General features: G+C 69.4%; 52 protein-coding genes and 2 tRNA genes (1 of these 54 cut by a window edge). 30 read left to right on the forward strand and 24 right to left on the reverse strand.

Going from position 1 to position 57,019, the window contains the following annotated elements:
* The first annotated feature begins 214 nt into the window (after positions 1-214).
* The 4 genes from AMA02S_RS12270 to AMA02S_RS12280 all read left to right on the forward strand — a co-directional run bounded on the left by AMA02S_RS12270 (position 215) and on the right by AMA02S_RS12280 (position 4,374).
* Positions 215-589, forward strand: a complete 375-nt coding sequence (locus AMA02S_RS12270) for a hypothetical protein (RefSeq protein ID WP_067456278.1) — start codon at positions 215-217, stop codon at positions 587-589.
* Between the two features lie 1,183 nt (positions 590-1,772).
* Entirely contained in the window at positions 1,773-2,903 is a 1,131-nt protein-coding gene (locus tag AMA02S_RS12275) for an ABC transporter substrate-binding protein (protein WP_245667502.1), read from the forward strand.
* A 161-nt stretch (positions 2,904-3,064) separates the two neighbouring features.
* Positions 3,065-3,301, forward strand: a complete 237-nt coding sequence (locus AMA02S_RS41640; protein WP_157430529.1) for a hypothetical protein — start codon at positions 3,065-3,067, stop codon at positions 3,299-3,301.
* An 86-nt stretch (positions 3,302-3,387) separates the two neighbouring features.
* Complete coding sequence (locus tag AMA02S_RS12280; RefSeq protein WP_067456282.1) at positions 3,388-4,374, forward strand: pentapeptide repeat-containing protein; 987 nt, start codon at positions 3,388-3,390, stop codon at positions 4,372-4,374.
* A gap of 255 nt (positions 4,375-4,629) precedes the next feature.
* On the opposite strand, the gene AMA02S_RS12285 is transcribed toward AMA02S_RS12280, so the two are convergent.
* From AMA02S_RS12285 to AMA02S_RS12300, 4 genes are all read right to left on the reverse strand, one after another.
* Positions 4,630-5,262: a GPR1/FUN34/YaaH family transporter gene (locus tag AMA02S_RS12285; RefSeq protein WP_084265016.1), complete on the reverse strand. Its 633-nt coding sequence runs from the start codon at positions 5,260-5,262 to the stop codon at positions 4,630-4,632.
* Positions 5,263-5,384: 122 nt separating this feature from the next.
* Entirely contained in the window at positions 5,385-5,819 is a 435-nt protein-coding gene (locus AMA02S_RS12290) for an FmdB family zinc ribbon protein (RefSeq protein WP_067456289.1), read from the reverse strand.
* A 2-nt stretch (positions 5,820-5,821) separates the two neighbouring features.
* The gene (locus AMA02S_RS12295) at positions 5,822-7,111 is read right to left on the reverse strand and encodes a hydroxyacid-oxoacid transhydrogenase (RefSeq protein ID WP_067456292.1); all 1,290 of its coding nucleotides are present in this window, start codon (positions 7,109-7,111) and stop codon (positions 5,822-5,824) included.
* A 21-nt stretch (positions 7,112-7,132) separates the two neighbouring features.
* Positions 7,133-7,945 (reverse strand): N-acyl homoserine lactonase family protein, encoded by an 813-nt coding sequence (locus AMA02S_RS12300; protein WP_067456295.1) that lies wholly within the window; start codon positions 7,943-7,945, stop codon positions 7,133-7,135.
* 264 nt (positions 7,946-8,209) lie between these two features.
* On the opposite strand from AMA02S_RS12300, the gene AMA02S_RS12305 reads away from it, so the two are divergent.
* Positions 8,210-8,959, forward strand: a complete 750-nt coding sequence (locus tag AMA02S_RS12305; RefSeq protein WP_067456297.1) for a GntR family transcriptional regulator — start codon at positions 8,210-8,212, stop codon at positions 8,957-8,959.
* Entirely contained in the window at positions 8,956-11,790 is a 2,835-nt protein-coding gene (locus AMA02S_RS12310) for an FAD-binding and (Fe-S)-binding domain-containing protein (protein ID WP_067456300.1), read from the forward strand. The genes AMA02S_RS12305 and AMA02S_RS12310 overlap by 4 nt, the downstream gene beginning before the upstream one ends.
* Positions 11,791-11,935: 145 nt before the next feature.
* On the opposite strand, the gene AMA02S_RS12315 is transcribed toward AMA02S_RS12310, so the two are convergent.
* The 6 genes from AMA02S_RS12315 to AMA02S_RS12340 all read right to left on the reverse strand — a co-directional run bounded on the left by AMA02S_RS12315 (position 11,936) and on the right by AMA02S_RS12340 (position 16,179).
* Positions 11,936-12,009: transfer RNA gene (locus AMA02S_RS12315), tRNA-Ala, on the reverse strand.
* Positions 12,010-12,058: 49 nt separating this feature from the next.
* On the reverse strand, positions 12,059-12,616 hold the full coding sequence (gene sepX, locus AMA02S_RS12320; protein ID WP_067456303.1) for a divisome protein SepX/GlpR: 558 nt from the start codon (positions 12,614-12,616) through the stop codon (positions 12,059-12,061).
* A gap of 218 nt (positions 12,617-12,834) precedes the next feature.
* Positions 12,835-13,458 carry a GNAT family N-acetyltransferase gene (locus AMA02S_RS12325; RefSeq protein ID WP_067457137.1) on the reverse strand — a complete coding sequence of 208 codons (624 nt, stop codon included), beginning with the start codon at positions 13,456-13,458 and terminating at the stop codon, positions 12,835-12,837.
* A 45-nt stretch (positions 13,459-13,503) separates the two neighbouring features.
* Entirely contained in the window at positions 13,504-14,343 is an 840-nt protein-coding gene (locus AMA02S_RS12330; protein WP_067456306.1) for a class II fructose-bisphosphate aldolase, read from the reverse strand.
* Positions 14,344-14,539: 196 nt separating this feature from the next.
* Entirely contained in the window at positions 14,540-15,655 is a 1,116-nt protein-coding gene (nagA, locus tag AMA02S_RS12335; RefSeq protein ID WP_067456309.1) for an N-acetylglucosamine-6-phosphate deacetylase, read from the reverse strand.
* On the reverse strand, positions 15,652-16,179 hold the full coding sequence (locus AMA02S_RS12340; RefSeq protein ID WP_245667471.1) for an SIS domain-containing protein: 528 nt from the start codon (positions 16,177-16,179) through the stop codon (positions 15,652-15,654). The genes nagA and AMA02S_RS12340 overlap by 4 nt, the downstream gene beginning before the upstream one ends.
* Before the next feature lie 175 nt (positions 16,180-16,354).
* On the opposite strand from AMA02S_RS12340, the gene AMA02S_RS12345 reads away from it, so the two are divergent.
* A complete protein-coding gene (locus AMA02S_RS12345) occupies positions 16,355-17,140 on the forward strand; it encodes a DeoR/GlpR family DNA-binding transcription regulator (RefSeq protein ID WP_067456312.1) in 786 nt (261 codons plus the stop codon).
* 25 nt (positions 17,141-17,165) lie between these two features.
* On the opposite strand, the gene AMA02S_RS12350 is transcribed toward AMA02S_RS12345, so the two are convergent.
* The 4 genes from AMA02S_RS12350 to galU form a co-directional block, all read right to left on the reverse strand.
* Complete coding sequence (locus AMA02S_RS12350; protein ID WP_245667503.1) at positions 17,166-17,651, reverse strand: MogA/MoaB family molybdenum cofactor biosynthesis protein; 486 nt, start codon at positions 17,649-17,651, stop codon at positions 17,166-17,168.
* 61 nt (positions 17,652-17,712) lie between these two features.
* Entirely contained in the window at positions 17,713-18,204 is a 492-nt protein-coding gene (moaC, locus tag AMA02S_RS12355) for a cyclic pyranopterin monophosphate synthase MoaC (protein ID WP_067456318.1), read from the reverse strand.
* On the reverse strand, positions 18,201-19,409 hold the full coding sequence (gene glp, locus AMA02S_RS12360; RefSeq protein WP_067456321.1) for a molybdotransferase-like divisome protein Glp: 1,209 nt from the start codon (positions 19,407-19,409) through the stop codon (positions 18,201-18,203). The genes moaC and glp overlap by 4 nt, the downstream gene beginning before the upstream one ends.
* A 209-nt stretch (positions 19,410-19,618) precedes the next feature.
* Positions 19,619-20,524: a UTP--glucose-1-phosphate uridylyltransferase GalU gene (gene galU / locus AMA02S_RS12365; RefSeq protein ID WP_084265018.1), complete on the reverse strand. Its 906-nt coding sequence runs from the start codon at positions 20,522-20,524 to the stop codon at positions 19,619-19,621.
* A gap of 34 nt (positions 20,525-20,558) precedes the next feature.
* On the opposite strand from galU, the gene AMA02S_RS12370 reads away from it, so the two are divergent.
* From AMA02S_RS12370 to AMA02S_RS12400, 7 genes are all read left to right on the forward strand, one after another.
* Entirely contained in the window at positions 20,559-21,149 is a 591-nt protein-coding gene (locus tag AMA02S_RS12370) for a 5-formyltetrahydrofolate cyclo-ligase (RefSeq protein WP_084265019.1), read from the forward strand.
* Between the two features lie 363 nt (positions 21,150-21,512).
* Positions 21,513-22,997, forward strand: coding sequence for a potassium/proton antiporter (locus AMA02S_RS12375; protein WP_067456327.1), 1,485 nt, complete (start codon positions 21,513-21,515; stop codon positions 22,995-22,997).
* Between the two features lie 209 nt (positions 22,998-23,206).
* Positions 23,207-23,578 (forward strand): FmdB family zinc ribbon protein, encoded by a 372-nt coding sequence (locus AMA02S_RS40130; RefSeq protein ID WP_084265020.1) that lies wholly within the window; start codon positions 23,207-23,209, stop codon positions 23,576-23,578.
* Positions 23,579-24,300: 722 nt separating this feature from the next.
* Positions 24,301-26,430 (forward strand): MMPL family transporter, encoded by a 2,130-nt coding sequence (locus tag AMA02S_RS12385; RefSeq protein ID WP_084265021.1) that lies wholly within the window; start codon positions 24,301-24,303, stop codon positions 26,428-26,430.
* A 170-nt stretch (positions 26,431-26,600) separates the two neighbouring features.
* Entirely contained in the window at positions 26,601-27,425 is an 825-nt protein-coding gene (locus AMA02S_RS12390; RefSeq protein WP_067456334.1) for an S-methyl-5'-thioadenosine phosphorylase, read from the forward strand.
* The gene (locus tag AMA02S_RS12395; RefSeq protein WP_067456337.1) at positions 27,422-28,042 is read left to right on the forward strand and encodes an RcpC/CpaB family pilus assembly protein; all 621 of its coding nucleotides are present in this window, start codon (positions 27,422-27,424) and stop codon (positions 28,040-28,042) included. The genes AMA02S_RS12390 and AMA02S_RS12395 overlap by 4 nt, the downstream gene beginning before the upstream one ends.
* 187 nt (positions 28,043-28,229) lie before the next feature.
* Positions 28,230-28,643 (forward strand): MscL family protein, encoded by a 414-nt coding sequence (locus AMA02S_RS12400; RefSeq protein WP_067457146.1) that lies wholly within the window; start codon positions 28,230-28,232, stop codon positions 28,641-28,643.
* A gap of 1 nt (position 28,644) precedes the next feature.
* Here AMA02S_RS12400 and AMA02S_RS12405 read toward each other — a convergent pair whose 3' ends face one another.
* Positions 28,645-29,673 carry a D-alanyl-D-alanine carboxypeptidase family protein gene (locus tag AMA02S_RS12405; protein WP_067456340.1) on the reverse strand — a complete coding sequence of 343 codons (1,029 nt, stop codon included), beginning with the start codon at positions 29,671-29,673 and terminating at the stop codon, positions 28,645-28,647.
* A gap of 656 nt (positions 29,674-30,329) precedes the next feature.
* Here AMA02S_RS12405 and AMA02S_RS12410 point away from each other — a divergent pair.
* A tRNA-Arg gene (locus AMA02S_RS12410) sits at positions 30,330-30,405 on the forward strand.
* A gap of 626 nt (positions 30,406-31,031) precedes the next feature.
* On the opposite strand, the gene AMA02S_RS12415 is transcribed toward AMA02S_RS12410, so the two are convergent.
* Positions 31,032-31,718: a DJ-1/PfpI family protein gene (locus AMA02S_RS12415; RefSeq protein ID WP_067456343.1), complete on the reverse strand. Its 687-nt coding sequence runs from the start codon at positions 31,716-31,718 to the stop codon at positions 31,032-31,034.
* A gap of 206 nt (positions 31,719-31,924) precedes the next feature.
* On the opposite strand from AMA02S_RS12415, the gene AMA02S_RS12420 reads away from it, so the two are divergent.
* A complete protein-coding gene (locus AMA02S_RS12420) occupies positions 31,925-32,863 on the forward strand; it encodes a GlxA family transcriptional regulator (protein ID WP_067456346.1) in 939 nt (312 codons plus the stop codon).
* A 254-nt stretch (positions 32,864-33,117) separates the two neighbouring features.
* On the opposite strand, the gene AMA02S_RS12425 is transcribed toward AMA02S_RS12420, so the two are convergent.
* The 4 genes from AMA02S_RS12425 to AMA02S_RS12440 all read right to left on the reverse strand — a co-directional run bounded on the left by AMA02S_RS12425 (position 33,118) and on the right by AMA02S_RS12440 (position 37,384).
* A complete protein-coding gene (locus tag AMA02S_RS12425; RefSeq protein WP_067456349.1) occupies positions 33,118-34,566 on the reverse strand; it encodes an amidase in 1,449 nt (482 codons plus the stop codon).
* A gap of 61 nt (positions 34,567-34,627) precedes the next feature.
* The gene (locus AMA02S_RS12430; protein ID WP_067456352.1) at positions 34,628-35,104 is read right to left on the reverse strand and encodes an allene oxide cyclase barrel-like domain-containing protein; all 477 of its coding nucleotides are present in this window, start codon (positions 35,102-35,104) and stop codon (positions 34,628-34,630) included.
* A gap of 559 nt (positions 35,105-35,663) precedes the next feature.
* Positions 35,664-36,827 carry an epoxide hydrolase family protein gene (locus tag AMA02S_RS12435; protein WP_067456355.1) on the reverse strand — a complete coding sequence of 388 codons (1,164 nt, stop codon included), beginning with the start codon at positions 36,825-36,827 and terminating at the stop codon, positions 35,664-35,666.
* A gap of 53 nt (positions 36,828-36,880) precedes the next feature.
* Complete coding sequence (locus AMA02S_RS12440) at positions 36,881-37,384, reverse strand: MarR family winged helix-turn-helix transcriptional regulator (RefSeq protein ID WP_067457149.1); 504 nt, start codon at positions 37,382-37,384, stop codon at positions 36,881-36,883.
* Between the two features lie 93 nt (positions 37,385-37,477).
* Between AMA02S_RS12440 and AMA02S_RS12445 the strand changes: the two genes are divergently transcribed.
* Together AMA02S_RS12445 and AMA02S_RS40135 are read left to right on the forward strand one after the other, a co-directional pair.
* A complete protein-coding gene (locus AMA02S_RS12445) occupies positions 37,478-38,452 on the forward strand; it encodes an NHL repeat-containing protein (RefSeq protein WP_218004917.1) in 975 nt (324 codons plus the stop codon).
* A 130-nt stretch (positions 38,453-38,582) separates the two neighbouring features.
* On the forward strand, positions 38,583-38,756 hold the full coding sequence (locus tag AMA02S_RS40135; protein WP_084265022.1) for a CsbD family protein: 174 nt from the start codon (positions 38,583-38,585) through the stop codon (positions 38,754-38,756).
* A gap of 123 nt (positions 38,757-38,879) precedes the next feature.
* Here AMA02S_RS40135 and AMA02S_RS12450 read toward each other — a convergent pair whose 3' ends face one another.
* On the reverse strand, positions 38,880-39,779 hold the full coding sequence (locus AMA02S_RS12450) for a LysR family transcriptional regulator (RefSeq protein ID WP_067456361.1): 900 nt from the start codon (positions 39,777-39,779) through the stop codon (positions 38,880-38,882).
* Between the two features lie 33 nt (positions 39,780-39,812).
* Here AMA02S_RS12450 and AMA02S_RS12455 point away from each other — a divergent pair, with 33 nt between their 5' ends.
* The 9 genes from AMA02S_RS12455 (at position 39,813) to AMA02S_RS12490 (ending at position 47,665) form a co-directional block, all read left to right on the forward strand.
* A complete protein-coding gene (locus tag AMA02S_RS12455) occupies positions 39,813-41,375 on the forward strand; it encodes an MFS transporter (protein WP_369688388.1) in 1,563 nt (520 codons plus the stop codon).
* 249 nt (positions 41,376-41,624) lie between these two features.
* Complete coding sequence (locus tag AMA02S_RS12460) at positions 41,625-42,098, forward strand: hypothetical protein (protein WP_157430531.1); 474 nt, start codon at positions 41,625-41,627, stop codon at positions 42,096-42,098.
* A gap of 297 nt (positions 42,099-42,395) precedes the next feature.
* Complete coding sequence (locus AMA02S_RS41645) at positions 42,396-42,521, forward strand: lasso RiPP family leader peptide-containing protein (RefSeq protein WP_157430532.1); 126 nt, start codon at positions 42,396-42,398, stop codon at positions 42,519-42,521.
* Positions 42,522-42,666: 145 nt separating this feature from the next.
* Entirely contained in the window at positions 42,667-44,502 is a 1,836-nt protein-coding gene (locus AMA02S_RS12465; RefSeq protein ID WP_169806811.1) for an asparagine synthase-related protein, read from the forward strand.
* Positions 44,499-44,756, forward strand: a complete 258-nt coding sequence (locus AMA02S_RS12470; RefSeq protein ID WP_067456370.1) for a lasso peptide biosynthesis PqqD family chaperone — start codon at positions 44,499-44,501, stop codon at positions 44,754-44,756. Before AMA02S_RS12465 ends, AMA02S_RS12470 begins: the two co-directional genes overlap by 4 nt.
* Entirely contained in the window at positions 44,753-45,169 is a 417-nt protein-coding gene (locus tag AMA02S_RS12475) for a lasso peptide biosynthesis B2 protein (RefSeq protein WP_067456373.1), read from the forward strand. The genes AMA02S_RS12470 and AMA02S_RS12475 overlap by 4 nt, the downstream gene beginning before the upstream one ends.
* A 35-nt stretch (positions 45,170-45,204) precedes the next feature.
* Positions 45,205-45,783 carry a MauE/DoxX family redox-associated membrane protein gene (locus AMA02S_RS12480; RefSeq protein WP_067456375.1) on the forward strand — a complete coding sequence of 193 codons (579 nt, stop codon included), beginning with the start codon at positions 45,205-45,207 and terminating at the stop codon, positions 45,781-45,783.
* Complete coding sequence (locus AMA02S_RS12485) at positions 45,780-46,811, forward strand: ATP-binding cassette domain-containing protein (protein WP_067456377.1); 1,032 nt, start codon at positions 45,780-45,782, stop codon at positions 46,809-46,811. Before AMA02S_RS12480 ends, AMA02S_RS12485 begins: the two co-directional genes overlap by 4 nt.
* 11 nt (positions 46,812-46,822) lie before the next feature.
* Positions 46,823-47,665 carry an ABC transporter permease gene (locus AMA02S_RS12490; protein WP_245667472.1) on the forward strand — a complete coding sequence of 281 codons (843 nt, stop codon included), beginning with the start codon at positions 46,823-46,825 and terminating at the stop codon, positions 47,663-47,665.
* A gap of 397 nt (positions 47,666-48,062) precedes the next feature.
* On the opposite strand, the gene AMA02S_RS12495 is transcribed toward AMA02S_RS12490, so the two are convergent.
* From AMA02S_RS12495 to AMA02S_RS12505, 3 genes are read right to left on the reverse strand one after another with little or no spacing between them, the layout of a single operon-like run.
* Entirely contained in the window at positions 48,063-49,568 is a 1,506-nt protein-coding gene (locus tag AMA02S_RS12495; protein WP_067456380.1) for a sugar ABC transporter ATP-binding protein, read from the reverse strand.
* Between the two features lie 5 nt (positions 49,569-49,573).
* On the reverse strand, positions 49,574-50,638 hold the full coding sequence (locus AMA02S_RS12500) for a sugar ABC transporter substrate-binding protein (RefSeq protein ID WP_218004918.1): 1,065 nt from the start codon (positions 50,636-50,638) through the stop codon (positions 49,574-49,576).
* Between the two features lie 20 nt (positions 50,639-50,658).
* A complete protein-coding gene (locus tag AMA02S_RS12505; protein ID WP_218004919.1) occupies positions 50,659-51,585 on the reverse strand; it encodes an ABC transporter permease in 927 nt (308 codons plus the stop codon).
* Between the two features lie 1,256 nt (positions 51,586-52,841).
* Between AMA02S_RS12505 and AMA02S_RS12510 the strand changes: the two genes are divergently transcribed.
* The 3 genes from AMA02S_RS12510 to AMA02S_RS12520 all read left to right on the forward strand — a co-directional run.
* On the forward strand, positions 52,842-55,712 hold the full coding sequence (locus AMA02S_RS12510) for a helix-turn-helix transcriptional regulator (RefSeq protein WP_067456387.1): 2,871 nt from the start codon (positions 52,842-52,844) through the stop codon (positions 55,710-55,712).
* A 97-nt stretch (positions 55,713-55,809) separates the two neighbouring features.
* Positions 55,810-56,841, forward strand: a complete 1,032-nt coding sequence (locus tag AMA02S_RS12515) for a 3-oxoacyl-ACP synthase III family protein (protein WP_067456390.1) — start codon at positions 55,810-55,812, stop codon at positions 56,839-56,841.
* Positions 56,841-57,019, forward strand: partial view of an HAD-IIIC family phosphatase gene (locus tag AMA02S_RS12520; protein WP_067456393.1) — the 5' portion only. It continues 1,723 nt past the right edge of the window; only the first 179 of its 1,902 coding nucleotides appear in the window; it begins with the start codon at positions 56,841-56,843; the stop codon falls past the right edge of the window. Before AMA02S_RS12515 ends, AMA02S_RS12520 begins: the two co-directional genes overlap by 1 nt.

Below are 57,019 nucleotides of genomic sequence, written 5' to 3' on the forward strand. Positions count from 1 at the left end.
TCGGGTCGTGGGGCTTGCTCCGGCTCGGGAACCGCTCTCGGTGGCCCGACTCGTGATTGCCGAGATGCGGCGGAGGACGGCATGACGGCGGTACAGGACACGGCGGCGATGAATCCGCCCCGGGATCTCGCGCGGATGTTCATCTGGACGCTGCTCTCTGGCGTTGCGTGCGGGGCGGTCGGATGGTTCCTCGGCTTCATCGGGAGAGGTTGAGATGAGTTCCGGCACGATGCTTCCGGCGCGGCTCGCACAGACCGCCGCCGCCGCTTTCGAGGAAGTCATGGCGGCTCAGAAGCAGCCCCGGTCGATGATCCGGCACGTAGCCGACACTGCCCGCGAACGGGCAGAGGCAGCGCTCAAAGACAAGCCAAAGGCTCCTGCGCGAGAAGCGCTCGGCGTGGCCTTCGAGGAGGTCTCTGAGCATGTGCGGACCCTGCTGTATGAGGCCGGACATTTCCCGGGGACGGTCACCAAGATCCGGGACGAGGCTCACAAGCTCGCCTACCAGGTGCACGGAACGGGCGACGCGCGGCATTCAGAGTTCGTCCGAACGGCCCGCAAGCTCGTCCAGGACGGGTCGGACGGATAGCCCCAAGACGTCCGCGTGACAGAGCCGTCCTAACTCGACGTACTCACTACGCGGACCAAGAGCCCGCGCATGAGAGGTCCCATTCCGGGCCCTTCAGCGCGGGCGGCGGGCCTCGGAGCGGCCGGGGTGGTTCTTCTCTCGGGGCCCGCCTAGACGGCTCACGCCGAACGAGTCGAGAGGTTCCCGCGTGAGCGGCGGGCCCTGGGGTGTTGCCCCTCCCCCGGGGTCCGCATCAAGAGCCCGTGCCGAAGTGTTGGGTCCAGTCCCTTCCGCACGGGTAGGCGGGCCCCGGGGGATGCGTCGCGGTGACCGCACCCTCCCCGGGGCCCGTACCAACGCTCACGCGCTCGTGACTGGCAACCGAACGAGCGTGTGAGTCCCGTCCAGGGACGTCCCCCCGGCGTCCGCTCGGGCGGGGAGGCCGTCCGGCGCGAGACCCCCGTCCTGTAGCGACCGGCGGGCGCGGTCCGCTGGACGGCAAAGAGCGGCCCCCGGAACACCACTTGAGTTCCGGGGGCCGTTCACCGAACACCGGTGAATATAAGGAGGTCCGCGAACCTTCTGTGCCCATCGCCTAGCAGCGTCCGGCGTGCCGTTCCCAATCTGGGAGCATTACGGGGCGTAGTCAGACGTGGAGTCTTCGACAGCGAGGCCCCGACAGCGGCCATGCGGAAACCACTGTGCAAGCTCGGAAAGCAGCTTAGGTAAGCCATACCGTATTTCACTGCTCTACGGAGATCAAAAAGGGCCGGTTCCCGCTGCGGAACCGGCCTCTGCCCATCGAGATCCCGAGGGCATACCAGGGCTCCCCTTCACAATGGCCCTGAGATCACGCATTTCTGACCCAGTTCGAGGAGGACCAAATGGCTCCTCCACCCCTCGCACGCGTCGTCAGCAGGTAGACGCTCGGCCTGGGTAAACAGGTCGGCAGCCCGTGGTCGTCCGTACGTACCCGCACACGAAATGAGGCGTGCCAAGACTTAGCCAAGCAAAGAAAGTTGTCTCGAACCTGGCAAATCCTGCCGGATTCACTGTGTGGAGTGGTACCCTCACAGCGCTCAACCCCCCATATATCCAACTTCTCACCGCCATAACCGCCCTCGACTTAGGACCGCCCACAGCATCAAAGGTCTCTGTCATGCACATCGAACGCATTCTCGCGGCCGCCACTCTTGTCTTGCCCATGGCAGGGTGTGCCGATGACAACTCGGGGTCCACCCCGGGGCCGATCGAAATTGGCTCGGTCTCGACTCTGAGTGGGCCCGCCACCTTCTCCGAGGCGCCTCAAGCCGCCCGAGCCGTCTTCGATGACGTGAACGCCAAGGGCGGCATCAACGGCCGGAAGATCGCTTACACCGTGGGCGACGACAAGGGCGACCCCGCCACCGCCATGCTCGTCGCCCGCGAGGTCATCCAGAACAAGAAGGCCGTGGCCCTCGCCGGCGGCGCCAGCCTGGTCGACTGCCAGGTTAACGGACCGCTGTACGACCGCAACAAGATCGCTGACATCCGCGGCATCGGCGCGGATCCGGGCTGCTTCGCCTCGCCGAACATCTCGCCGGTCAACACCGGCCCGTTCTTCGGCTCGACCGTGACCCTCTACTACGCCTCCGAGAAGCTGAAGGCCACCAAGGTCTGCGCCTTTTTCACCATTCTCACCGCGAAGGCGTTGGCCGCCTTCCGCGAGGGCGTCGACCGCTGGTCCAAGATCACCGGTAAGAAGCTCGTCGTCAACGACCTGAGCCTGACGACCGCCACCACGAACTACACGCCCTACATACAGCGCGCTCGCAGAGCCGGCTGCCAGGCCGTCCTGTTCAGCGGCCTGGAGCCGATGTCCATCGGCTGGGTCAAGGCCGCGCAGGCCCAGAACATCACCAACATCAAGTGGCTGTTCCTCGCGCCCACCTACACAGTCGAGGCGTCGAAGGTGCTGGGCACCGCCGGCAAAGACGTCATCGCGTTGTCGGAGTTCGAGCCCTACACCGACGAGAAGTCCGTGGCCAACGAGGACTGGCGGGACATCATGACGCGCCACAATGTGCCGCTCACCGCCTTCGCCCAGGGGGGCTACCTCGCCGCCCGGCACCTGATCACCGTGCTGCGCTCGATCAAGGGAGACATCACCCGCGCTGCGGTCACCAAGGCGATGAAGGAGTTCGAGCCACTGGAGACCCCGATGACCGGCATGCCGTACGTGTTCGGAACCGGGAACAGCCACGCCTCCAACCGCGCCGCCAAATTCGTCAGCCCGGACGGGAAGGGCGGCTGGACGGTGTTGACCCCAGAATGGATCAAGCTGCCTGGTACCTGAGTGAGCGATGGCCGACTCGCCAAAAGGTCAGCCTCAAAGCGCGGGCGAGTTGTTGTGGGAGGCCAGGGTGCGGGGTGGCGGTCGCCGTGCAAGCGTCGATCGATGCACTTTGGATGCACGTTGGAAGTGGCCGATGGCACGGGCCTGGGACGGCCCCTCCCTTGTCCAGCGGATCGTCGTGGCTCGCCCCGTCCCAGGAGGGCGATGGCGGTGTCGCGACCATGGGCGATGTCGACGTCCCACTCGTGCGGATCGGCGGGATCGGGTGCGCGCGCCAGCGCCTGCACCAGCCGGTGCACACCAATGGTCCCGTCGTCGAGGGCGAACATGTTGTAGGCCGCCAACGCGCCCAGCGCCTTCTGCACCAGCACCGGGTCCACGATTCCGGCGACCGCTGAACCCGACAATATGCGCGCGCTATCGCGGGTCGGTAATAGTGCGAAAGCCCGGGTTGTGGCTTGTTTCTGCGATGGGGTGGTGCGGTATGAGCGACCGGTTGAGGCGGCTGCACCGCTGGGGGCAGTACGAGTTGGCGCGGCCGCGTGCCCGGGTCATCGGGGTGGTGTTAGCCGGATGGGGTCTGGCCGCGCTGGCGGTGGCGTACACGGTGGCCTTGTGGCGGATGCCCTCCTGGATGGGGGTGTCGGAGCCCAAGGACCGGCACAACGCGCGGTTGCTGGTGGTGTCGGCCGGTGGTGCGGTGGTGGTGGCGATCTCGCTGCTGTACACCGCCCGCTCGTACCGCGGCCAGGTCACCGACCGGTTCACCAAAGCGCTGGAGCGGCTGGGTTCCACCGACATGGACGCCCGGCTGGGTGGTATCCACGCCTTGGCCCACGTCGCCGCCGATTCTCGTGCGCACCATGATGATGTGGTGGAGGTGCTGGAGGCCTTCCTGCGCCGCCGCGCGCCCGCCGCGCGCCCTGACGAGGGCAGCCCCAGCCTGGCCCCACGTCCGCCGCTCCCCGAACGACCCGCCGCCGACGTCCAAGCGACGCTGACCGCGCTGGGGACTCGCCCTCGCCGCCCTGAACGCCGCGTCCTGGACCTCAGTGGCCTGCACCTGCGCCGTGCCCGCCTGGCCTCTGCCGATCTTCACGCCGCGAGTCTGCGAGGTGCGGACCTGGTGCAGGCGGACCTGCGAGGTGTGGATCTGGGACACGCGGACCTGCAGAACGCAGACATGCGGGACGCCCAGATGAGGGGCGCACGCCTGCCAGGCGCGACCTTGAAGGACGTCTGTCTTAGGGGCGCGGATTGCTCAAGGGCACGAACCTGGCGGAGTGACCGGCTGGTTGGAGTCCAACAGCCCCGTGCCCGCCCGCCGATGGTGAGCAGGGGTGGTTACCGAAGCCGCAGCCCCTCATTCCACCGATCCGTCTCACCGCTTGGGGTCGTCCATGAACAGGGGCCAGCTGGTGTTGACGGCCAGGCACATCGACACGCCGCGGTACGGCGGTGCGGCGCTTGAGCCGGGACCGGATGGGCCCGCCTGCGGTCCCGGCGGAGCGGAACGGGAGGCGGGCCCGAGGATGGGCCGGCCTTGACGAGTTGATGACCGGGCCGCCCGAATCACCATCGACGATGCAGACATTCGCGGCGTTGACGCCGATGGCCACGGCTCACCCTGCCGGTCCTATCGGCCTTCACCAGTGGTTGCGGCCGCCGTGCACGCGCCGGATCCGGGACCTCGACCACCCGACGGGCAGGCCCGCCGGTGGTGGCGTCACGTGGTCGCGGGGCTCAGAAGGGCCCGGCCGACGGGGAGGACGATGCGGTCGGTCATGGTGTTGAGGAGGATCGCGGCCGACATGTAGAAGGCGAGGACGGCGTCGAGGACGCCGAGCCAAGCGCCGATCTTGACTGTCACCAGGCCGAATCCCCAGAGGGTGAAGAAGATCATGGCCGCCATGAGCACCGTGAAGACGGTGAAGCCGATGGCGTTCACCAGGGCGGAGCCGATCCACAGGTAGGACGTCAGCAGCGTCCAGGCGATGAAGTACAGCCCCATCGCCTTCTGGAAGTCGTTGCCGAAGTCGAGCAGGTGCGCGTTCATGAGGAGGAAGATCAGGCCGGTGGCGATCCAGAACGCGCCGAACGAGCCGAACACCAGTCCGGTGAACGGGCTTCCGATGCGGAACTCGTGGGCTCCGACCCAGGCTTCGACAGCGCCGAAGGCGAGGCCGGTGGAAAGGAACAGGGGGACGAGGGTGGAGGGCAGTTCGCCGGTGAAGCTCGCCGCGATGAGGAACAGGTTGAGGGCGAACGCGGCAAGCCCGAGCGCCGCGGCGCTGGTGGGTTGGGGTGTCGGTGTCGGCTCCGACGTGTGGACCTGCGGATTGGTCATTGTCTGACTCATGGGTCACCTTGTTTTTGGCCGCGATTGACGGCCGCGGTTGGCACGGGATCTGGCCCTTGATGGAGAAGAGCCACGATGAGCTGCTGGCGACGAACGTCCGGGGGCGGTCGGGGCCAGGTCCGTTACGGAGAGGTCGTGGACGGGCCGGAGGGACGCCCGTGCCCATGCCCGTGTGGATGGGCATGCCGGGCATGGTCACCGGTCGCGATGGGCTGATCGCCTTGCCGGAGTGGAGTGACCTCGTAGGGCCCTTCATGTGCGAGGACCGGTCGTCGATCACCGGCGAGTTCCGGATGTTCGGCTTCGAGCCTGGTCCGCTGCTCGTTGACCTGCTGGAGGTGGTGGATGTACTCGCGGTTCCCGTCATGGGTTCCGCGCCAGGTCTGAGGCATGCTCGCGGCGGCGGGGAGCGTCGTGGTGCCGGACAGCACCGCCGGCGCGGATGGGACGCGGGCCGTGGTCTCGCCGCAGTGCGGGCAGGTGGGCGCGGAGTCGTCGTAGGGCTGCAGTACCTCTGTGCGATGCCCGGACCGGCAGCGGAATTCGTAGATCGGCATGGTTACCAGAGCTCAAGAGAACGATGGAAGATGCCGGCCAGCGCCGTATCGTCGACCGGCCGGGGCGCGATGGCCAGCAGCCGCTGCTGCTTGAGCGCGCCTTCGACGAGGTCGTCGACGTCGGCTGCGGTGAAGCCGACGGCGCTGATGCCGTTGGGGATCTCGATCTCGCGCATCAGCCGGGTCAGGACCGACGGGAGGAAGACGGACAGGTCGGAGGGTTGGTACGCGTCGGGCTCGAGCAGTCTGGCGGCGCGGATGTGCCGTTCGGGGTCGGCGCCGAACGTGTAGCGGAAGGCCTCCGGTGCGGTCAGCGCGACGGACATTCCATGCGGCACCATGGGTTCGTCGCCCGGATAGTCCTTCGGGTGGAAGTCCCGCACCTGCCCGGCGATCGGATAAGCGTTCGCGTGCGGGATGTGGACGCCGGCATTGCCGAAGCCCATTCCGGCGAAGGTCGCGGCCAACGCCATGTCAGCGCGGGCCTGCTTGTCCGAGCCGTCGCGTACGGCACGGCGGAATGACGTGGCCAGCAGGCTGATGGCCTTCTCGCTCCACATGTCGGCGATCGGGTTCGCGCCGCAGTACGGGACCCGTTGCTGGGGCTCCTTGCGCTCGAAGCTGCTGTAGGGACGTGCCGTGTAGCTCTCCAGGGCATGGCAGAGGATGTCCATACCGGCGGCGGCCGTGACGGTGGCCGGCTGGCTCATGGTCAGGTCGGGGTCGATGACCGCGAGGTCGGGACGGAGCAGGGCGTGGCTGATGCCGGTCTTGACGTGCTGGTCGAGGACATCGAGCACGCACACCGTCGTGCTCTCGCTGCCGGTACCGGTCGTGGTGGGTACGGCGACGAGCGTCTTGAGCGGTTGTGTGGGCGCTTTTCCCGCCCCGACGGGGGCGTTGATGTAGTCGGTCAGGTCGCCGGGGTTGGTGGTCAGCAGGTTGACCGCCTTGGCGGTGTCGATGCTCGATCCACCACCGATCGCGACGAAGGCGTCGTAGGGCCCGGTCGAGCGGGCGAACTCCACCGCCGCCCGCATGCTCGCATCGGTGGGTTCGACGTGTGTGCCGTCGTAGATCGCGGCGAGGATGCCGAAGGACGTCATCTGGTCGGCGACCCTTTGCGGCACTCCCGTCGCGGCGACGCCGGTGTCGGTGACGATCAGGACGCGCCGAGCGCCGGTGAGGCTGAGGTCGTAGCCGATCTCGGCGGCGGCACCGCTGCCGAACTTCAGGCGAGGCGCTCCATAGGTGAAGACCGTTTCAGGGTGTGCGGCGGCACTGATGATCATTTGTGACGCTCCGTTCCGCCGCTAGGCGTAGTAGCCGGTGGGCGAGGTGCGCATGGAGCGCAGTTGCGCGGCGTCGTGCCCGAAGACGACGGTGGCGTTGGTCTCCTCGGCGATTCCGCGGATCTTCTCGACCGAGCGGTACCAGGCGGACAGGTCGTTGACGATGGCGGCCGGGACGGCCGGAGGGCCGTAGGAGTCGCCCATGTAGATGGCGTCGGAGGTGAAGATCATGGTCCCGGTGTCGGGGAGGTCGACGCGCAGGGACATCGTTCCGGGCGTGTGTCCGGGGGCCTCCAGGACGGTGACGCCGGGGAGGATGGCGGTGTCGCCCGAGACCGTCTCGAAAGCGTACTTCTCGTAGTCGACCTTCAGATGGGCGCCGTTGAACGCCCCGTCATAGCCGAAGGCCCAGTCCTTCTCCTTGTCGTTGACGATCAGTTTCGCTCCGGTCCGCGCGAACATGTCGATGTTGCCGGCGTGGTCGAAGTGAAGATGTGAGAGCACGAGGTAGTCGATCTGGTCGGGTGAGACGCCGAGCTGGCTGAGGCGGGCGTCCAGGTACTGCTCCTCGGTGACCTGGTCGTAGGGGAAGAACTCCTGCAGCCCGGTCGGCTCCCAGCGTGTCTCCCAGTCGCGGGGGCAACTGGTGTCCCAGAGCAGCACGCCGTCATCGGTCTCGACGAGAACCGCGTGCGTCGTGCACGGGTACCACTCGACCGGGCGATCCTTGTCCGCACGCGGCCGGATGCTGCGGCCTGGCTTGAGCAGCAGCCACGTCAGATCGCAGCTCATCGCGCCGCAGTCCAGCACGTGCAGCTTGTTCGCCGTCGCCATCGCGTCCTCCTCTGTCCTTCGCACCTGGGTCCGTCTCGGTGACGGTCGGTGTTCGTAACGCCGGACACTAGGTTGTAACATGTTAGCTGTCAATGGTTACATAGCAGATATTCCCAGCGCCCCGCGCCGGCGGCAGGTGCAGGTCAAGGCCTACAACTAGGCCATCCCCCGTGAGGGGACGGAACAAAAGGGTGGATAGTGAATCGGCGACATCGACCAACCAGTGGTCTGCGATCTGTTACATCCCAGACCTATGCTGAGCACATGGCCAGATCTTCGATGCAACCCAACTTCGCCCCGCTCAGCGCGGACCGTCCCTCCCTCACCGATCAGGTGGCCGCCGCGATCCGCGACGCCGCGCAGAGTGGCCAACTCCTCCCCGGCGAGTTGTACTCGGCCTATCAGATCTCCGACCTGCTGGGGGTCTCGCGCGGCCCCGTCCGCGAGGCCATCATGCGGCTCGCCGAATCGGGGATGATCCGCATCGAGCGCAACAAGGGATTCCGGCTGGTCGTCCCGGACGCACGCGAGATCGCGGAGATCTTCCACATTCGCCTGCTGCTGGAGGTGCCCGCAGCGCGGCGAGCGGCCGAACGCCGGACCGAGGCCCAGCTCGGCGAGATGCGCAGCGAACTGAAGGCCATGGCCGCCGCGTCGCAGGAGCACGACGAGTCACTGTTCATGACGCACGATCGCCGTCTGCACTCGAAGATCCTGCACGCCTCCCGCAACGATCGGCTCGTCACCACGATCGGCGCGCTCCGGGAAGCGACGCGGGTACTCGGCGCCTCTACCGTCGAGCGCTCGCGAAGCCTCGAAGACGTCTACGCCGAGCACCTGCCGGTGGTGACCGCGATCGCCGACCGTGACGCGGCCGCCGCGGGCCGGGCGATGCGCGAGCACGTCCACCACACCGGGAGGCTGCTCGTCTCCCAGGCCCTGCGGACCGACAACGAATCGGCGGACCTGAACGCGCTCTGGGACGAGGTCGTGGGCCCCGAGGAACCTACATGACCGCATCGATCGACCCGCGGCTGCTCGCCGAACGAGCCCGGCGGCTCGGCATCGGGGAGATCGACACCTCGCCGCGCGCCAGGGCCGAGTACAGCAGCGACGCCTCCAACTATCGCGTTCCCCCACTCGGGATCATCCATCCGCGTGACGCCGGCGAGGTCACCGCCGCCGTCGACCTGGCCAAAGAGCTGTCGATCCCGCTCACCGCCCGCGGCGGAGGAACCTCGGTCGCCGGAAACTCGATCGGCCCCGGAGTCGTGCTGGACTTCTCCCGGCACTTCAACGCCGTGCTCGACGTCGACCCGGACGCACGGACGGCACTCGTCCAGCCCGGCGCGACGCTGGACTCGATCACCGCCGCGGCGGCGAAGTACGGCCTGCGCTACGGCCCCGACCCGTCCACGCACTCCCGGGCCACCATCGGCGGCTCCCTGGGAAACAACGCCTGCGGCTCCCGAGCCCTCGCCTACGGGCGCTGCGCGGACAACGTCTCCCGGCTTCAGGTCGTCACCGGGACGGGAACGCTGCTGACAGCCCGCCCCCTGGGGCGCGGCGGATTGGCGTCACTCGCCCTCCCCGAGGGCGATCAGCTCGATGCCCTGGTGCGCGGGAACCTCGCCACGATTCGCACCGAGTTCGGCCGGTTCCGCCGTCAGGTCTCCGGGTACTCGCTCGAACACCTGCTCCCCGAGCAGGACACCGATCTGGCGAGGTTCCTGGTCGGCACGGAAGGAACGCTGGGCATCGCCGTCGAAGCCACCGTCACCCTCGTCGAACAGCCGGCCGCGACCGCATTGGTCATCCTGGGCTACCCCGACATCGTGGCGGCCGCCACCGCCGCTCCCGCACTGCTCGCCCTCGACCCCATCGCCATCGAGGGTCTCGACGGCCTCATCGTCGCGGCACTGCGTCAAGCGCGTGGTGAGTCGGCCGTTCCGGCATTGCCGAAGGGCGGTGCCTGGCTGTTCCTCGAATTCGGAGGAGAATCCGTCGCGCAGGCAAGGGCGACCGCGGCCGAGGCCGTGGGAGCGGGCGGCTGCATCGACTCGCTCGTCGTCGACGGCGAACAGGCCGCGCGGCTGTGGCGCATCCGCGAGGACGGAGCCGGCCTCGGCGGACGCACCGCCACCGGCGAGCCGGCCTGGCCAGGCTGGGAGGACTCGGCGGTCCCGCCGGAACACCTCGCCGACTACCTGCGCGATCTGCAGAAGCTCATGGCCGAGCACCGCGTCGACGGTCTCATGTACGGCCATTTCGGTGAGGGGTGCGTGCACGCCCGCTTCAACTTCCCGCTGGCCGACCGGAAGGCCGGCCTCCGCGAATTCGTCGAGTCCGCAGCCGATCTCGTGGCAGGTTACGGCGGGTCGATGTCCGGCGAGCACGGCGACGGCCGCGCCCGCAGCGAGCTGCTGGCCCGCATGTACAGCCCGACCGCGCTGGACCTGTTCGCCCAGGTGAAACGGATCTTCGACCCGGCCAACGTCCTCAACCCGGGAATCATCGTCGACCCCCTCCCCCTTGACCATGATCTGCGGCTGCCGCAAGCCCTGCCCCTCACCACCCGAGGTGGCTTCGCGCTCACCTCGGACGGAGGAAGCTTCACCGCGGCGGTCCACCGATGCACGGGCGTCGGAAAGTGCCGAGCCGACAACACCGTCTCCGGCGGCGTCATGTGCCCGTCCTACCTCGCGACGCGCGACGAGAAGGACTCCACCCGTGGACGAGCACGCGTCCTCCAGGAACTGGCCAACGGCCAGCTCATCAGCACTGCCTGGCGATCACCCGAAGTCGCCGACGCACTCGATCTGTGCCTGTCCTGCAAGGGCTGCGCGAGCGACTGCCCAACCGGAATCGACATGGCCACCTACAAGGCCGAAGTTCTCTACCACCGCTACCGCCGGCGAATCCGCCCCCTCAGCCATTACAGCCTCGGCTGGCTACCCCGATGGGCCGGCCTGGCGGTGGCGCCCAGACTCATCAATTCCCTAATGCGCGTCCCACTCGTCGCACGCCTGGCCAAGAGACTCGGAGGCATCGACCATCGGCGCGCGATCCCCGCTCTCGCCGAACAGACGTTCCGGCGAACCACCTCAGGCACGCTTGCCGGACGCGGAACCGGCACGCCAGTACTGCTCTGGATCGACACCTTCACCAACCACCTGTCCCCACACGTCGGTGAAGCCGCCGTGCGCGTGCTTCAGGACGCCGGATACCAGCCGGTCCTCACCAACTCCCGAGCGTGCTGCGGCCTGACCTGGATAACAACCGGCCAACTCGATGGCGCGCGCCGACAGCTTCGCCGCAGCCTCGACGCACTCGGCGAAGCGATCCGACACGGTCATCCCATCGTCGTCCTGGAACCGTCCTGCGCAGCCGTGTTCCGCCAGGACCTACCCGAACTGCTCCCCGACGACCCCCGGGCCGAACGCGTCGCGGGCCAGACCCGCACCCTGGCCGAACTGCTCAACGCCACACCCGGCTGGCAACCACCCGACCTCACAACGTTGCGCGGTCTTGCGCAACCCCATTGCCACCAGCACGCGGTCCTAGGCTGGGGCGAGGATGCCAAGCTCCTCCACCGGGCCGGAGCCCATATCTCGCCCCTCGCCGGATGCTGCGGGCTCGCCGGAAACTTCGGCATGGAGAAAGGCCATTACGAGACCTCTGTCAAGGTCGCCGAAACCGCGCTGCTCCCCGGGCTCGAATCGATCCTTCCCACAGATGTAGTACTCGCCGACGGTTACTCCTGCCGCACCCAGATCGCGCAGCTCGGCGAGCACACAGCCCTGCACCTGGCAGAAGTGCTCGATCCCGCAGCCGATCGGCAGTGAGCTGCCGCACAACAGAGATCAAAAGGGCCGGTCCCCGCAGTGGGACCGGCCTTTGTCTCTCGGAGGTCCGGGGGCGTCCCCCGGGAAACACAGCGGGCCACCAGGGAAGACGCGTCACCGTCGACCAGGATGGCCCTGCCTCAGGTGGAGCTGAGGGGATTTGAACCCCTGACCCCCTCGATGCGAACGAGGTGCGCTACCGGACTGCGCTACAGCCCCGAGGACTCCGTAAGGTTAGCAAACTTCGGGGCGTGCTCGCGCCTTGCGATCACTCGCCGACGGCACGGCGGTCGTCGGCGTACTGGTCGAAGACTTCGTCGAGGGTGACGAGCTCAATGACCTCGGCGGGCTCGGTGGCCTCGGTGGCCTGCTCGGCGAGACGGGCGGCTTCGCGGGCCCTCGCGCGGGCCAGGGCACGGGCTTCGGCGGCGGCCTGGCGGCGGGCGATGTCCATGCCGACGGCGACGCGCAGCAGCGCCAGGTGCCCGGCGAGGAGGATCACAGGGGGCAGGATGGTCCACCAGGGCGCGACACCGGACGCCATGACCACGACGGCGGTCGTCAGCAGCAGGGACAGGCCCGCGGTGCGCCGCCGGCGGCGCGCGATGACGGTGCCGCGGCCGGCGCGGCGGCGGGGCTCGGGCGTCTCCTGCGGGGTCTCCACGGGCTCGGGAACGGTGTCGGTCTCGTCCTCGGCGGCGGGCTCCTCGGGACGCTTGTGGAGCAGCCGGGTGATCCCGGCCTCGCCGTCGCGGCGCAGCCACATCGGGACGAGGACGATGGCCCAGACCGCGACGATGGCGAGGTAGAGGACGGCGCTGCTCACCGGCTCACCGCCGTTCCCAGGGCACGCTTGACAGGCGGGCCGACTTTCGGCGCGCGAACGTGCAATGGGAGCAGGGTCACGCCCCGCACGGTACGAGCCGGTGTCAGAGGTTGACGAGCATAAGGGGCGGTGTGTCGCGAGATCGAGTCCGCCGTTACTCTCCGTTTGCCGAGCCTTCTCGATCGCAGGATTCTTACGGCCGGAAAGTCAGCCGGACGTCATGACGTCGAGCGGGGAAAGGCCTGGTTGCGTTCGGCGAGCCAGCGGGCGCGCAGACCACCGGGCACGTCCTCGACGGTGAGGGCGTAGCAGATGTGGTCGCGCCAGGCCCCGTCGATGTGCAGATGGCGGCGCCGAATTCCCTCTTCCCGGAATCCGAGCTTTTCGACGACGCGGCGGCTCGCGGTGTTCTCCGGACGGATATTCGCCTCGACCCGGTGGAGGCCGACGGTGAAGAAACAGTGATCGACGGCGAGGGCGACGGCGGTGGGAATGACGCCGCGTCCGGCGACCTGGCGGTCGACCCAGTAGCCGATCTGGGCGGAGCGGGCGGAACCCCAGACGATGGCGCCGATCGTGAGCTGTCCGGCGAAGCGGTCCTCGTGGGTGACGACCCAGGGCAGGGCCAGGCCCTGGCGGGCCTCGCGGCGCATGGTGTGGACCATGCTGAGGTAAGGGCCGAGACCGCTGCGGAACAGCGGTGTCTCGGGGTTGGTGGGCTCCCAGGGCCGGAGCCAGTCGGCGTTGCGGACCCGCAGTTCGCGCCAGGTGGCGGCGTCGCGATGCCGCAGCGGGCGCAGCCCCACAGGGCCCTCGGTCAGGGTGACCGGCCATCCCCGCAAGCGTTCCACAGCTCCATGATTCCCTGGTAGGACGGGTGGACGCCATCAATTGTCGCCGAGAATTCCGGCGCACAGTACGTCCAACAGCCGCGCGACCTCGTGGGAGACGGCCGTCCGGGCGGGTGCGAGGTAGTCGCGAGGGTCGACGAGCGCGGGAGCGCCGTCCAGGGCGCGCCTGATCTCCGCGGTGAAGATCGCATTGAGCCGGGTGGCGATGTTGATCTTCGTGATGCCCTGCCGGACGGCCTCTGCCAGGGTCGCGTCCGGGACGCCGGACGACCCGTGCAGGACGAGCGGGACGGGCACGGCGGCATGCAGGTCGGCGATCAGGGCCAGGTCGAGGACGGCGTCGCGGGTGAGCATCGCGTCGGACGTGCCGACGGCCACGGCGAGGGCGTCCACCCCGGTCGCGGACACGTAGGCGGCGGCCTTGGCGGGGTCGGTGCGGGCCCCGGGCGCGTGCACGCCGTCCTTGCCGCCGACCGCGCCGAATCCGGCCTCCACGAAGACACCGCGGACGTGGCACCAGGCGGCGACCTCGGCGGTCGCGGCGACGTTGTCGTCGTACGGGAGGGCGGACGCGTCGAACATCACCGAGCCGACCCCCAGCTCGACGGCCTCGTAGACGAGGTCGATGGACGTGGCGTGGTCGAGGTGGACGGCGACGGGGACGGCCGCGCGGCGGGCGGTCGCGAGCGCGGCGGCGATGACCGGTGCGGCGGCGCCGTGATACTTCACGCAGTTCTCGCTGATCTGGAGGACGACGGGTGCGGCGGCGGCCTCCGCTCCGGCGACGATGGCGCTGGCCTGTTCGAGCAGGACGACGTTGAACGAGCCGACGCCGCGACCGGCCGCGACGATTTCACCGGTTCCTACGAGGGGCATGAGGCTCCTACAGGGGGCCGCGGGGTGCGGACGTGGGGTTTTGTACGAGTGGATGCGGTCGTCTTGTCGGAGGGGCCTTGCAGGGTGTCGATCATGATCTCAGGGCGGAGGGTGCCGACGCGGTTGGAGCCACCCCCTGTCACGCTGGCCATCGTGTAGGTGACGTCGAGCGCGGCGTTCAGCGTCACGGTGAGGATCACAGCCAGCGCCCGCCCTTCATCACGCGGGCGACGGTGAGGTCGTCGTCCAGGACGAGGAGATCGGCGTCCTTACCGGATTCCAGCGAGCCGACACGCGAGTCGATGCCCAGCGCGCGCGCCGGGGTCAGGGCCGCGGCTTCGGCAGCCTGTTCGATCGGCAGACCGACGTCGGTGATGGCACGGCGGAACCCGTCCGCCATCGTGATCGTGCTGCCCGCGATGGACGATCCGCCGGCGAGCGTCGCCCGCCCATCCCGGACCTGGACGTCCATCACGCCGAGCCGGTAGTCGCCGTCGCCCATCCCGGTGGCCGCCATCGCGTCGGTGATCAGCGCCACCCGTCCCGCGCCGGCGGCCGCGACGGCCAGGCGGACCACGGCGGGCTCGACGTGCACGCCGTCGTTGACCAGTTCGACGGTGACCCGCGGGTCGTTCAGCGCGGCGGCGATCGGGCCGCCCTCACGGTGGTGCAGCGGCCGCATCGCGTTGAACAGATGCGTCGCCACCCGTGCGCCCGCGCCGAACGCCGCGCGGGCGATCGCCCCCGGCGCCTCCGTGTGCCCGACCGCCGCGATGACACCCGCGTCCACCGCCGCCCGGACGAGGTCGAGCGCGCCCGGCAGCTCCGGCGCCAGGGTGATCATCCGGAGGTGGCCGCGGCCGAGCGCGACCAGCCGCCCGAACTCGGCAAGGTCGGGGGGCCTGAGCAGCGCCGGATCGTGCGCGCCGCACCGTTCCCGCGCGAGATAGGGGCCTTCGAGGTGGACGCCGGCGAGCAGGCCGTCCGCGGCGAGATCGGCCAGCGCGGCGATGGCGTCCGCGAGTTCGCGCGGGTCTCCGGTGACCAGGCTCGCGATCGTGGTCGTCGTCCCGGCGGCGAGGTGGAACTCGGCCACGCGCCGGGCGTCCTCCGCCTGGCCGCTCTGGTAGGAGGCTCCGGCGCCGCCATGCACGTGCATGTCGACGAAGCCCGGCACCACGTACCGCCCGCCCAGGTCGATCTCGTCGGCCCCGGGTGTAGTGCTCGTGGCTATACGGCCGTCCTGAATGCGCAGATCACCCCGCTCGACGCCGTCCGGGAGGACGAGGCGCGCGTTGCGCAGAACGGTCACGACGCGTCCAGATTGACCGAACGGGTCAGGGGGCGCGGGGCGTCCGGATCGACGCCGCGGGAACGGGCCAGCCCGACCGTCCAGCCGCGTCCGAGAAGGGTGAACTGCTCGGCTCGGACGGCCTCGTCCGGCAGCGGATCGGCGAGCGCCCGTCCGGCGTCGGCGACCGCGCCCGCGACGTCCTCGCCGAGATGGGCGCGCAGCAGGACGAGCTGGGTGGTGGCGAAGCGCGTCTGCACGACCGACTTCTCGTCGGCGTAGCCGAGCACCACGACCTCGTCGGCGGTCGGCATGACGGGCGTCGCGGGGTCGGCGGTGATCGCCACGGTCGGGATCGTTCCGCGGACACGGCCGAGCACCTCCAGCACCTCGGTCGTCGTCCCGGACCGCGTGAGGGCGAGCAGCCGGTCGTAGGGACGGCCCGGCGGGAACTCCGAGGCCGCGAACGCATCGGTCTCCCCGTGCCCGGCGGCCTCGCGCAGCGCCGCGGACGGCTGCGCGCCACCATCCGGCAAACCCGCCATAAACACCCCTATGCTCGCTTTTGCCGATTAATGATTTTTTCATAGCGAGATGATGCATAAAAGGCCATCAGCACGCATCGCTAGAATCCTGCCGTGACCTCGCCTTGCACGACCTTTCGGACGTCCGCCCCGGCACCCGCCCCCGCGGCACCCGTCCTCCTCCAAGGGGGCCGGCGTGGCCAGACATGAGCGCTGGAACGCGCTCCTGGAGCTGCTGGCGGACGCGGGACGGCTGACCGTCGAGGAGGCGGCCACCCGGATGGAGGTCTCCACCGCCACCATTCGCCGCGACTTCGACCAGCTCGCACAGCAGCAGATGCTCACCCGCACCCGCGGCGGCGCCGTCGCGCAGAGCGTCAGCTACGACCTGCCATTGCGTTACAAAAGCGCGCGGCACGCCTCGGAAAAGCAGCTCATCGCGGCCGCCACCGCCGAACTGGTGCGTCCCGGCTCGATCATCGGGTTGAACGGCGGTACGACCACGTCCGAGGTCGCGCGGGTCCTCGCCACCCGCGCCGACCCGCCCGCCGAGGGCTCATCGCCCGCGATCACGATCGTGACGAACGCGCTCAACATCGGCAACGAGCTGGCCGTCCGCCCGCACGTCAAGATCGTCCTGACCGGCGGCGTGCCCCGGCCGCAGTCCTACCAGCTGACCGGCCCGCTCGCCGCCCACATCTTCGACCACGTGACGCTGGACGTCGCGATCCTGGGCGTGGCCGGCGTCGCCGTGGAGCACGGCGCCACCTGCCACAACGAGGGCGAGGCGGACGTCAACCGCCTGATGACCGAGCGCGCCGACCAGGTCGTCGTGGTGGCGGACGGGTCCAAGGTCGGCCGCCGCGCCTTCGCCAAGATCTGCGACACGACCCGGATCGACGTCCTGGTCACGGACGCAACGGTTCCGGAGGCCGACGTGGCGGCCTTCACACAGGCCGATGTCCGAGTGATCCGCGCATAGCCGACGACGGGCAGGAAAGGCCAGGTCAGGGTGCCGTCGCGCGAGGGTGGTCGGCGCCGCCGATCTGGTCCACGGCGTGCGCGAGGACCCGTCCGAGAACGGTCATGCCGTCGCGGACACCGCCGGTCGAGCCGGGCAGGTTGACGATGAGCGTGCGCCCCGCGACACCGGCCAGGCCGCGCGAGAGGATCGCCGCGGGAACCTGTTCGCGCCCCTCCAGCCGGATCGCCTCCGCGATGCCGGGGATCTCACGCTCGATCACCCCGCGCGTCATCTCGGGCGTCTGGTCGGACGGCGTGAGGCCCGTCCCGCCGGTGGTCACGACGACGTCATAACCGGCCTCCACCGCGTCCCTCAGGACACCGGCGACCGGCTCGCCGTCAGGAATGACCACCGGGCCGTCCACCTGGCAGCCGAGGTCCTCCAGCATTTCCACCAGCACGGGCCCGGACTTGTCGGCATATACGCCGGCCGAAGCCCGATTCGACACCGTGACCGCCATGGCCCGCATCATCACCCCTCCACCGTCCCCACCCTCACATCGCCGTCGACGCCGGACTCCGCAGGACGCCTCAGGGAGACGTCGGACGCCGCCATATGCCGGTCTTGCCGCCGGTCTTCTCCTCGACCCGAACGTCGGTGATGACCGCGGCGGGATCGACGGCCTTCACCATGTCGATCAGGGCGAGAGCGGCGACGGTGACGGAGGTGAGGGCCTCCATCTCCACTCCCGTCCGGTCGGCGGTGCGGGTGGTGGCCGTGATGGCGACGCCCTCGTCCTCGATGGCGAGGTCAACCGTCACGCCGTGCAGCGCGATGGGATGGCACAGCGGGACGAGGTCGGGGACGCGTTTGGCGCCCATGATCCCCGCGATGCGCGCCACCGCGAGGGCATCGCCCTTCGGCATGTCCCCCGCGCGCAGCAAACCGACGCACTCGTCGGACAACCGGACGAAACCCGTCGCAGTGGCGGTGCGGGAGGAGACGTTCTTGGACGAGACGTCGACCATGCGGGCCGCGCCCTTCTCGTCCAGATGGGTGAACTCGGTGCCCATTGCGCTCATGACGGCAGCCTCATGACTTCGACGTGGGAGCCGGCGGGCAGGGCCTCTGCCTCTTCCGGCAGCGCGATGAGCGCATTGGCAGAGGCGAGCGAACCGAGCTGGTGTGAGCCCTGCACGTCGGCCGGGAGGACGGCGTAGGAACCGCGGTTGAGGGAGAGCCGGCCGCGCACGTAATGGCGCAGCCCAGCCGGAGACTTGATGTCCTCGCCGAGGACGGCGCTGACCGTCGGCAGCGGTTCGGGGTCGAGCCCCTGCATGGCGCGCAGCGCCGGCCGGACGAAGACCTGAAAAGAGACGTAGGCGCTGACGGGGTTGCCGGGAAGCGTGAAGATCGGTGTGCCTTCGAGCAGGCCGAAACCCTGTGGCTTGCCCGGCCGCATCCGCACCTTGTGGAACTCGACCGTCCCGGTGCCGGTCAGCACCTCCTTGACGACATCCCGGGTTCCCATCGAGACACCGCCGGAGGTGACGATGGCGTCCGCGCGGACGAGCTGGTCCCGCAGGGTCTCCATGACCTTCGCGGGCTCGTCCTCGACGGTCGCCTGCCGGTAGCCGACACCGCCCGCCTCGACGACCGCGGCGGTGAGCATGAAGGAGTTGGACTCCCAGATCTGGCCCTCGCCGAGCCGTTCCCCGGGTTCGCGCAGCTCGGTCCCCGTGGACAGCACCACGACGCGCGGCCTCGGCCGGACGATCGCGCGGGACCGGCCCACGGCGGCGAGCATGCCGATCTGCGCGGCGCCCAGCCGCGTTCCCGCGTCCGCGACGACCTGACCGGCGAGGACGTCCTCTCCGGCGCGCCGGATGTAGTTGCCGGGAGGCGCCGGACGCGAGATCCGGACCGTGGCGTTGCCGCCGTCCGTCCACTCGACCGGGATGACGGCGTCGGCCCCCGCGGGCATCGGCGCGCCCGTCATGATCCGCGCCGTCAGGCCCGGCCGGATCGCGGACACGCCGGGGTCGCCCGCGAGGATGTCCCCGACGACCGGCAGCACCACCGGTTCCGCCTCGGTGGCTCCCGCGACGTCCCCGGCGACCACGGCATAGCCGTCCATCGCGGAGTTGTCGAACGGGGGCAGTGGCACGGGCGCGGAGATCGGCTCGGCGAGCACCGTCCCCTGTGCCTCCAGCAGCGCCAGATCAAGCGGCGGCAACACCGGAACGCTGCCGAGGATGTCCGTCAGATGCTCGTCGACCGATCTCATGCCCACGTTCCCAGTCTGACGCGTCCTGTGGGCTGCCCGACACACTCCACGCCGCCCCCACTCGGTCGACCGCACATTCGGACCCCCGACGATCGACCGTCATCGCGCGCTTTCAGGCGCGCCCGGCCGGCGGCCACGGGCGCGCCCGAAAGATGACGTCCACCAGTGTGCGGTTGTAGCGTTTTACCAGGCCAGCGTGAACGGGCGGTTTACGGATTCTGTTGACGGACGAACTCTTGCAGCCAGGGAATGAACTCTGGCGCCAGATCAGGACGCTCGCAGGCGAACTGGACGACCGTTCGCAGGTATTCGAGCTTGTTGCCCGTGTCGTAGCGGCGCCCGCGGAACTTGACTCCGAACACGCCGCCGCCCTGGTCGGCGGGAATGTCGGCGAGCGTGCGCAGCGCGTCGGTCAGTTGGATCTCGCCACCGCGGCCGGGCGGGGTCTTCTCCAGGACGTCGAAGACCGCCGGGTCACAGACGTACCGGCCGATGATGATCCAGTTGCTCGGCGCCTCCTCGACGGCGGGCTTCTCGACGAGGTCGCTGATGCGGACGACATCGCCCTCGTCGGTGGCCTCGATGGCGGCGCAACCGTACGCCGAGACCTGGTCCGGCTCCACCTCCATCAGCGCCACGACGCTGCCGCCGTACTGCCCGCGGACCTCGATCATGCGCTTGAGCAGCTGGTCACGGGAGTCGATCATGTCGTCGCCCAGCAGGATCGCGAACGGCTCGCGGCCGACGTGCTGGCGCGCGCAGTGCACCGCGTGCCCGAGGCCGCGAGGCTCGCCCTGCCGGACGTAGTGCATGATCGCGAGCTCGCTGGACTCGCGGACGGCGCCGAGCCGCTCGTCGTCGCCCTTAGCGCGCAGCGCCTCCTCCAGCTCGTAAGCGCGGTCGAAGTGGTCCTCGATGGACCGCTTGCTGCGTCCGGTGACCATCAGAACGTCGGTGAGGCCGGCGTCGACCGCCTCCTCGACGACGTACTGGATCGCCGGCTTGTCGACGATCGGCAGCATTTCCTTTGGAGTCGCCTTGGTGGCAGGCAAGAATCGGGTACCGAGACCGGCCGCCGGGACGACCGCCTTGAGCACAGGTGCAATGTCGGCCATGTAAAAGACCCTAGTCATCCATGAGGACCACAGCGTGCACGACATAGCGAGGAAGACCCGCCTCCGCGCGGAACTGCTGGAAAAGCGTGCGATGATGCCCCCGGACGCGCGCTCCGCGGCCGGTCGGGCCATGCGGGACGCGCTGCTGTCCGCCCCTGAGGTCGAGATGGCCGGCACGATCGCGGCGTACGTGTCGATCGGCACTGAACCGGACACCCGTAGCCTGTTGTTCGCGCTGTGGAAGCGTGGTGCATACGTCCTGTTGCCCAAGCTCCTGCCGGACGGCGACCTGGATTGGGCGTCCTACGAGGGCCCGGACTCGCTGGCACCGGGCTCCCGCGGCTGCCTGGAGCCGACCGAGCCGGCACGCGGTCCCGGCGCTGTGGCCAGCGCCGATGTCGTCCTGACCCCGGCGGTCGCGGTCGACCGCACGGGGATGCGACTCGGGCGCGGCGGCGGCTCGTATGATCGCGTCCTGGCCCGGGTGGGGCCGGCGATCCTCACGGTGGGGCTGGTGTACGACGGCGAGCTGGTGCGGGAGCTGCCCGCCGAATCCCACGACCAACGTGTTCGCTCCGTGGTGACGCCTACCGGCGGGTTGCTGCGGTTCGCCGGAGAGGTTTGATCGGTCCACCTGCACCCCCTCTGACCTGCAAACGTGACCGCATTGGGCCATTCTGCGGACATTCCCGCCAGCCGAGGCCCGCACGGGGCCTCCACTGCGTTCGCACGGGAACGTCACCCTCCCCCGCGCTCCGCCGAGCGTCCCCCCGGTCACCGCTGAACCTCATCGCGATGATCCGCGGCGACGTCGCCACCGTCGTCGAGGGACGCGAGGTGCAGAACGTTGTCCACGGGGTAAATCCGCACGTCAGGCGTCGATGACCGACGCCTGTGACGTCCCGTCCCTCAACTACAAGTGTGCGATTTGCTCATGAATGTGTAGGATTCCTAAACGATCAACTTTGACGACCCCGAAGGGCGGGATGTGCAGCTAGACATCTGGCTACTCCTCGGGGCCACGCTCGTACTCAGCGCCATCGTCGCGGTCAGGCTGTCACACCAGGCGGGCCTGCCCACCCTGCTGGCGTACATGGGCCTCGGCCTTCTCATCGGCGAGTCCGGCCCCCTCCACATCGACTTCGACAACGCCGAGCTGGCCGAGACGCTCGGCCTCGCGGCCCTGGTCCTGATCCTGGCCGAGGGTGGCATCACCACCAACTGGCGGCACGTCCGGCCCTCGGTGCCCGCCGCGCTCAGCGTGTCCACCCTCGGCACCCTGATCAGCATCGTCGTGGTGGCGCTCGCCGCCATGTGGCTGGTCGGCCTGGACTGGCGGCCCGCGTTCCTGCTGGCCGCGGTGCTCGCCCCGACCGACGCCGCGGCCGTGTTCTCGGTGCTGCGGCGGCTACCGCTGCCATCCCGGCTGACCGGGCTCCTGGAAGCCGAATCCGGCTTCAACGACGCCCCCGTCGTGATCATCGTGATCACGCTCAGCTCGCACGCCGCCGCCCCGAACCTCGCCGAGCTGTTCGCCGTCATGGTGTACGAACTGATCGCCGGCGGCCTGATAGGCATCGCCATCGGCTGGTTGGGGGCCCAGGCACTCCGCCGTGTCGCACTACCCGCCTCCGGCCTCTATCCCATCGCCGTCTTGTCGCTGTCCGTCGGTTCCTATGGCGCGGCGACGCTGCTGCACGCCAGCGGGTTCCTCGCCGTGTACGTCAGTGCGCTCGTCCTGGGCAACGCGCGGCTCCCGCACCGTCCCGCCACGCGCGGTTTTGCAGAGGGCATCGGTTGGCTAGCCCAAATCGGCCTGTTCGTGATGCTCGGGCTACTGGCCTCGCCCACTGAACTGCCCGGGCAGATCGTCCCCGCGCTGGTGATCGGATTCGTTCTGCTGTTGATCGCCCGTCCGGTCTCGGTCGTGTTGTCGACGATCGGGTTCAAGCTGACGTGGGGCGAGAAACTGTTCGCGTCCTGGGCCGGCCTACGCGGCGCGGTTCCCATCGTCCTGGCCACCATCCCCATGGTGAAGGAGGTCCCAGACGCCGGACGGCTGTTCTCCATCGTCTTCACGATCGTCGTAGTGTTCACCCTCTTGCAAGGCCCCACACTGCCCTTGGTGGCGCGCTGGTGCCGGCTGGAGAGTGACGAACAGGCACGCGAACTGGACGTGGAAGCCGCGCCCTTGGAAGAACTCCACGCGGACCTGCTCGAGATCCGGATCCCCTCCGACTCTCAGCTGAGCGGTGTGGAGATCTTCGAACTCCGGCTTCCCCCCGGCGCGTCCGTCACCCTGGTGGTACGGGACGGGTCGAGCTTCGTCCCCGAACCCACCACGCCTCTGCAATCGGGTGACACGCTCCTGGTCGTGACCACCGAGGCGGTTCGGGAGACGACCGAACGCCGTCTGCGCGCGGTCAGCCGGCGCGGCAAGCTGGCGGGCTGGTTCGGCGAAACCGGAGCCTGATCACACGATCCTGGCCGGCGCGTCCAGCCGTACGATCCTGACCAGCGGAATCTCATGCCCCGGGCCCCGTCCACAGGGACCGCTCCCCCACACGCGGGGCCCGGGAACAGGGCGGGGACGAATCCTGTTCCATGCATGGGTACCATTAGCAGTCGTTCAGAGTGAGTGCCAGGCCGGGGATCACCGGGCTGAGTCAGCGAGGAGGAACCGTGCCGACGTATCAGTACGTTTGCACCGAGTGCGGCGAGCCTCTTGAGGTCGTGCAGAAGTTCAGCGACGACGCGCTGACCGAATGCCCGGCGTGCAGCGGCAAGCTGCGCAAGGTCTTCTCCGCCGCGGGGATCATCTTCAAGGGCTCCGGCTTCTACCGGACGGACAGCCGCGGCTCAAGCAAGACCTCGACCGTGGGCGCCTCGTCCAACGGATCCTCCTCGAACGGCGATTCGGGCGGATCGGGCGACTCGGCTAAGTCCGGCGGCGACTCGGCCAAGTCCGAGGCGTCGTCGTCCTCGTCGAGCGACTCGTCGTCGTCCAGCTCGTCCACGACGTCCTCGTCCTCGTCGTCCGAGAAGGTCGCCTGACCCCTCAGGGGCACGCCCTCGCTTCTTCGCACCCACCCAGGACATCGGCCGCGGGGAGCGGGATCTACGGCGCCCAGGCGCGGCCGCACGGCCGCCCGGCCAATGCCTCAGCGCACCCCTGAGGCTGAACGGACCGAACACGTGGAACGCGGTCGGACGCCTCGACGCCTCTACTGACGGCTGAGCTGTCAAAGACGAGTTCGACACAAAGACTCAGGACGACGAGACGCGGGCTCTGGTCAGACCACCTCCGACCAGGGCCCTTCACCTTGCCAACCGGAGCCCCGGATCCGCCCTCGGCGAAGGGCCGGCGACCTGCCCAGTCGGTGCGCCCTCTCACCGGCAGGAACGAGAACCTCGGCGGTTATCTCCGACGTGCCGCGCATCCGTTCCGGCCACACCTACATCTTGAGGGGTAGCCGCTTGATCGTTTCTGCCTCGTGTGGGGTAGCGCAGTTCCCATCTCGCGCCCGACGCGCGAACGGCCCCCGCGCGACGACGATGGTCTGCGATGGCGGAACCCGATCGAGGACCACACCCCTGGACGACCGGCCCACTTGACAAAGCTCTAACTTAGAGAGACTCTAGTGTCGAGAAGCTCGCCATACAAGAGATGACATTGACGAGATAGTACTTGACATCTCTCTTCAATCGAGACATTCTCCTACCAGAACACGACATATCGCGAACTGCCCGGATGCCCCGGTACAGGAGAAGGAACCATGGAAGCACCCAGCCCACCTCCCCCCAGAACGACAGCTCACCGCCTGGCCGGACTGATCGCCGGCCGGCGCAGCAAGTGGGCCGTGCTGGCCCTGTGGGTCGTCCTGCTGGCCGCCCTCGGTCCGCTGGCCGGCAAGCTCGGCGACGTCGAGAAGAACGACGCCGCCGCCTGGCTCCCCGGCGGGGCCGAGTCGACGCAGGTCGTCGAATTGCAGGAGAAGTTCCGCAAGGACGAGACGATGCTCGCGGTGATCGTCTACGAGCGGCCCGGCGGGGTCACCGCCGCCGACAAGGCCAAGGCCGCCGCCGACCTGCCCGGACTTGAGAAGCTGCCCGGCGCGCAGAAGGCACAGGGACCGTTCCCGTCCAAGGACGGCAAAGCCCTCCAGACCCTCGTGCCCTTCACGGACCAGGACGTGACCGGCGCCATCGACGGGGCGCGCGATCTCGTCAAGCGAGGGCCACCCGGGTTGAACGCGCACGTCACCGGACCCGCCGGCGGCGGCGCGGACATGTTCGCGGTCTTCGAGACCCTCGACGGCTTCCTTCTCATGGCCGCCGGCATCGTCGTGATCGTCCTGCTCCTGATCATCTACCGCAGCCCGATGCTGTGGTTCGTGCCCGTCCTGAGCGCGGTGTTCGCCCTCGGACTCGCGCAGTCGGTCGTCTACCTGCTGGCGAAGAACGCGGGTCTGACCGTGAACGGGCAGAGCGCCGGAATCCTGACCGTGCTGGTCTTCGGTGTCGCCACCGACTACGCGCTCCTGCTCGTCGCCCGCTACCGCGAGGAACTGCACCGGCACGAGGACCGGCACGAGGCGATGGCGTACGCGCTGCACCGCGCCGCTCCCGCCATCATCGCCTCCGCCGCCACCGTCGCGATCGGCCTGCTGTGCCTGATGCTCGCCGACATGAACTCCACCGCCGGAATGGGCCCGGTCGCCGCCGCGGGCGTCCTCACCGCACTGGCCTCCATGGTGACGCTGCTTCCGGCGCTTCTGGTCATCTTCGGCCGCTGGCTGTTCTGGCCGCTCGTCCCCCGGTATGACGCGAAGTACCTGGAGCCTGAAGCGTTCGAAGCCGAGCATGGCATCTGGAGCCGCGTTTCCGGTCTGGTGGGCAAGCACCCGCGCGCGCTCTGGGCCGTCACGTCCATCGGGCTAATCGCCCTCACGTTCGGTCTCGGCTCGCTCAAGGCGGAAGGGCTCTCGGACGCGGGCCAGTTCACCGGACGCCCCGACTCCGTGGTCGGCGCCGAAATCGTCGCCCGCCATTACCCGGCCGGCTCCGGTGCCCCCGCCGTCGTCATCGGCAAGGCGTCCGCCGCCGGCCCGCTAGGCGCCGCCCTTCAGAAGACCCAGGGAGTCGCCGAACTCAGCCAGCCCGTCACCGCGAACGGTCTCGTCCAGTACGAGGCGACCCTGCGCGACTCGGCCGACAGCAAGGCCGCGCAGGACACCATCGACCGGTTGCGCAAGACGGCGCACTCCGTCCCGTCCGCGGACGCGAAGGTGGGCGGCACCACCGCCACCGCCTTGGACATCAAGCGGGCATCCGACCGCGACAACAAGGTCATCATCCCGATCGTGCTGGCCGTGGTCTTCCTGATCCTCATCCTGCTGCTGCGCGCCATCGTCGCGCCGCTACTGATGATGGGCACCGTCGTCCTGTCGTTCCTCGCCTCGCTCGGCGCCTGCGCCCTGGTCTTCCGCCACGGCTTCGGCTTCGAGGGAACCGACACCGGCTTCCCGCTGCTGGCCTTCATCTTCCTGGTCGCGCTGGGGGTCGACTACAACATCTTCCTGATGCACCGCGTCCGCGAAGAGGCGCAGACGCTCGGGACCCGGCGCGGCATCCAGCGCGGACTCACGGTCACCGGCGGCGTCATCACCTCCGCCGGGCTGGTCCTGGCCGCCACCTTCGCCGCCCTGGCCACGCTGCCGCTGGTGGCCATGGCCGAGATGGGTTTCGTGGTCGCGTTCGGCGTCCTGCTCGACACGCTGATCGTCCGGTCCCTGCTGCTGCCCGCCCTGTCGTACGACATCGGACGGCGCATCTGGACGCCGGGCCGCCTCGCCAAGCGTCACTCGACGCCCGAGGAGCCACGGGTCCTCGACCCGATCGGCTGACCCGGTCAGCTGACCCGGTCAGCTGACCCGAGCGGCTCACACCGCGGATCCAGCGCTGAGCTGGACGGAGGCCCGGCCATCCGGCCGGGCCTCCGGCACGTCCCGCGAGGTTATCCACAATTGGCGGCGGGTCTCCCGGGCGCCTTCGGAGGGTGGCTAGGGTCGGCCCCATGTCCACTTCGCCACCCGCAGAGCCCGCCGCCGAGATCGGGGTGATCGGCGGCTCCGGCTTCTACTCCTTCCTCGACGACATCGAGGAGGTGAGGGTCGAGACCCCCTACGGCCCGCCGAGCGACCCGCTCGCGGTCGGCGAGCTCGCCGGCCGGCGCGTCGCGTTCGTCCCCCGGCATGGCCGTGACCACCGTTACCCACCGCACAAGATCCCCTACCGCGCCAACCTGTGGGCACTGCGCTCGCTCGGCGTCCGGCAGGTCCTCGCCCCCAGTGCCGTCGGTTCCCTCACCCGGGACCACACCCCCGGAACGCTGGCCGTCCCCGACCAGCTCGCCGACCGCACCCATGGCCGCGCACAGACCTTCTACGACGAGGGCGCCGCGATCCACGTGTCGTTCTCCGACCCGTACTGCCCGGCGGGCCGCCGCACCGCCCTCGGCTCCGCGCGCACCGCCGGTTGGGACCCGGTCGACGGCGGCACCCTCGTCGTCATCGAGGGCCCGCGTTTCTCCACCCGCGCCGAGTCCCAGTGGTTCGCCTCCCAGGGCTGGACGCTGGTCGGCATGACCGGCCACCCCGAGGCCGTCCTCGCCCGGGAGCTGGCGCTCTGCTACGTCCCGCTCTGCCTCGTCACCGACCTCGACGCCGGCATCGACGAGGGCGAGGGCGTCACGATGGACGAGGTGCTCCGCGTCTTCGGTGAGAACATCGCCCGCCTTCGCACCCTCGTGGCGGACGTGGTCAAGTCCCTCCCGGCCGAACGCGACTGCCCCTGCCCGAAGGCCCTGGACGGCATGAAACTCCCTCTGGAACTGCCATGAGCACCCGGTTAGCCCGCCTGAGGCGGCCCCTGGCCGCCCTGTTCGCCGCGGCCGCCGCCGGGTCCGCCCTCGCCGCCCTGCGCCCCGGTCCGCCACCGTCCGTCCGCGTCCTCGGCGCCGCCCGCGACCTGCCCGCCGGGACGACGCTCCGCCCGTCCGACCTACGCGCGCTCGCCCTCCCGCCCACCGCCGTCCCGTCCGGTGCCCTCCGCGCCAACGCGACCGGCCGCGTCCTCACCGCCCCCCTACGCCGCGGCGAGCCACTGACCGACGTCCGCATACTCGGAGACACCCTCTTGCATGGATACGCCTCAGGAACGGTCGCCAGCCCCGTCCGCATATCCGACGCCGCCACCGCCCGCCTGCTCCATCCCGGCGACCACATCGACATCCTCACCTCCCCCGCGAGCACCGGCCCGAGGGTGCCCGGCGAAGAGGCGCGCCCCCGGGCGCCCGCGCGGGTGCTGGTGTCGAGCGTGCCCGTCGTGACCGTCCCGCCCAGGGAGGAGAACGACCAGCAGGAAGGAGCCCTCATCGTCGTGGCAACCGACCGCCCGCAGGCCGCCGCCCTCGCCGCCGCCGCCGGAACCCTGTCAGTAACGATCACAGGAGGTTGATCACCCACCACCCCGTGCTGACTTGGCAATGAGCGCGACCTTTGATTACCATCCGTGGCCGTTCGGGTCGATCTCGTCCAGTCACGATGGGCTGACCAGGGGAAAGCCGGTCGATGCGCGGCGGGACACCCGAACGCTGCACGTGTCCCGGCCGGTGGGACGCGCCCCCAACCCCCTGGAGCGTCACATGAGCGGTTTCAAGAAGTTCCTCATCCGCGGCAACCTGGTCGATCTCGCGGTCGCGTTCGTCGTCGGCGCCGCGTTCGCCGGCCTGGTCAAGGACTTCGCGAGCTCCTTCATCACGCCGCTGATCGCGTTGATCGGCGGTAAGCCCGACTACACCCGGCTCGCGGTGACGATCGACGGCACCACGTTCCCCTACGGCATCTTCGTGACCTCGGCCGTCACGTTCGCGATCACTGCCACGATCGTCTACTTCCTGGTCGTCCTGCCGACGTCCAAGCTGATCGAACGCATGGACCGCGGCAAGGAGGCCGCCGAGCGGGAGTGCCCGCAGTGCCTCAGCGACATCCCGGTGAAGGCGCTGCGCTGCAGGTTCTGCACTTCCGAGGTCACCCCCGCCGCCGAGATGCCGTACTGAGTCACTGGTCGTTCTCCGTGCCGAACTCCCAGTGCCACGGCTCGAACGGGTTGCTGTAAGCCCATGCGGGGTGCAGCCATCCGTACGTCTTGGCGTTGGCCTCCATCCAGTTGAACTGGGCGGATCCCGAGCTCTGAATCCCGCCGCACAGGTCGACGGCCTGCCCCTTGCCGTGATTGCTCGTCCCGGGGATCGCGGCGAACCCCGGCCGCTGGGCGTACACCCGATGCTGCTCGGAGAGGCTGCGGTAGGAGTCCGTGACGCACATCTCCCGTCCGAAGTGCCGCTTGTACGCGGCGTTCAGCTTGTAGAAGGCGAGCGCCGCGTCCGCGCGCAGCTCCTTGCCCTTCTGCGGCAGAGGGCACAGGTACTTCGCGGGGATCAACCCGTTCGGGAACCTCTTGGCGTCCACTGCCAATCTCTTGTCACAGCCGAGTTCCAGCCGCTTGGCGGGGCTCAGCTTGCTCAGCATCACGCTCAGCCGCCGGGTGAGCTGCGCGGACTTGTCCTTCAGCCCGTCGATCTGCTGCTGGAGACGGGTCTGCTCGATCGCATTGCGCGACTGCAGGTCCTGAGCCGTGGACGCGAGCTCCCGCCGCCGCCGCTGGAGCTCGTCGGCGCGGTCCACAAGCGCCTGCTGAGACTTGGCGAGCAGCGTCACGTCCGCCGTCGAACGCAGCGCCGCGTCCGGCGCGCCACCGCCGAAGATCGCCATCGACCCGGCGGCGCCGCTCTGCTGGTAGGACGCGTTGGCCAGCCGCGCGAGCGGCAGCCGGATCCGGTTGAGCTCGGCTTCGGCCACCGCGAGATCCCTGAGCGTGCCGCGCAGCTTCACCTGCGAGGCAGTCAGGTCCTTCTTGCGGTCCTCCATCTGCGTCGTGGCGCTCTCCAGCTCCGAGCGAGCCTTCGACGCCTCCCGGCGCAGCGACTCGACCGCGTCGTCCGGCCCTGCCGCGCGGCCGATGCCCTGCGGTGCGAGAACCGCCACCAGGAAGACCGCGGTCAGCGCCGCCGACCGAGGATTAGGCACGGTGGTTTTCCTCCTGATGCCCGAATACGGAACAGCGGCAGCACGCTACTACAGGTTCGCCGATGAGCTAGGCGTAACCGGATCAGCGAAGCCGGTAACCGTTGTCCAGGCACCACTTCTGCCAGAAAGGCACAGAACCCCACCCGTTGGGACACAACGGCCGTGGATCCCGCCGCCGGGTGTGCGGCGGCTTCGGTGACGGGGTCTTTCGTGGAGACGGCCGCACCACCGGCTTGGGCTTCGGCTCAGGCGGTTGCGTCTCCGCCTGCGGCCGCGGTTGCGGCGGAACGTACTGCCCGAACGTCGGTTCGCTCTTCGGCGTCCCAGACACACCCTGCCGCGCCGGAGCCGCGGCGCTCTCCGGCCGGCCCGTCGCAGGCTCGTCCCGCAACCCGAAGGCGACCACGGTCGCCACCAGAACGGGAACGACGAATGCGACGACGATCACTGCCATCCGCCGTCCACGAGGTGGGGCCTCCACCTCGTCGGACACGTTGCCCGACTGCCCGCGATGCCGACCCTTCACGACACCGAAGCGTACCGACACGGACACCGCCCAGCTAGGGCCTTCAGGCACCATAAGTAGGAGCGGAGAACTCCCCCCTTCCCCTACCCTGTAGGTGCCGTCCGCTACGCTCTTCCGCGAGCGACGACATGCCTCCGTAGCTCAGGGGATAGAGCACCGCTCTCCTAAAGCGGGTGTCGCAGGTTCGAATCCTGCCGGAGGCGCCACCCCACCAGCCGCAAAGAGCCCCTGACCAGCAAGAACTGGTCAGGGGCTTCCCTGTCCATGCGACTGGACGCGGACGACAGTGGCTGGCCGTTCCCAATGCGTTCCCACTGCCTTCGCCGTCGCCGCACTGTCAGGCGCTACGGCGTCCTCCCAAGTCCGACCAACCATCTGCCGCACATGACGTCTGGAGAGGTTGGACTGCCAGGGGCCACTTCTGACCGTCTGACACACGGCACTCTGTGCGATCGAAACCATACGGCGGCGCCTCCATGGCGGGAGGCGGCCACAAGGGCGGCGCTGGCGGCGCCGGCGGCGCCGCCAGCCCCCGTCTGCCCGGGCAAGCCCGGCGGCAACGGCACCGCCGCCACGTTCACCGCTGACGGCACCACAGGTGCCACCGGCGCTGCCGGTCGCACCACCCTGCCCTGCTAAGCGGGTCGCCAATGAGCGACGCCTCCCGCCCCTTTCAGAAGGGGCGGGAGAACGAGCCTCCGGCGCCTGGATGCCGAGGCAGAGCTTCCCAGAACACGGCCTTGCGCTGTAGGTGGAGGCGGGCCGCACATCGCTGCCGAAGCCGTAGTTGTCAAGGTCAGGGCCTGTCCAGGTCGAGAACGACGGTGCCGGATCACAAACCGACGGGCAGCGGGCCTTGGGCGCGCCAGACGGTGCCGCGGCGTTCGTGCGCGAACAACGCCTCGACGGCGTGCGCGATCCGCGGACCCACCTCGCGTTCCAGCAGATACAACCCGAGGTCGAGCCCGGAGGTGACACCGGCGGCGGTGATGAGGTCCCCGTCGTCGACGACGCGGGCGTTCACCGGGCGGACGCCGTGGGCTTCGAGCGTGTCCATCCCCATGTGGTGGGTGACGGCATGGCGGCCCTCCAGCAGGCCGGCCATGGCCAGGATGAGCGAGCCGCCGCACACGGTAGCGACGGTCACGGTCGCCTCGTCCATCGCCGCCTTGAGCAACGCGGGCAGTTGGGTGTCTAGGGTTCGGCCCAGCAATACGGGAATGGAGTCGTCCCGCCGCCCTTCTTCCGCCGCCGCATTACGTTCGGGGTCCTCGCCTGGCTCGCCGATACGGCCGGCGGCGCCGGGAACAAGGACCAGTCCTGCACGCGTGGGATCGAGGACGGAGGTGGCGCGCAACGCCAGCCCGCCGGTTCCGCTGACCACCTCGCGCGGTCCCTCGGCGGTGACGAGCTCCACGGTCACCGCACCGCAGGCAGCCCCGCCGGCGTGCAACACCTCGAAAGGGGCGATGACGTCGAGCGGATCGAAGCCGTCGAACAGGACCAGCTGAGCGTCCATGGAAACTCCTTCGAAAGGGCACACCGGCCCCACGCCGGGGCTCCAGTCGACGCTAAAGGTCCCCATCTCAGCTTCCCAGTGGCATTAATGCCATCATCCAACGGATTAATGCCAATACTGCGGAGTGCAACTTCAAGCTGGGGAACTCAGAAATATCAGTCCTCATCGTTGAACTGATGGCAGCGGCGACGAGGTAAGTTCTGGCCATGCACACCGTTGCCGTGCTCGCGCTGGAGCAGGTGATCCCTTTCGACCTGTCCACCCCGATCGAGGTCTTCACCCGCGCCCGCTTGCCGGACGGCCGCCCCGGCTACCAGATCCGCGTGTGCGCCGAATCCCGGGAGATCAACGCAGGCGCCTTCACCCTGCACGCACCGTGGGGATTGAGCGGGCTCCACCAAGCGGACACCATCATCGTTCCTGGAACTGCGGCCCCCTTCACCCCACTCACCCCGAAGGTGCGCGACGCGCTGAAGGCGGCCGCGGAAAGCGGCACACGTATCGCCTCCATCTGCTCCGGCACATTCCCCTTGGCCGCCACCGGGCTTCTGGACGGCCTGCGCGCCACCACCCACTGGCTCGCGGCCGCCTCCCTGGCCGCAGCCCACCCGCAGATCGAAGTCGACCCGGACGTCCTCTACATCGACAACGGGCAGATCCTCACCTCGGCCGGCGCCTCCGCCGGCCTGGACCTGTGCCTGCACATGATCCGCCGCGACTACGGCTCGGCCGTCGCCGCCGACGCGGCCCGCCTGGCGGTGATGCCCCTCGAACGCGAGGGCGGGCAGGCGCAGCTCATCGTCCACGACCACCTCCCCACGCCCCGGGGCTCCGCCCTCGAACCGCTGCTCGCCTGGCTGCAGGACAACCTGAGCCGCGAGCTCTCCCTCGCCGACATCGCGGCCCAGGCCGGGACCAGCACCCGCACCCTGATACGCCGATTCCGCGAACAGACCGGGACGACCCCGCTCCAGTGGCTCCACCGCACCCGTGTCCGCCAAGCCCAACACCTTCTGGAGACCACGGACCACCCCGTCGAACGCATCGCCGCCCAGGTCGGCTTCGGCTCACCCACCGCGTTCCGCGACCGATTCAAGAAGACCACCGGCGTCAGCCCCCACTCCTATCGCCGTGCTTTCAACTGACCGCCCTTTTGAAAATAGAACGAGCCCGGGCGACGCGAAGAAGCAATTTACCGGGGTGAAACTGACGCAGGCTGGTCGGGGGGTTGGCCAGATGCCATCAAAGCCCGCATGATCCCACCTTGAGCAACGGTCTCGGCGACACTTGTCCAAGCCGGTGTTGTTGTGGTGTTGTGGCTCGCTCAGGGCCGAACACAGATGTCGTGGCCTTTTGAACCGTCGGGGGCCTGGCCCACTTCAACGCCGTGGGTCGGCGGTCAGAATTTGGGTGGGCGGCGGAAGCCGCCGATCACCTCCGCCAGGCACTGGACGAACCGGACCGCGGTGCGGTCGTGCAGGTAGGGCGCGATCACCTGGATGCCGACGGGAAGCCCGTCGCGGGTCGTCCCGACGGGCGCCACCGCCGCGGGCAGATAGTTGACTGACGACGGTGCGATCCAGGTGAGCATCTCTCCGTAGGGCCGGTCGACACCGTTGACCCGCAGGGTCCGGACGGACCAGCCGGGATCGGGTCGATGGTCGTGAGGGAAGGCGGCCGTAGGGCTCACGGGGCACAGGAGGACGTCGACGTCGCGGAAGAACTCGGCCCAGCGGCGGCGAGAGTGTTGCCGACGCTCATCGAGGGCGTGCCAGTCGCGGAAGCGGACCGTCATCTCCGAGGCGAACCCGCCCGCGGCCCCTTCCGTCGCGGCGAGCTTCACGAGCCCGGCATACGACTCGGCCGGCTCGATCAGCCCGCTCTGCGCCATCAGCAACGGCTGGTAGACGGCCATCGTCTCGTCGAGCCCGACCGGCCCCGGGCCCTCGACCACGCCGGCCCCCTCGGCCCGCACCGCCTCCAGCGCCGCCTGCATGATCGCGACCAGCTCGCTGTCGACGGGGCAGGACGGGTCGTCGAGCCATGCCGCGACCCGGAACTCACGCAGGGTTCTTGCCCTTGAGGCGGGCAACTCCAGCCGCCATGCCGGGGCGCGCTCGTTGTCGGCTCCTGCGAGGACGTCCAGCCCCAGGTCGAGGTCGTCGGCATGCCTGCCGAGCGGGCCGAGGACCGCCATGTCGAACTCCGCGAGCGTCCCGGGAGCATGTCCCGAGACGCTCCCGTGCCTCGGCACGATCCCGTACGACGGGCGCAGCCCGTAGACGCCACAGAAGTGGGCGGGCACCCGGATCGAGCCCGCGGTGTCGCCGCCGAGCTCCAGGCCGGTCAGCCCTGCGGCGAGTGCCGCGGCGGACCCGCCGGACGAGCCGCCGGGTCCGCGCGTCGGATCCCACGGATTGTTCGTCGTTCCGTAGATCTCGTTGTAGGTCTGCCAGTCCCGGGCGTCGGCCGGCAGGTTGGACTTGCCGAAGACGATCGCTCCCGCGTTCTTGAGCCGCGCGACCGATTCGGCGTCGCCGGACGAGACGTGCTGCCCCCAACGGGTCGATCCGCCGGTGGTCCGCATGCCCGCGGCCTCGATGCTGTCCTTGACCGTCACGGGGACGCCGTGCAGGCGGCCGAGTGACTCGCCGCGGGAGACCGCGCGGTCGGCCGCCAGCGCCGCGGCTCGCGCCCCCTCCTCGTCCCGGGCGACGATGGCGTTCACCTGCGGATCGAGCCGCTCCACCCGGGCGAGGTAGTGCTCGAGCAGTTCGACGCTCGACACCTCCTTCGCCGCGACGGCGTTGGCGAGCTCGCCTGCGGAACGAAATGTCAGGTCGGTCATGCGAACCTCCAGGAAGGCCTGAACCAGTGCGGGATGCGGTACGTGGTGGCGATCCCGGGGCTCAATCGGGCAGGATGCGCAATCGGTACGCTTCGTGGGGAGTCTGGATATCGGTCGCCACCAGCTCACCGCGGGCGTTGCGGTAAGCGCCGGTGCCACCGGTGATGGCCATGGTCAGAGGGTTGCTCCCGCGGACCCACAGGGACTGGACGGTGAGCGCGCCGCGGGGAAGCCGGAGCGATATGACGCAGTTCGTGGTGATCTTCTCGCCTTCGACCCTGACGATCTCGCAGGAGCCGCCGTCCTCGCCGGCGGCATCCCCGGACAGTGTGTCGGAGAAGACATACCGATCCCCGACGCCCGCGCCCTTCGCACCGAAGTCGAGGAACTCGTACTGGTCGTTGCGTACGTTCAGGTGGAGGATGCCCCTTTGGCCGGTGTCACCGCCGGCCTGAGCGGGCGTCGTCCAAGCGGCCAGGGTTCCGCCGATCGCCACGACCGACGCCACGACGGCTCCCTTGGTGATGAGTGATCTCATGTCCTTCTCCCTGGTTGGGTGCGGGCGAGCGTGTCCTGTGGCACTGCCGTTACAGGGGCCTGTTCCCAGGTGCGTCAAGCCGTTATGGCGCAAGTCCTCGGACAGGACGGCCCAACTTTTGTCGATGGTGTGACCGCGTTCGACCGGTGCCCCAGCAGGGTTCAGCGACAGTCGACACGGAGAGCGGACCGGCGATCATGCCTTCGGCACGCAGCAGCCAGGTCGCCTGCTCGTCAACGCGCACTGATCCCACGTTCGGCCTCCTGTCAGGTCCCCGGCACGGTGACCTCAAGTGCCCGGACGAGCCAGTCCCCTTTTCCGGCGGGCGGAACGAAATGACGATGTTCCGTCCCTCGGAACGATCGCGTTGCGGCGGGCCGGCGCGGTGCTGATCCTCTCGGTTGCCGAAAGAGCGGAGGGCGAGCGGTGGCGACCATCGGTGACGGACCTGTCACGATCTGGGACAGGCGGCCCGGTCCTGTGATTCGCAGGCGGCGGCGTCCGAGCGGTGGTTCGGTGACCTGGGCGCGCGATTGGCCGCTTCTCTACGTTTGCGCCGTCATCCCCGGTAGGGGCGGAAGAATGTGCGTAGCTCTTCCGCGTAGAGCTCAGGCTCCTCAAACGGCGCGAAGTGCCCGCCGCGTTCGGGCTCGGTCACGCGGACAACGTTCGCCGTGCGCTCCAGCCATGCCTGCGGCGGGCGGAGGATATCGCCACGGAAGAGCGAGAAACCGGACGGCACGTCGACTCGGCGGGCGAGCTGGGCTGGCGGAATCGCGGCGTTCGCGTGGTACATCCGCATTGACGAGCCGATCGTCCCCGTGAGCCAGTAGAGCGTGACGTTGGTGAGGATCTCGTCCTTTGTGAAGCGCCGTTCGACTTCTCCGTCGCAGTCGCTCCATGCCTGGAGTTTCTCGACGATCCACGCGGCGAGTCCCGCGGGTGAGTCGGTGAGTCCGAAGGCGGCGGTCTGGGGTTTCGTACGGTGCAAGGCGCCGTAGGCACCCTCGGCCGCAGCCCAAGCGGCGCCCCGCTCGAACCAGGCGCGCTCTTCGGGGGTCAGGTCCGCCAGGGCGCGAGCAAAGGTGGGTGAGCCCGCGTCCATGCGATGGACGGCCACGACCCGGTCGGGGTGGTCGAGCGCCAGGTAGCGGCTCACGTGGCTACCGATGTCCCCGCCCGCCGCACCGAACCGCGGGTAGCCGAGGACGCTCATGAGCTCGGCCCAAAGGTCGGCGACGGCGATGGAGTTCAAGGGCGGTCCGTTGGGGCGGTCGGAGTACCCATAGCCCGGCATGTCGGGCACGACGACATCGAACGCGTCAGCGGGGTCGGCGCCGTGCGCGCCGGGGTCGGTGAGAAGTGGAATGACCTTCGAATAGCGCCAGAACGAGTCCGGCCAGCCGTGGCTGAGGACCAACGGCAGGACGGGCCCGGGTGACGCGGCGGCCCGAACGTGTACGAAGTGGATCCGTAGGCCGTTGAGTCGGACACGGAAGCGGGAGAGCCTGGCCAGCGCCGCTTCCTGCGCCGGCCAGTCGAATCCGTCCGCCCAGTAGGTGACGAGTTCGCGAAGGTAGGCCAGGTCGGTCCCGAGCGACCATCCGGCGTCCTCGGGCGCGTCCGGCCAGCGCGTCGCGCGCAGCCGGGCGCGGAGGTCATCGAGCGCCGCGGGCTTGGTCTCCGAAGTAAAGGGATCAAGGCGAGGCGGCGTGTCTGCCATGGAATCACTCTAAGCGTGCGGGACGTGCACGCTTGGCGCCGGATACCCCACCCTCAGGGGTCATTCGGGTCATCGCCGAGGCTGAGCAGCAGGGTGCGCAGGGTGGCGGCGAGGTCGTCCTGGTGCTGCTGGTCGAGCGCGGCGAGGATGCGGCGTTCGTTGTCGAGGTGGGCGGCGACGGCGCGGTCGATGAGATCGCGGCCGGCGGGCGTCAGGGCGACGATGACGGTACGCCGGTTGGCGGGATCGAGGTCGCGCGTGACATAGCCCTTGGCGACCAGCCGGTCGAGCCGGTTGGTGACGGCTCCCGAGGTCACCATCGAGGAGCGGGCCAGCGCGCCCGCGGTCAAGCCGCCGGGTGAGTCGGCGCGGCGGAGCGTGGCCAGGACATCGAACTCGCCTCGTTCCAGCCCGAACTCGCTGAAAAGTGTTTTGAGCTCGCGCTCGGCGATCCGGGTCACCCGCGACAGACGGCCGAGAACCCCCATGGGGGACGGGTCGAGGTCCGGGCGGGCGCGAGCCCACTGCTCCATGACGAGGTCGACGGCGTCACGCACCACGAACACCTCTCAACGTTGAACTGTTTGACATCAAGTTAGCATCCACCTAATGTCTTCAAGGCTAAACATTTCAACGCTGAAAGGTTGCTCGTGCGACGTCAGATGATCTCTGCTGTGCTGGTGTTCGGGCTGGCCGCCACGATGAGCGCCCCGGCGCGGGCGGCCGCCGACCCGCACGCCGTCGGTCACCGTGCCGGGGCGGCCGTGTATCCGACCACGATCCGGTTGCCGAACGGGTTCCAACCCGAGGGCATCGCGACCGGACCCGGTCCGTTCGCCTACTTCGGTTCCATGGCCGACGGCTCCATCTACCGCGCCGACCTGCGCACCGGAGTCGGCGCGATCGTCAACCGCGGGTCCGGTACACAGGCCCTCGGGCTGAAGACCGACCCGCGCGGACGGCTCTTCGTAGCCGGCGGCGCGGGCGGCGACGCCCGCGTTCTCGACACCCGCACCGGCCGGGTGTTGGCCTCCTACCGGCTGGCCACCGGTCCGTCGTTCATCAACGACGTCATCCTCACCCAGGGCTCCGCCTGGTTCACCGACTCCACCAATCCGGTGCTCTACAAGCTGCCGCTGCGCGGCGGGCGGCTGCCTTCCGCCGCGGTCCGGATCCCGCTTACCGGGGATCTCGTGTATCAGGGCGATCCCGGCAGCCCCGACAGTGCCGGGTTCAACGCCAACGGCATCACGCCAACACCGGACGGCCAGGGCCTGATCGTCGTGCAGTCGAACACGGGCGGGCTGTTCCGCGTCGACCCGGCGACCGGAACGACCCGTCGGGTGAACCTGCACGGCGAGTCGCTGCCAGAAGGTGACGGCCTGCTGCTGAGCGGCCGGACGCTGTTCGCGGTGCAGAACCGGCTCGACATCGTGGCCGTCCTGCGACTGAACCCGACGGGGACCGAGGGGCGCGTAGAGCGGCGGGTGCAAGATGCCCGGTTCGCCCTGCCGACGACCGTGGCCGCCTTCGGCTCCCGGCTGTATCTCCCCAACATCCAGTTCTTCTCCCCAGGGCCGACCCCTCACATCTCGTACAACGCCGTGGCCATCCCCCGTCCCTGAGGGGAGGCCGGCCCCGACCGTCAGGGAGGTCCGATGCCCGTCGCATCATCACCCGGTCGCATCATCGCCCGCGAAGCGGGTAGGGGGTGGTGCGTACTGGAGAGACCAAAAGGGGAGGGATGGCGTTTCAATGGGCAAGCAGAACAAAGCCGCCAACACCGGCAACAAGATCAAGGGTAAGGCCAAGGAAACGGTCGGCAAGGTGACCGGGAACGAGCGACTTGAGGCCGAAGGCAAGACCGATCAGGCCAAGGGCGACATCAAGCAGGCCGGTGAAAAGGCCAAGGACGCCTTGACCGACTGATCAGGGATCCAGTTCCACAACAGGCAGCCATGGCCTCGCGGCCGTGGCGCGTCTGTTTGTGGGCGTTTCCGGCTATCGGCCTTGTGCAATCAGTTCATTCGGGTTTTTGACGCTGGCAGGTGGTCAGCGAAGCGCATCGCGGATCGTGTCGCGCAGCCAGCGCTGGGCCGGGTCGGAATCGAGCCGCGCATGCCAGAGCAATCTCACTTCGAGTTCCGGCAGGGGCGCGGGGATGGGGAACCAGCGGATGCCGAGGGCTTGACCGCGCTGTTCGGCGAGGCGCTGGGGAACGAGCCCGATGTAGTGGCTCGATGCGACGAGGAACGCGGCGACGGCGAAGGTGGGGACGACGGCGGCGACGCGGCGTTGGAGGCCCGCGGCGTCCAACGCGTCGTCGAGCGGCCCGCGGGCGCGTCCGCGGCGGGAGGCCGAGACGTGCGGATGCCGGCACAGGTGACTCAATGTCGGACTGCGGTGACGGCCGAGCGAGCTGTCGGCGCGGACGATGCCGACCAGCCGCTCGCGGTACAGCACGGCTGTCCGGATGTCGGGAGCGGCGAAGTCGCCGACACCGATGTCCAGGTCGACCGAGCCGTCGCGCAGGGCCTCGATGCTCTCACTGCCCTCCGCGACGAAGCGCAAGGTCACGCCGGGGGCGGGGACGGCTGTGGCTTCGACCGCCGCCGTGACGAGGGTCGCGGCCACGCCGTCGTTGATGCGAATCGTGAACGTGCGTTCGAGGTCGGCGGCCGTGACCTCGCGGTCGGCGCTGATCAGTGCCGCCGCCTCGTCGAGCAGTGACCGCACCCGCGGGGCGGTCCGCAGCGCGAAGGGCGTCGGAGCCATCCCACGGCCGGCACGCACCAGGATCGGATCGCCCATCGCTCGCCGCAGCCGCCCCAACGCCCGGCTGGTCGCGGGGACGGACAGATGGAGGCGCTCGGACGCCGCCGTGACGCTGGCGTCCTGGAGAAGGGCGTCGAACACGCGCAACAGGTTCAGGTCGAGTTGGGGTTCGGGCATAGTTGCATCGTATGCAAGTAGTCATTGTAGAAGTTGCGTGGCACGAATAACTTCGGCGTCTCTAGCGTCGTGACCATGCTTCTCAACGTTCTCCACAATCACGCTCCGACGTCGCGTGGGCGGCCCGTGCCGCAACGCGTCCTGCTGGCGGTCATGTGCGCCTGTGTGGTGCTCGTCATCGGGATGGTCGCCGCGATCAACCTCGCCGTCCCCATGCTCGCCGCGAGCGCGCTGCACCCGTCCGCCTCGGCGCTGGTCTGGGTCGTCGACACGTACGTGATCTTCTTCGCCTGCCTGGTGGTCCCCGGTGGGGCGGCCGGGGACCGCTTCGGGCGCAAGGGTGTCCTGCTCACCGGCCTGGTGCTGTTCGCGGTGGGCGCGCTGATGTCGGCGGCAGCACCGAACATGGCCCTGCTCCTCGCCGGTCGCGCGATCACGGGTGTCGGCGCTGCCGCCGTCCTGCCCAACACGCTCGCCGTCCTTCTGCACGCCGTGCCGGTCGGACGCAAGGGCGCGACGATCGCGACCTGGGCCTCGATGACGGGCATCGGCGGAGTCGTCGGCAACGTCGGCGGCGGGACGGTCCTGTCGGGCGGATCATGGCGTTCGCTGTTCGCCGCCGCCGTGCCGATCTCGCTGGTCCTCGCCGCGCTGGTGGCGCGCGTCGCGCCGGTGTCGCCGCGCAATGACCGCCGGCTCGACCCGCTCGGCGCGGTGTTGCTCGTCGGCGCGTCGATCGCACTGCTGCTCGGCATCGTCCAGGGCCCGGAAGCGGGTTGGGGCAGCGCGGTCGTCATCGCCGGATTCGGCTGCTCCGCCCTGCTGTTCACGGTGTGGACGATCGTCGAACTGCGCGTCGAGCATCCGCTGCTCGATCCCCGGTTGTTCCGCGTCCCGGGCCTGCGCAGTGCCTGCCTCGGCATGACGGCGGTCTTCTTCGGCATGTTCGCGCTCTTCTATGTCAACGCATCGTTCCTGCAGTACGGCAAGGGGTTCAGCGTTCTCCGGACCGGCCTCGGGATCATCCCGATGACCATCCCCATCATCTGCGGCGCACGGTACGTCGGACGCCTGGCGCAGCGCATCGGCGTCGATGCCACCATCGCTCTGGCCTTCGGTTTGGTCGGTTGCGGGTTGCTCGGGCTGTCCACGTGCGGGATGCAGACGCCTTATGCCGGATACGCCGCGTGGCTCGTCGTGACCGGGACGGGTGTGACGCTGGCACTGCCGACGCTCTCCGGCGCCATCGCCAGCTCGCTGCCGCCCGCCCAGGCCGGAGTCGGAGCAGGGTTGCAGGCCACCACCCGCGAGTTCGGCAGCGCTCTCGGTGTCGCCGTCATCGGCACGGTGCTCACCGCGCGGTTCGCCGCCGCCCTTCCCGCCGACATCCGCGCCGAGGACGGCCCGCACACCGTCGCCCAGGCACTCGCCACGACCACCCCCCACCGCGCCCACGACGTCATCGCAGCGTTCGTTTCCGGCACCCAGGACGGACTACGAGTGATCGGCGTGGCCGTCCTCGTCCTTGGCGGGTTCGTGATCTTGCAGTCGCTGGCGTCCCGACGCGGACGCGCAGGACCGACGGCGCAGCGGTGAACAGCCCCTGTCGAGGGACGCACCCGGTGGGATCTTCAACTGGCGATGACGTCCGGTTTGCCCCGCGATCGCTAGCGTCGGAGGGGGAGGTGGTCGGTGTTCGGCCAGCGCAAGACGTGCGTCCAAGTCGTCAAGGGTCGGACGCGTGACCCGGCGGGGCTGCGGGAGGCCGCCGACCGCTGGTATCGGGATGTCGCCCCCGGAGCCCGGGGATGGCTGGGCAACACCGGCGGGGTGACCGGTGACGGTGTGTACCTCAACCTGATGCGTTTCGCGTCTCAGAGGGCGGCTCACCGCAACGACAGGCGGCGGGAGCAGATGCGCTGGTGGGATGAGACCCGCGGCCTGTTCGAGACCGAGGTCACCGTTGACGAGTGCACCGACGTGGAAACGTTCGGACGGGGCAACCCAGACGAGGCGGGATTCGTCCAGATCCTGCAGGCCCGGATCCTCAACCGGGAGGCGGTCCGCCCGTTCGTGCCCGAGGAGGCCGAGCGAGTCTTGGATCGGTTGCGTCCCGACATGATCGGCGGCATGTTCTGCGTCGCTCCCGATGGCCTCTGCACCGGCGTGGCCTACTTCACCTCCAAGGAGGCGGCCCGCAAGGGCGAGAGCACGGAGATGCCACCGGATTACAAGGCGTGGCGTGACGAACAGATGGCGCATTTCGACGATGATGCCGATTTCTACGATTTGCTCGATCACTGGCTCCAGTCCCCGTGACCCTGCCTTCACGCATGGCAGCCACTCGTTCGCGTGACTCACGCCGCCACGGAAGCGTTCCTACTGCCTGCAACTGAGCATCGGGAGCCTTCTCAATGAAAGCTTGCTCCTCAGCTGCACCGAAAGCGACGCCGGATGCTTTCACACCCCCTCACTATCACGGCATCTCGCCAGAAAAGAGGAACAATATACTCGAATTCCAACTGGATGCCTTTGCCTTACCTTCCATAGACGGACAGCAGTTCTCTTGTTACCGTGAGTGAGCACGAGATCGGCAAACAATGGAAGGGAGTTGGCATGGCACAGGAAGCCACGGTGTACGAACCGCCCCTCATCGCCGAAGTCGGCGATTTCTCCGAGGTGACCATGAGGCAGGGCACCTGGGGATATGACGACTACGACCAGTGCTGGATCGACTGCTAGTCGCCTTTCCTCCTGATCAACGTCGCCGAGCAATGCCTGACCGACCGGCGCGAGTGTGCCGGCGTCCACGACGACGCCGGCGCACCTCCGGCCTTTCCGCACATGGACGACCGGGCCTTCGCGGCCGGAACCGATGGAGTCTCCCTTGGAAATCTTGGCTCTTCCGGACCACGCCGCCGCGGAAGGAGTCGCCGGTGGTCTGGCCCGCCCACAGACCATTCCGCACGCGTCCGGGCGGCCCTGGATCGTGGGCCGTTGGTTGCCCGGAGAAGTCACCTGGGCGGCGGACCGCCGCTGCCGGGTGGCCGTCCTCGGCTGCGCGACGATCGACTCCGAAAGGCTGACCGCCGCCCTCCCCCGGATCCGCACCGTCGACGACGTGTCGCGGCTCGCCGGCTCGCTGTCCGGCAGCTTCCACGTGCTGGCGGCGGTGAACGGCGTCGTCCGCGCGCAGGGCAGCCTGTCGACCGCCTGCCAGATCTTCCATGCCCGGGTCGGTGAGGTCACCGTCGCCGCGAACGCCCCCGACCTCCTCGCCGACCTGACCGGCGCGCCCTTCGCGGAAGAGACGCTCGCCCTGCACCTGCTGGCCCCCGCGCCGCCCTACCCGCTCAACGAGAGAAGCCTCTGGCGGGGTGTGAAGGCCCTCCCCTTCGGCTGCTACCTCGAACTGGCCCTCGACGGAGCCGGTCGCGCAGTGCGCTGGTGGGCACCGCCGACACCGGAGACCCCGCTGGCCGAGGGCGCCGAACACGTACGCTCGGCGCTCGCCGACGCGGTGGCGGCGCGCGTGCGGCCCGGTGGCACGGTGAGCGCCGACCTGTCGGGCGGGCTCGACTCCACGAGCCTGTGCTTCCTGATGGCCGCGGCGGCGGCCGCCCCCGACGCGCCCCGCTTGATGACGATCCACCGCGAGTCACTCAACCAGGGCAACGACGATCTCTCGTGGGCGCGGCAGGCAGCGCGCGCGATGGCGGGCGTCCACCACGTCGTCCTCCCCGGGCAGCAGGTCCCCGGCATGTTCGCCGGCCTCGGCGAACCCGACTCCGACGCGGAGTCGCCGCTGACGCGTGTCCACGTACGGGCGAAGATCCGGCACACCGCCGCTGTCCTGGCCGAGCACGGGTCCACCCTGCACGTGACCGGCGATGGCGGTGACGAACTGTTCTACGCGGGCCCGTCGTTCCTGCACACCCTCGCCCGCCGGCATCCCGTCCGATGGCTCCGCAACATGAGGGTCGACCGGTCCCTGCACCGGTGGCGGCTGACCGCCACGGTGCGCGAGGTCCTCAACGGGCGCTCGTACGGGGAGTGGCTCTCGGCGTGCGCCGCGACGCTGACCGACCCGCTCCCCCGGCCGTCGCGGAGCCCCGAGATCGGCTGGGACGCCACGATCAGGATGCCGGCGTGGGCCACACCGGCCGCGGTCGACGCCGTGCGCGCCCTCATCGACGCGGCCGAGGACGTCCAGCCGATGTCGCCGCTGCGCTGCGAGCACACGGCGCTGCGCGGGCTGCGCAAGGGAGGCGAGGTCATCCGGCGCACGGGACGCATCACCGGCCGGTACGGCATCTCCTGGCAGGCACCCTTCCTGGACGATCGGGTCATCGAGGCGGCGCTGTCCCTGCGCCTGGAGGACCGCGCCGCCACCGGCGCGTACAAGCCGGCCCTGGCGGCGGTCATGCGTGGGACCGTCCCCGATGCGATCCTCGCCCGGCGGACCAAGGCCGAGTTCAGCCAGGGCGTCTACACCGGCCTTCGCGAGAACCTTCCCGAACTGCTGGCGCTGTGCGACGACATGCGGCTGGCCCGGCTCGGCCTGGTCGACGCCGACGCCTTCCGCGCGGCCCTGGTCGGCCTCTACCCCAACTCGCGCGGACTGCTCTTCCTCCACCGCACGCTGGCGTGCGAAGTGTGGCTCAGGTCCGTGCCCGCGTCCGCCGCGCCCGCGGCGGCGTCCCCTACCGGAGGAACAGCATGAAGGGGCTCCTTTCACGGCACGTCTCGATGACCGAGACCGAGAACGGCATGGTCCTGCTCGACGAGCGCAGCGGCCGCTACTTCCAGCTCAACGGCACCGGCGCCACCGTCGTACGGATGCTCGGCGAGGCGGCGACGGTCGAGGACGTCATCGCCCGGCTCGCACGGGACCATCCCGCGCAGGCCGAACGGGTACCCGCCGACGTGCGGGCGCTCCTGGACTCGCTGCGCTCGGCACGATTGATCACCTCATGACCATGCCCGTGGTCCTCGAACGGGCCGACCGGGTGCCGCCACGGCGCCGTGCCGCCGCGCGGGTCGCGGTCGTCCTGGCGGCGCTGGTGATCCGGCTGCGTCCCCGGTTCCTGCGCCGGTTCCTGCGCGCGGTGAGCCGCGGCGCCCGCCCGGCCACGATCACCCAGGCACAGGCCGCCCGCGACGCCGTCGTCTCCGTGAGCGTGCGGTGCGCCGGACAGGGCTGCCTCCAGCGATCGGTGGCCACCGTGCTGCTCTGCCGGCTGAGCGGCACCTGGCCCGACTGGTGCACCGGGGTCATGACCCAGCCCTTCCGGGCGCATGCGTGGGTGGAGGTCGCGGGCGTCTCGATCGGAGAGGGGACGGGAATGCCGCCGTTTCACAAGGTCATGACCGTTTCGGTCGAGGGCTGATGTTCCCTCACCGAGAACCATCCGCGAGGACGGGTATGGAGTTCTACTTTCTGCTCGGCGCCAGGTGCCTGCTCATAACGGTCTTCACGGTCGCGGTGTTCACCAAGCGGCGCAGCGCCGCCCGATTCGCTCATTTCTGTACGACGGTACGCAACCTGACCATGTTCTCCGAGAGAGCCGCCGTGCGCGCGGCGGCGTTCGTGCTCGGCTGCGAGACCGCGGTCGCGGTCCTGCTGCTGCTCCCGATCCACCGGATCGGTTTCGTACTCGCCGCGGGCCTCCTTTCGCTGTTCATCGCCGTGGTGTTCCGTGCGGTGCGCGGCGGCGTGTTCGCCGAATGCGGCTGCTTCGGCGGACGGAGCGCCCTGCTGAGCTACCCGCTGATCGTCCGCAACGTCCTGCTCCTGGCGTTCGCCGTACCGGGTGCGCTACTCGCCCCGGCCGGCCCGCCGTCCCTTGATCCGCTCCCGACAGGGCTCGCCCTGATCACCGGTTTCCTCGCCGCCTGGACGCTCATCCGCTACTACGACGTCCTGGTCGGCAAGCTGCTGCGCAGGCTGCACCCGGCCCGCCCCGGCACCGCCGTGACGACCGCGAACACGGTCGGGCGATGAGCAGGACCGGTGGTCGCGGGCTGACGGCCGTCCCCGGGCCGGTGATCGAGGTCACCGGCGTCGAGAAGCGTTTCGACCGGGTCGTCGCGCTCCACGGCGTCGACCTCGCCGTCCCGCGGGGCACGGTGCACGGGCTGCTGGGCCACAACGGCGCGGGCAAGAGCACGCTGATCAACATCCTGGCGACGCAGATCCGGCCGAGCCGCGGCACCGCCCGGGTGGCCGGCTACGACGTGGTCGGCGAGGCCCCGCAGGTCCGCCGCCGCATCGGCCTCACCGGCCAGTCCGCCACGCTCGACGAGCGGATCTCCGGCCGCGACAACCTGGTGCTCATCGCCCGGTTGCTGGGCGCCCGGAGCCGCCAGGCCCGCGCCCGCGCCGACGAACTCCTCGAATCGTTCCGGCTCACCGACGCCGCGAAGCGCCAGGCGCGCACGTACTCGGGCGGTATGCAGCGGCGGCTGGACCTGGCCGCCTGCCTGGTCGGCCGCCCCGAGGTGATCTTCCTGGACGAGCCGACGACCGGGCTCGACCCCGAGAGCCGCCTCACGACCTGGCAGGTCGTTCGGGACGTCGTCCGCGACGGCAGCACGGTCGTGCTGACCACGCAGTACCTGGAGGAGGCCGACCGGCTGGCCGACACCATCACCGTCCTGGCGCGGGGCGGCGTGGTCGCGTCCGGTACACCCGCCGACCTCAAGGCCCGGGTGGGCGGCCGCACGGTGACGGTCACGCTCGCGGCTCCGACCCGGCTGGCCGCGTGCGTCCAATGCCTGCGGGGCGCGGGCCTGCGTTCGACCCCGGACGACACCCGCACCAAGGTGACCGTCCCGGTCGGGTCGGCCCGCGACACCGCGGCGATCGTCCGGACACTCGACGACGCGGGCATCGAGGTCGCCGAACTGCTGCTGGCCGAACCGTCACTGGACGAGGTCTACCTGTCCCTGACCGCACGGCCCCCCGCCGAGGCACCCGAACGCACCAGGGTGTCATCGCCCCACTCCGTCCGGCGATCTCGACGCGAATAGGAGGACTCCCGGTGTCGATCACAACGTCCACGGCCAAGACGGCGCCACCACCGGCGGCCGATGCGGGCGTGGCCTGGACGGGCAGCGGACGCGCCAACCAGATCCTCGTCCTGACCGCGCGCTCGCTGCGGGCGCTGGTGTTGGAGCCGCGGGTGCTCCTCACCAGCATGCTGACCCCGCTGCTGATGCTGGTGGTGTTCAGCCAGATCTTCGTCAGCGTCGCGGCGACCCCCGGCTTTCCCGCAGGGGTCGCCTACATCGACTATCTGCTGCCGGCCATCATGGTGAACACCGCGATGCAGTCCGCCCTCCAGACCGGTATCGCGCTGACCCACGAGATGCGCGACGGCATCATCACGCGGCTCCGGTCGCTTCCGGTGTGGCCGGGGTCGATCCTCATCGGACGCAGCCTCGCCGAGTTGGTCCGCGGCGCGATCCGGCTCACCTTCCTGCTGGCCTTCGCCTTGCTGCTGTTCGGGTTCCGGCCGAGCGGCGGACCCGTCGGGGTGCTGACCGCGATGGCGCTGGCCCTGGTCGTCGGGGGAGGTCTCGGCTGGGTCTTCATCGCCCTGGCCTGCTGGATGCGGCACATCGAGCTGGTCCAGAACCTGTCGGGCATGGTGACGCTCGTTCTGATGTTCGGCTCGAACGCGTTCGTCCCGATCGGCAGCCTGCCCGGCTGGCTCCAGGTGATCGCGACGCTGAACCCGATGAGCTACGGCATCGCCGCGGCCCGCGACCTCACCCTCGGCCACCCGGCCACCGGCGGTGCGGCTCTCGCGTTGGGCGCCAGCCTCACGGTCGCCACGCTGGCCGCCGCCATCGCCGTCCGCGGTTTCCAACGCCCCGCCTAGGTGTGTCGCACAGCTGCCTCAGCCCCGGCACGGGGGCATCACCTGGCTGGTGAGGCGCCGTTGGAGGCGAGCCTCGCCGGTCAGAACGCGGAGCATGTCGCGCTCGCCTGGGCCTGGTCAGAGTGCGGGCCGCCAGGCGAGCACCGCGGGCCGGGGCTTTGAGGCACTGCCTGATCCCTGCCTCGTTTTCGGCCATGGACTCGGGTGTCTCGCGGACTCGATATCGGTCGGTGACAAGATCGGGGACAGACGTCCGGGGTGCGCCCTTTGTGAGGCACACCCCGGATCGAGAATGCAACTGTGGAAAGGCAGCCCTTGCCTGGGGCAGCCCCCGGGCTGGACCCTCCGCTGGTCACGCCCGGCACTGCTGCACCAGCCGGGCATCCGGCTCAGGTGCCTATTGTCGTTCTCCTGTGTTCGAGATCCGGACGATCGCGTGCTGGTCGAGATCGTCGCCGGACAGGCGCGCGGCTACCTTGCCGCGGTGGAATACCAGGACGCGGTGGCAGATCATGGCGAGCTCCTCCACGTCGGTGGAGGCGAGGAGGACCACGGCACCGTCCGCGGCGGCGGCGCGGATCAGGTCGTGGATCTCGGCCTTCGCCCCCACGTCCACACCGCGGGTGGGGTCGTCGAGCAGCAGGACCGCCGGCGCCGCGTCGAGCCACTTCGCCAGCACCACCTTCTGCTGGTTCCCGCCGGACAGCAGGCCGGTTCGCTGCTCGATGTCCCGGCATCGGATCCGGAGCCGTTCGACGTGTCCGCGCGCCCGTTCCCGCAGCACCGAACGGCGCACGATCACGCCGTCACGGCTCAGCCCGATCGCGCGCACCTGGCCGATGTTCTCCCAGATCGGCTGGTCCAACATCAGCCCGCGCCCGCGCCGGTCGCCGGAGACCACCGCGACCCCCGCCGCGATCGCCCGGCGCAGCCCGCGCGGCACCGGGCGGTCACCGGGCAACCGGACGGTCCCGTGGGCCGGGCGACGGAGCCCGGCGACGAGTTCGAGGACCGCCAGGTGGCCCGCGCCGGCCAGGCCGGCGACCCCGACGATCTCCCCGGCCGACACCCGCAGGTCGACCTCGCTCATTACGCCCTCGACGGACACCCCGTCGAGCCGCAGCTCCCTGCTCTGCTCGCCGCGCGACACCGACGGCGGGGGCGGTGCCGTTTCCCGTTCGGGACGGGGACCCAGCATCGCCGACACGATGTCGTCGATGCTCAGCGTCGACCGGTCGGCGCCCTCCAGCACCGCCTGGCCGTCCCTCAGCACCGTGATCACGTCGCAGAGCTGCATGACCTCCTCAAGGATGTGGGAGACGAAGACCACTCCCACCTGCCGGTCCCGCAGCACCTGGAGGATGCCGAGCAGCCGGTCCGAGCCGTCCTGGTCGAGCGCCGAGGTCGGCTCGTCCAGGACGAGGACGCGCGGCTGGGCGATCAGCGCCCGGGCGATCTCGACGAGCTGCCGCTGTCCGAGGGAGAGGTCCCTGACCAGCGTGCGGAGGTCCACGTCCAATCCGAGACTGGCAAGGATCGGCTGGGCGGCCTCGACCATCGCACGCCGGTCCAGGAACGGACCGCGGAGCGGTTTGCGGACCGGGTAGAGGTTGGCGAGCACGTCGAGGTCGGGAAACAGGTTCAGCTCCTGCGACACGACCGCCACGCCGTGGCGCACGGCGTCGAACGTGTCGTTGAAGGCGACGGGCTTGCCGTCCAGGGTGAGGGTGCCCGCGTCCGGCCGGATCGTCCCGGACAGCACCTTCACCATGGTCGACTTCCCGGCTCCGTTCTCGCCGAGGAGCGCGTGCACCGAGCCCGCCTCGACACTGATCGTGCCGTTCGAGAGCGCCGTGACACCGCCGTAGGACTTGCTGATGTCCCGTGCCTGAAGTACCGCCATGACGCTCAGTTCGCCTGGTTGAGCGGCTTGAGGTACTTACCCGGGTCGGCGAGCTGCTGCTGGGTGATCGCCTTGAAGTAGGCGGTCCGGCTCTGCTCGTTGGCCTGCCGCTTCATGATCTCGTCGATGTTGGACGAGTTGATGACCAGCGTGCCCGGGTTCCACCAGCCCTCCGGCAGCTTGGTGCCCTTGCGCTTGTGGTCGATCATCAGCTGGAGCGCCACATAGCCCTTCAGCCAGTGCTCGGGGGAGGACAGGGCGAACAGCGATCCGTCCTTGACGGCCTTCAGCGCGGCCGGGTCGATGTCGCACGAGCCGGCCAGGAACTTGCGCCCGGTCTGCTTCTGGATCAGCGGCAGCGAGACACCGTCCTGACCGCCGACCCCGAGGAACGCGATGGCCTTCGGGTTCGCCTTGACGATCGAGTTCCAGGCGTTGTAGTTGTCGGTGGGCTCGGACTTGGAATCGAACGGCCCCTTGATCGTCAGGCCGGGGCGCTCCTTCTTGATCACCGCGGTCAGTCCCTCGATGCGCTGTTCGAGCAGCCGCAGGCCGGGGATGTCGTTGCCGATCACGACCTCGCCCTTGGCGTCCGCTGGGAGCTTCTTGATGAACTCCTGGCCGAGCGCCGTTCCGACCTCGGTGTTGCTGTTGCCGACGAACAGCTTGGTCTTCGTTCCGGGCGGCGGAGCGGCGTCCACCGCGACGGTCGGGACGCCGTCGTCGTCGGCCTGGACGAGCGGGCGCACGAACAGGTCGGGGGCGAGGCTCTGCAGGCCGAGCCCGTCCTTGGAGTTCCGGATCGCGGAACGGAAGAGCTGGACCTGGGCGGGCCCGTTGACGCCGGTCGGCGCGGCCGCGTTGAGGGTGACCTTGCCGTCCGCGGCGGCCGCCGCCTTGGCGCCGAACGCCATTTCCTGGAATGGGTTCTGCGTTGTGCTGGCGTAGATGAAGCCCATCTTCAGCGTGCCGGTCTTCTTTCCGGAACCGCCGGAGTCGCTCGTCCCGCACGCGGTGAGCGCGACCGAACCGATCAGCACGGTGGTCAGGGTAAGAGATCTGATCTTCACGTTGCCCTCCTCAGAGGTGTTCAGAGTCCAAGCAGGGCGTCGTCACGTCGCCGCCGTCGCCGTACAAGACTGTCGAGTGCGACCGCCGCGAGAATGACGCCGCCGGTCGCGAACGCGCTCCAATTGGCGGGGATGTTGAAGTACTGAAGCCCACTGGTGACCACACTCAGGAGAACGGCGCCCAGGCAGGCTCCGATGACGGTGGCGCTGCCTCCGCGCAGGGGCGTCCCGCCGATGATGGCGGCGGCGATCGCCTGGAGTTCGAACCCGGTACCGATGTTGGGGTCGCCGGAGGTGAAGAAGGCCAGCCCGAGCACTCCGGACAGCCCGGCGAGCAGCCCGACGAGGACCAGCGCCTGGAGCCGGACCCGGGCGATCGAGATCCCGGAGAACGTCGCCGCCTCGGGGTTCGAGCCGATCGAGCGCACCCGGTACCCGAACGGTGTGAAACGCAGCACCAGGGTGAGGAGCACGGCGACGAGGATCAGGATCCATACGCTGGTGGGAACGCCGAGGATCTTCCCGCCCAGCAGCGTGAAGAAGGAGCTGTCCAGCGGCAGCCCGGTTACCTGCTGGCCGCCGCTCAGCGCGAGCGCCAGACCACGGAAGACCGAGAGTGTGGCCAGCGTGGCGACGATCGCGGGGATGCCGATGAACTGCACGATCAGCGCGTTGACCAGGCCGAGCCCGGCTCCGAGCAGGATGCCGAGCGCCGCCGCCGGCCAGGGGGGCACCCCCTCGTTCATGAGCAGCCCGGTGCAGATCACCGTCAGCCCGAACGTCGACCCTACCGACAGGTCTATCTCACGCATCGAGAGCAGATAGGCCATGCCGCAGGCCAGAAGCCCGACGTATACGGACGACTGTAGAGTGTCCAGTAGCTGCCCGGGCCGTAGGAAGTCCGGATGCAGCACGCTGGTGAACGCGATCAGGACCACGGTCGCCACCAGGACGCTCGTCGCCTCTCCGCGTCCGGCTCTGAGGGCCAGGTTTGGAAGCCGGCCGAGTGCCGGTGGTGTGGTCTTGTCTTGGCTTCGAGGTGCCCGTTCGGCTTTTTCCTCGGTGTCGGACTGGCGGTCCGCAGTCACGGTGACCCCCTTCCTCGTCCGCTGTGGACGCTTCGGGCAAGTTCACCCCCTTCGTCGCCAGCGAACTTGGCTGTGGCGGAACAGTCCTTGTCTGTGACGGAACGGCCCAGCGACGGAGCGAGGGTAAAATCGGTCACACGGCCACAAAGATGCATAAATCACCTCTGACCACACACAGCGACGACGTGCTCGCTGGGGTGGTCGCGTGAACGTGTCAGGCCCATGGTCGTACAGGTCGGCCGAGATGTCAGTGGATCTACGCTTTCCTGCCGATGTCACGGACGGCATCCATGGCATCACGACATGTAGCGACCCATATGCCCTAAGTCGGAGCACCACTGCTGTTTTCGGTAGATGGGCATACTGGGCGGAATACCGGAGACGCGCAGACGAACCAGACGAACCAGACGAAGTCGACATGTGAGTCGACGCCTAAGCCGCCTCTCCCGCCGATGAATGTGCGTGACGCCACGCCCCGCCTTACGGGGAGCCCTACCTTGGTGTGACTCTCACCACGTGTCTCTACTGGCCGCTGGGCACGAGCGCTCAAGCGCGCGAAGGGTATCGACCGCGGCGAGCCAGTCTTCGCCCATCCCTACCGCGTCGACGGGGGAATTGCCCCCATGAACGATCCGAGTTGACCGGTAGCGGCCATCCGCTGAGGCGGGAACGGACACGCGGGCCCCGTTTGCGGCTGTCAGAAGCCGGGCGTCCGACGAACAACCAGTTCACATGTGCCACTCCACTGATGGGTCGCGTGACCCGACCAGGGCCGGGGTCGTCACGATGCGCTGTTCGTCCACCACTCAATGCATCGGAGGTCCGCTCCCGTCCCAGGGGCGGAGGGGCTCGTGCGCGTAAGATTAAACGGTACGAGCGCCGCCCCGTCAGCCACTCCCGGAAGAAGGATGCCAGAGACCTTGGAAGAAACGTTGTGACGTTCCCCCGGCATTGCACAGAAATTGTTTTGTACGTGCCGTAATAAAAGAATGTCCTTCCAACCACTGGGCAACCCGAGAACGATATTCCGTGTAAGCGTTGTGGGTCATACTGCGATCATTATTCTCCTCCGCCAGAACCGTGCCGCGGCTCGCACATAGGAGGTCTCTGATTTGATGGGCCGTACACAGTCCGTAGCGCGTCCGCAAGCGAACATCGTCAGGAACGGCGAGACACGGCGGCTGCACGGCGCACTCGACGCTCTCGACCAGGGGCAAGGCCAGATCGTCGAGCTGGTGGGCGAGCCGGGGATCGGCAAGACCCGGCTGCTCGCCGACATGTTGGGCGAGGCGCACCGTCGCGGCCTCGCGGTGTTCCACACCCGCTGCACCGAGTTCGAGCAGAACATCCCCTACCAGGTGTTCGCCCATCTGCTGGCGGCCCGGCCGATGACCGACCGGCTCCTGCGCCTGCCCGCCGACGATCGCAACCTGATCGGCAAGGTCGTGACGCGGCCGCAGACCGGCTGTGCCGAGTCCGAACGGCCCGCGGCCTGGCACCGCTACCGGCTGTCGTTCTCGATGCGCACCCTCCTCGGCGGGCTGACGGAGAAGGTCGTCCTGGTCATCGAGGACTTCCACTGGGCCGACGCCGAGTCGGTCGAGCTGATCGACTACCTCGTCCGGCGGCCGGTGGACGGCCCGCTGCTGATCATGATCGTGCACCGGCCGCGGCAGGCGTCCCCGCGCCTGCGCAGCACCCTCGCCCACGGCATCGAGCTGGGCTCGGTGACGCGGATCGAGCTGGGGCCGCTGTCGCTGGAGCAGTCCGCCCGGCTGCTGGGCATGCCCCGCGAGGAGCCGAGGCTCGCGGAACTGCATCTGGCCAGCCAGGGCGTCCCGCTGTACCTGTCCGCGCTGGCCGCCGACGGCCATGACCTGCGCGGCGGGCTACCGGCCGGCGATCCACCGGCGCACCTGTCCGGCCTGCTGCTCGGGGAGATCACCGCGCTGGACGCGCGGGAGTCGTTCGTCGCGGCGGCCGCCGCGGTGCTGGGCGAGCACTGCGTGATGGACGCGCTGATCGAGGTCGCGGAGATCGGCTCCGCCGACGTCGAGAAGGCGGTCGACGCCCTCATCGCCCGCGACGTGCTGCGTCCGGTGAACAGCGGCGCCGGCTTCACCTTCCGGCACCCGATCATGCGGTGGGTCGTCTACGCGAACGCCGACCTGACGTGGCGGCTGTGCGCCCACCGCAAGGCCCTTCAGGCGCTGGCCAGGCGCGGCGCCACCGCGGCCGAGCAGGCCGTGCACGTGGAGCGTTCGATCGCCCGCGCCGAGGCGCTGGACCTGGACATCCTGACGAGCGCCGCCGAGGACGCCCTGCTCACCGACCCCGGGCGGGCCTCGCACTGGCTGGAGGTCGCGCTCCGGGCGTTCCCCGAGGGACGGATGGAGCCGCGCAAGCGGATCGAGTTGCTGCTGCTGCGCACCCGGACGCTGGGTCTGGCCGGACGTCTGTCGGAGAGCCGCGACCTGCTCCACCAGGTGTTGCGGGCGGTCGGCGACGACCACCGCGACCTGCGCGCCTCGACGGTGGCGTTCTGCGCGGTGATCGAGTGCCTGCTCGGTCACTTCGCGGAGGCTCGGGCACTCCTTGCGGGCGAGCTGGACGCCATCTTGACCTGTGACGACCCGCCGGCGGAGGCGGCGACCCTGCTCATCGAGCACGGGATCATCGGCGCGTTCGACGGGCAGATGCCGAGTTGCGACCAGGTGAAGGCCGCCGTGCGGCTGGCCCGCCGGCACGGGGACCGGGTGGCCGAGGCCGGCGCGCTGGTCCTCGACGGCCTCTGCGACGCGTTCAACAGCGCCCCCCAGGCGCGGGCGTCGCTGGCGGTGGGCTCGGAGTACATCGACCGGCTGTCGGACGCCGAACTGGCCACCCACCCCGAGTACCTGGGGCTGCTCGGCTGGGCCGAGACCCTGGCGGGACTGTTCCAGGATTCCCAGCGGCACTTCGCCCGCGGCATGGACATCGCGCGCAAGTTCGGGCGCAGCTACATGCTCCCGGCCATGCTTCTCGGCCTCGGCAACGTCCACCGGCACACCGGGCACCTGGCGGACGCGCGGCGGACGGCGGTGGAGGCGCGGGAGCTGGCGGAGGGCTTCAACGCCGATCACCTGTCCGGGCTGGCCCTCGCGCTGGAGTCCCTCGCCATGGCGGAGGGCACCGGTGAGGGTGTCAGCGAGACGGCGGTGCGGCTGGCGGAGCAGGCGTTCTTCATCCTGCGCTCGCGGGACTTCTTCTGGAGCATGGCGGGGGCGATCGCGGTGGCCGCCGCGGCCTGGTACGACGGCGGCCCGCGGCGGTCCATGATGCTGCTGCTCGACGCCGGGGGCGGCGCCGATCTGCCGCGCATCCCGCCGTTCCAGCGCGTCCAGGCCCTGACGCTGATCCTCGCGGCCTCGCTGGCCGTCGGTGAGCCGCTCCCCAAGTGCGCGGACCTCGCCGAGGAGGAGGCGGCGGGCCTCGACCTGCCGTCACCGCGCGCCTACGCGCGCGTGGCACGGGCCATGATGCTCAAGCACGAGGGGCGCTGCGCGGACGCCGCCAAGGCCTACCAGGAGGCCGCCGACCTCTTCTCCGAGGCCGGGATGATCCACGCGCAGTCGAGGGCGCTCCTGCTGGCCGCCCACGACCTCGTCGAGAGCGGTCCGCGCCAGGAACTGCGCTCCAACCTCGTCCTGGCGCGGGAACTGGCGCGCCGCTGCGGCGCCGATCGGGCGGCGCAGGCGGCGGCGCAGCTGCTGCGCAGCCTCGACACCGGGGCCGCCGAGACGGCGCCGCACGCGGACCTGTCGGTTCTCACCGAACGGGAACGCGAGATCGCCGGCATCGCGGGGACCGGTCTGCGGACCCGCGAGATCGCCGCCGAGCTCTCGCTGAGCCCGCGCACGGTCGACGTCCATCTGACGCGCATCTACCGGAAGCTCAGCATCAGCTCGCGGGCCGCGCTGGCCCGGCTGATGGCCGAGTCCGGTTGAGCGCCCGACGCCGGCGGCTATTAGGTCACGTTTAGGCGTGCCGTACAGGATCGGCACCGATGCGCAAGCCTGTTCGACCCCAGGGGAGGAACCGGGGATGGACGCGTCGGACATCCGTATCCTGTCGGCCGGAACGGCGTTGCCCGGCCCGCCGGTGACGAACGCAGAGCTCGCCGAGCGCTTCGGCATGGACGCGCTGTGGGAGCAGTGGGTCGAGGTCTTCATCGGCACCCGGACCCGACATCTGTCGGTCGATCTCGGCAGCGGCGAGATCCGTTCCACGCTCGCCGATCTGAGCGAGCGGGCCGCACGGCGGGCGCTGGACGCCGCCGGGCTCCGGGCCGCCGACGTCGACGTCGTGGTCATGGGGACGGCGACGCCCGACACCCTCATGCCGACGACCGTCAACGTCGTCGCGGACCGGCTGGGAATCGACGGAATCCCGACCTACCAGCTGCAAAGCGGTTGCTCGGGGGCCGTCCAGGCGCTGGAGGTGGCCCGGCAGGCGCTGCTCGCGGGCGGGCACCGCACGGCCCTGGTCATCGCGGGCGACAGCTGCGCCAAGCACTTCGACCTCGGTGCCGACCTGCGCGCCCTGCCGCCCGCGGAGCTGGTGAACGTCGTGCTGTTCGGTGACGGCGCCGGGGCGGCGGTGCTCACCGCGGACGCGCCGCCCGACTCGGTGGCGCTCCGCCGGGTGCTGACCAGGTTCACCGGACGGGGGCGCGCTCCCGGGCAGACGGTCGAGTGGTTCGGCCTGGCCGAGCGGGACGCGCAGCGCGCGGCGGTCGCCGAGGACTATAAGGCGATCGAGGAGTCGGTCCCCCAGATGTCCGCGGAGATCCTTGAGGAGCTGCTGACCGGTCTGGACTGGAAGCCCTCCGATGTGGACTACGTGCTGCCGCCGCAGCTCTCGGGCCGGATGAGCGAACGCATCGGAGCGCGCCTTGATCTGCCCGTCGCGGAGGAGATCACCTGCGTGGAGGAGACCGGGAACTGCGGGAACGGCCTGCTGTTCTTCCAGCTGGAACCCGCTCTGCGCCGGCTGGAGCACGGCGACCGTGTGGTGGGCATCGCCGTCGAGTCCAGCAAGTGGATCAAGGCCGGGTTCGCCTTGGAGCGGGTTTGATGGGCACTCAACTCCAAGGCGCTGAGCAGATCTCCGCGTGGCTGCGGTCCGGGCTGCTGGCGGCCCGGTACCCGGAGGTGCCAGGGGTGCTCGCCGATCTCGACGCGGACGGGCTGGCGCGTGCCGGACGGCTGCTGGCCCGGCTGGATCCGGACGAGGTGGCCGCGTCTCATCCGGG

This window comes from Actinomadura macra NBRC 14102 (assembly GCF_001552215.1).
GTDB lineage: Bacteria > Actinomycetota > Actinomycetes > Streptosporangiales > Streptosporangiaceae > Spirillospora > Spirillospora macra.

Coding starts and splice junctions, on each gene's coding strand:
- AMA02S_RS12270 (WP_067456278.1), top strand. CDS start 215: ATGAGTTCCGGCACGATGCTTCCGGCGCGGCTCGCACAGACCGCCGCC.
- AMA02S_RS12275 (WP_245667502.1), top strand. CDS start 1,773: ATGGCAGGGTGTGCCGATGACAACTCGGGGTCCACCCCGGGGCCGATC.
- AMA02S_RS12280 (WP_067456282.1), top strand. CDS start 3,388: ATGAGCGACCGGTTGAGGCGGCTGCACCGCTGGGGGCAGTACGAGTTG.
- AMA02S_RS12285 (WP_084265016.1), bottom strand. CDS start 5,262: ATGAGTCAGACAATGACCAATCCGCAGGTCCACACGTCGGAGCCGACA.
- AMA02S_RS12290 (WP_067456289.1), bottom strand. CDS start 5,819: ATGCCGATCTACGAATTCCGCTGCCGGTCCGGGCATCGCACAGAGGTA.
- AMA02S_RS12295 (WP_067456292.1), bottom strand. CDS start 7,111: ATGATCATCAGTGCCGCCGCACACCCTGAAACGGTCTTCACCTATGGA.
- AMA02S_RS12300 (WP_067456295.1), bottom strand. CDS start 7,945: ATGGCGACGGCGAACAAGCTGCACGTGCTGGACTGCGGCGCGATGAGC.
- AMA02S_RS12305 (WP_067456297.1), top strand. CDS start 8,210: ATGGCCAGATCTTCGATGCAACCCAACTTCGCCCCGCTCAGCGCGGAC.
- AMA02S_RS12310 (WP_067456300.1), top strand. CDS start 8,956: ATGACCGCATCGATCGACCCGCGGCTGCTCGCCGAACGAGCCCGGCGG.
- AMA02S_RS12330 (WP_067456306.1), bottom strand. CDS start 14,343: ATGCCCCTCGTAGGAACCGGTGAAATCGTCGCGGCCGGTCGCGGCGTC.
- AMA02S_RS12340 (WP_245667471.1), bottom strand. CDS start 16,179: ATGGCGGGTTTGCCGGATGGTGGCGCGCAGCCGTCCGCGGCGCTGCGC.
- AMA02S_RS12350 (WP_245667503.1), bottom strand. CDS start 17,651: ATGCGGGCCATGGCGGTCACGGTGTCGAATCGGGCTTCGGCCGGCGTA.
- moaC (WP_067456318.1), bottom strand. CDS start 18,204: ATGAGCGCAATGGGCACCGAGTTCACCCATCTGGACGAGAAGGGCGCG.
- glp (WP_067456321.1), bottom strand. CDS start 19,409: ATGAGATCGGTCGACGAGCATCTGACGGACATCCTCGGCAGCGTTCCG.
- galU (WP_084265018.1), bottom strand. CDS start 20,524: ATGGCCGACATTGCACCTGTGCTCAAGGCGGTCGTCCCGGCGGCCGGT.
- AMA02S_RS12385 (WP_084265021.1), top strand. CDS start 24,301: ATGGAAGCACCCAGCCCACCTCCCCCCAGAACGACAGCTCACCGCCTG.
- AMA02S_RS12390 (WP_067456334.1), top strand. CDS start 26,601: ATGTCCACTTCGCCACCCGCAGAGCCCGCCGCCGAGATCGGGGTGATC.
- AMA02S_RS12395 (WP_067456337.1), top strand. CDS start 27,422: ATGAGCACCCGGTTAGCCCGCCTGAGGCGGCCCCTGGCCGCCCTGTTC.
- AMA02S_RS12400 (WP_067457146.1), top strand. CDS start 28,230: ATGAGCGGTTTCAAGAAGTTCCTCATCCGCGGCAACCTGGTCGATCTC.
- AMA02S_RS12415 (WP_067456343.1), bottom strand. CDS start 31,718: ATGGACGCTCAGCTGGTCCTGTTCGACGGCTTCGATCCGCTCGACGTC.
- AMA02S_RS12420 (WP_067456346.1), top strand. CDS start 31,925: ATGCACACCGTTGCCGTGCTCGCGCTGGAGCAGGTGATCCCTTTCGAC.
- AMA02S_RS12425 (WP_067456349.1), bottom strand. CDS start 34,566: ATGACCGACCTGACATTTCGTTCCGCAGGCGAGCTCGCCAACGCCGTC.
- AMA02S_RS12430 (WP_067456352.1), bottom strand. CDS start 35,104: ATGAGATCACTCATCACCAAGGGAGCCGTCGTGGCGTCGGTCGTGGCG.
- AMA02S_RS12435 (WP_067456355.1), bottom strand. CDS start 36,827: ATGGCAGACACGCCGCCTCGCCTTGATCCCTTTACTTCGGAGACCAAG.
- AMA02S_RS40135 (WP_084265022.1), top strand. CDS start 38,583: ATGGGCAAGCAGAACAAAGCCGCCAACACCGGCAACAAGATCAAGGGT.
- AMA02S_RS12450 (WP_067456361.1), bottom strand. CDS start 39,779: ATGCCCGAACCCCAACTCGACCTGAACCTGTTGCGCGTGTTCGACGCC.
- AMA02S_RS41645 (WP_157430532.1), top strand. CDS start 42,396: ATGGCACAGGAAGCCACGGTGTACGAACCGCCCCTCATCGCCGAAGTC.
- AMA02S_RS12470 (WP_067456370.1), top strand. CDS start 44,499: ATGAAGGGGCTCCTTTCACGGCACGTCTCGATGACCGAGACCGAGAAC.
- AMA02S_RS12475 (WP_067456373.1), top strand. CDS start 44,753: ATGACCATGCCCGTGGTCCTCGAACGGGCCGACCGGGTGCCGCCACGG.
- AMA02S_RS12480 (WP_067456375.1), top strand. CDS start 45,205: ATGGAGTTCTACTTTCTGCTCGGCGCCAGGTGCCTGCTCATAACGGTC.
- AMA02S_RS12485 (WP_067456377.1), top strand. CDS start 45,780: ATGAGCAGGACCGGTGGTCGCGGGCTGACGGCCGTCCCCGGGCCGGTG.
- AMA02S_RS12495 (WP_067456380.1), bottom strand. CDS start 49,568: ATGGCGGTACTTCAGGCACGGGACATCAGCAAGTCCTACGGCGGTGTC.
- AMA02S_RS12510 (WP_067456387.1), top strand. CDS start 52,842: ATGGGCCGTACACAGTCCGTAGCGCGTCCGCAAGCGAACATCGTCAGG.
- AMA02S_RS12515 (WP_067456390.1), top strand. CDS start 55,810: ATGGACGCGTCGGACATCCGTATCCTGTCGGCCGGAACGGCGTTGCCC.